The 53769-nt window shown below is 64.9% G+C and carries 45 protein-coding genes and 1 pseudogene; 22 read left to right on the top strand and 24 right to left on the bottom strand.

Translation table 11 applies throughout. The features are described from left to right. Together BM397_RS26910 and BM397_RS26905 are read right to left on the bottom strand one after the other, a co-directional pair. The coding region (locus BM397_RS26910) for an ABC transporter permease subunit (RefSeq protein WP_092567439.1) at positions 1 to 1153 on the bottom strand (1153 nt) is incomplete at its 3' end. 90 nt (positions 1154 to 1243) lie between these two features. Next, a complete protein-coding gene (locus BM397_RS26905) occupies positions 1244 to 2062 on the bottom strand; it encodes an ABC transporter substrate-binding protein (RefSeq protein WP_092430896.1) in 819 nt (272 codons plus the stop codon). A gap of 190 nt (positions 2063 to 2252) precedes the next feature. On the opposite strand from BM397_RS26905, the gene BM397_RS26900 reads away from it, so the two are divergent. Next, entirely contained in the window at positions 2253 to 3338 is a 1086-nt protein-coding gene (locus tag BM397_RS26900; protein WP_092430895.1) for a LacI family DNA-binding transcriptional regulator, read from the top strand. A 1095-nt stretch (positions 3339 to 4433) separates the two neighbouring features. After that, the gene (locus BM397_RS26890) at positions 4434 to 5669 is read left to right on the top strand and encodes a metal-dependent hydrolase family protein (RefSeq protein WP_092430894.1); all 1236 of its coding nucleotides are present in this window, start codon (positions 4434 to 4436) and stop codon (positions 5667 to 5669) included. Positions 5670 to 5703: 34 nt separating this feature from the next. Here the strand turns inward: BM397_RS26890 and BM397_RS26885 are convergent, their stop codons facing one another. After that, positions 5704 to 6348: a TetR/AcrR family transcriptional regulator gene (locus BM397_RS26885; RefSeq protein ID WP_176806951.1), complete on the bottom strand. Its 645-nt coding sequence runs from the start codon at positions 6346 to 6348 to the stop codon at positions 5704 to 5706. A 382-nt stretch (positions 6349 to 6730) separates the two neighbouring features. Here BM397_RS26885 and BM397_RS26880 point away from each other — a divergent pair, with 382 nt between their 5' ends. From BM397_RS26880 to BM397_RS26850, 7 genes are all read left to right on the top strand, one after another. After that, complete coding sequence (locus BM397_RS26880; RefSeq protein ID WP_092430891.1) at positions 6731 to 7969, top strand: ABC transporter substrate-binding protein; 1239 nt, start codon at positions 6731 to 6733, stop codon at positions 7967 to 7969. 6 nt (positions 7970 to 7975) lie between these two features. After that, positions 7976 to 8842, top strand: coding sequence for a branched-chain amino acid ABC transporter permease (locus BM397_RS26875; RefSeq protein ID WP_092430889.1), 867 nt, complete (start codon positions 7976 to 7978; stop codon positions 8840 to 8842). Then, on the top strand, positions 8842 to 9720 hold the full coding sequence (locus tag BM397_RS26870) for a branched-chain amino acid ABC transporter permease (RefSeq protein ID WP_092430885.1): 879 nt from the start codon (positions 8842 to 8844) through the stop codon (positions 9718 to 9720). Before BM397_RS26875 ends, BM397_RS26870 begins: the two co-directional genes overlap by 1 nt. Next, positions 9717 to 10475 (top strand): ABC transporter ATP-binding protein, encoded by a 759-nt coding sequence (locus BM397_RS26865; protein ID WP_092430883.1) that lies wholly within the window; start codon positions 9717 to 9719, stop codon positions 10473 to 10475. Before BM397_RS26870 ends, BM397_RS26865 begins: the two co-directional genes overlap by 4 nt. After that, positions 10472 to 11176, top strand: coding sequence for an ABC transporter ATP-binding protein (locus tag BM397_RS26860; protein ID WP_092430881.1), 705 nt, complete (start codon positions 10472 to 10474; stop codon positions 11174 to 11176). Before BM397_RS26865 ends, BM397_RS26860 begins: the two co-directional genes overlap by 4 nt. A gap of 214 nt (positions 11177 to 11390) precedes the next feature. Beyond that, positions 11391 to 13544, top strand: a complete 2154-nt coding sequence (locus BM397_RS26855) for a hydantoinase/oxoprolinase family protein (RefSeq protein WP_143015452.1) — start codon at positions 11391 to 11393, stop codon at positions 13542 to 13544. Beyond that, positions 13544 to 15178 carry a hydantoinase B/oxoprolinase family protein gene (locus BM397_RS26850; protein ID WP_092430876.1) on the top strand — a complete coding sequence of 545 codons (1635 nt, stop codon included), beginning with the start codon at positions 13544 to 13546 and terminating at the stop codon, positions 15176 to 15178. The genes BM397_RS26855 and BM397_RS26850 overlap by 1 nt, the downstream gene beginning before the upstream one ends. A gap of 379 nt (positions 15179 to 15557) precedes the next feature. On the opposite strand, the gene BM397_RS26845 is transcribed toward BM397_RS26850, so the two are convergent. From BM397_RS26845 to BM397_RS26825, 5 genes are all read right to left on the bottom strand, one after another. After that, positions 15558 to 17183: a dipeptide ABC transporter ATP-binding protein gene (locus tag BM397_RS26845; RefSeq protein WP_092430875.1), complete on the bottom strand. Its 1626-nt coding sequence runs from the start codon at positions 17181 to 17183 to the stop codon at positions 15558 to 15560. Continuing rightward, entirely contained in the window at positions 17183 to 18148 is a 966-nt protein-coding gene (locus BM397_RS26840) for an ABC transporter permease (RefSeq protein WP_092430873.1), read from the bottom strand. The genes BM397_RS26845 and BM397_RS26840 overlap by 1 nt, the downstream gene beginning before the upstream one ends. Continuing rightward, the gene (locus BM397_RS26835) at positions 18138 to 19121 is read right to left on the bottom strand and encodes an ABC transporter permease (RefSeq protein WP_092430871.1); all 984 of its coding nucleotides are present in this window, start codon (positions 19119 to 19121) and stop codon (positions 18138 to 18140) included. The genes BM397_RS26840 and BM397_RS26835 overlap by 11 nt, the downstream gene beginning before the upstream one ends. 102 nt (positions 19122 to 19223) lie before the next feature. Continuing rightward, entirely contained in the window at positions 19224 to 20801 is a 1578-nt protein-coding gene (locus BM397_RS26830; protein ID WP_092430869.1) for an ABC transporter substrate-binding protein, read from the bottom strand. Positions 20802 to 20863: 62 nt separating this feature from the next. Further along, a complete protein-coding gene (locus tag BM397_RS26825) occupies positions 20864 to 22705 on the bottom strand; it encodes a CocE/NonD family hydrolase (protein ID WP_092430867.1) in 1842 nt (613 codons plus the stop codon). A 136-nt stretch (positions 22706 to 22841) separates the two neighbouring features. On the opposite strand from BM397_RS26825, the gene BM397_RS26820 reads away from it, so the two are divergent. After that, positions 22842 to 23762 (top strand): LysR family transcriptional regulator, encoded by a 921-nt coding sequence (locus BM397_RS26820; protein WP_176806949.1) that lies wholly within the window; start codon positions 22842 to 22844, stop codon positions 23760 to 23762. 339 nt (positions 23763 to 24101) lie between these two features. On the opposite strand, the pseudogene BM397_RS30035 reads toward BM397_RS26820, so the two are convergent. From BM397_RS30035 to BM397_RS26775, 9 genes and pseudogenes are all read right to left on the bottom strand, one after another. Then, a pseudogene (locus BM397_RS30035) lies at positions 24102 to 24335 on the bottom strand (transposase); the annotation flags it as partial. Positions 24336 to 24584: 249 nt separating this feature from the next. Continuing rightward, the gene (locus tag BM397_RS26810; RefSeq protein WP_092430865.1) at positions 24585 to 26066 is read right to left on the bottom strand and encodes a gamma-glutamyltransferase family protein; all 1482 of its coding nucleotides are present in this window, start codon (positions 26064 to 26066) and stop codon (positions 24585 to 24587) included. A 12-nt stretch (positions 26067 to 26078) separates the two neighbouring features. Next, positions 26079 to 26828, bottom strand: coding sequence for an SDR family NAD(P)-dependent oxidoreductase (locus tag BM397_RS26805; RefSeq protein ID WP_092430864.1), 750 nt, complete (start codon positions 26826 to 26828; stop codon positions 26079 to 26081). Further along, positions 26825 to 28252, bottom strand: coding sequence for an amidase (locus BM397_RS26800; protein ID WP_092430862.1), 1428 nt, complete (start codon positions 28250 to 28252; stop codon positions 26825 to 26827). Before BM397_RS26800 ends, BM397_RS26805 begins: the two co-directional genes overlap by 4 nt. 29 nt (positions 28253 to 28281) lie before the next feature. Next, positions 28282 to 28605, bottom strand: a complete 324-nt coding sequence (locus BM397_RS26795) for a 2Fe-2S iron-sulfur cluster-binding protein (protein WP_092430860.1) — start codon at positions 28603 to 28605, stop codon at positions 28282 to 28284. A 36-nt stretch (positions 28606 to 28641) separates the two neighbouring features. Further along, complete coding sequence (locus BM397_RS26790; RefSeq protein ID WP_092430858.1) at positions 28642 to 29835, bottom strand: cytochrome P450; 1194 nt, start codon at positions 29833 to 29835, stop codon at positions 28642 to 28644. 37 nt (positions 29836 to 29872) lie between these two features. Then, positions 29873 to 31624, bottom strand: coding sequence for a hydantoinase B/oxoprolinase family protein (locus BM397_RS26785; RefSeq protein ID WP_092430856.1), 1752 nt, complete (start codon positions 31622 to 31624; stop codon positions 29873 to 29875). Beyond that, entirely contained in the window at positions 31621 to 33696 is a 2076-nt protein-coding gene (locus tag BM397_RS26780; RefSeq protein ID WP_092430854.1) for a hydantoinase/oxoprolinase family protein, read from the bottom strand. The genes BM397_RS26785 and BM397_RS26780 overlap by 4 nt, the downstream gene beginning before the upstream one ends. A gap of 6 nt (positions 33697 to 33702) precedes the next feature. Further along, on the bottom strand, positions 33703 to 34863 hold the full coding sequence (locus tag BM397_RS26775) for a mandelate racemase/muconate lactonizing enzyme family protein (protein WP_092430852.1): 1161 nt from the start codon (positions 34861 to 34863) through the stop codon (positions 33703 to 33705). Between the two features lie 531 nt (positions 34864 to 35394). On the opposite strand from BM397_RS26775, the gene BM397_RS26770 reads away from it, so the two are divergent. From BM397_RS26770 to BM397_RS26750, 5 genes are all read left to right on the top strand, one after another. Then, a complete protein-coding gene (locus BM397_RS26770) occupies positions 35395 to 36261 on the top strand; it encodes an ABC transporter substrate-binding protein (protein WP_092430850.1) in 867 nt (288 codons plus the stop codon). A 154-nt stretch (positions 36262 to 36415) separates the two neighbouring features. Further along, positions 36416 to 38059: an amino acid ABC transporter permease/ATP-binding protein gene (locus BM397_RS30110; RefSeq protein WP_092430848.1), complete on the top strand. Its 1644-nt coding sequence runs from the start codon at positions 36416 to 36418 to the stop codon at positions 38057 to 38059. Further along, the gene (locus BM397_RS26760; protein ID WP_092430846.1) at positions 38056 to 39306 is read left to right on the top strand and encodes an NAD(P)/FAD-dependent oxidoreductase; all 1251 of its coding nucleotides are present in this window, start codon (positions 38056 to 38058) and stop codon (positions 39304 to 39306) included. The genes BM397_RS30110 and BM397_RS26760 overlap by 4 nt, the downstream gene beginning before the upstream one ends. Continuing rightward, positions 39303 to 39731 carry a hypothetical protein gene (locus BM397_RS26755; protein ID WP_092430844.1) on the top strand — a complete coding sequence of 143 codons (429 nt, stop codon included), beginning with the start codon at positions 39303 to 39305 and terminating at the stop codon, positions 39729 to 39731. Before BM397_RS26760 ends, BM397_RS26755 begins: the two co-directional genes overlap by 4 nt. 121 nt (positions 39732 to 39852) lie before the next feature. After that, positions 39853 to 40563 (top strand): helix-turn-helix domain-containing protein, encoded by a 711-nt coding sequence (locus tag BM397_RS26750; RefSeq protein ID WP_092430842.1) that lies wholly within the window; start codon positions 39853 to 39855, stop codon positions 40561 to 40563. Between the two features lie 38 nt (positions 40564 to 40601). Here the strand turns inward: BM397_RS26750 and BM397_RS26745 are convergent, their stop codons facing one another. Further along, a complete protein-coding gene (locus BM397_RS26745) occupies positions 40602 to 41366 on the bottom strand; it encodes an IclR family transcriptional regulator (protein ID WP_176806947.1) in 765 nt (254 codons plus the stop codon). A 241-nt stretch (positions 41367 to 41607) separates the two neighbouring features. On the opposite strand from BM397_RS26745, the gene BM397_RS26740 reads away from it, so the two are divergent. The 5 genes from BM397_RS26740 to BM397_RS26720 all read left to right on the top strand — a co-directional run bounded on the left by BM397_RS26740 (position 41608) and on the right by BM397_RS26720 (position 46366). After that, positions 41608 to 42618, top strand: a complete 1011-nt coding sequence (locus BM397_RS26740; protein ID WP_092430838.1) for a TRAP transporter substrate-binding protein — start codon at positions 41608 to 41610, stop codon at positions 42616 to 42618. A 73-nt stretch (positions 42619 to 42691) separates the two neighbouring features. Beyond that, on the top strand, positions 42692 to 43207 hold the full coding sequence (locus tag BM397_RS26735; RefSeq protein ID WP_092430836.1) for a TRAP transporter small permease: 516 nt from the start codon (positions 42692 to 42694) through the stop codon (positions 43205 to 43207). Next, positions 43207 to 44514, top strand: coding sequence for a TRAP transporter large permease (locus BM397_RS26730; RefSeq protein WP_092430834.1), 1308 nt, complete (start codon positions 43207 to 43209; stop codon positions 44512 to 44514). The genes BM397_RS26735 and BM397_RS26730 overlap by 1 nt, the downstream gene beginning before the upstream one ends. Positions 44515 to 44567: 53 nt before the next feature. Then, a complete protein-coding gene (locus BM397_RS26725; RefSeq protein ID WP_092430832.1) occupies positions 44568 to 46025 on the top strand; it encodes a glutamine synthetase family protein in 1458 nt (485 codons plus the stop codon). A gap of 2 nt (positions 46026 to 46027) precedes the next feature. Then, a complete protein-coding gene (locus tag BM397_RS26720) occupies positions 46028 to 46366 on the top strand; it encodes a 5-carboxymethyl-2-hydroxymuconate Delta-isomerase (protein ID WP_092430830.1) in 339 nt (112 codons plus the stop codon). A 67-nt stretch (positions 46367 to 46433) separates the two neighbouring features. Here BM397_RS26720 and BM397_RS26715 read toward each other — a convergent pair whose 3' ends face one another. Genes BM397_RS26715 through BM397_RS26705 form a run of 3 tightly spaced genes read right to left on the bottom strand, consistent with a single transcriptional unit; the run spans position 46434 to position 48561 of the window. Continuing rightward, a complete protein-coding gene (locus tag BM397_RS26715; RefSeq protein WP_092430828.1) occupies positions 46434 to 46901 on the bottom strand; it encodes a hypothetical protein in 468 nt (155 codons plus the stop codon). Then, complete coding sequence (locus BM397_RS26710; protein WP_092430826.1) at positions 46898 to 48127, bottom strand: aromatic ring-hydroxylating oxygenase subunit alpha; 1230 nt, start codon at positions 48125 to 48127, stop codon at positions 46898 to 46900. Before BM397_RS26710 ends, BM397_RS26715 begins: the two co-directional genes overlap by 4 nt. Before the next feature lie 20 nt (positions 48128 to 48147). Further along, positions 48148 to 48561, bottom strand: coding sequence for a Rieske 2Fe-2S domain-containing protein (locus BM397_RS26705; RefSeq protein WP_092430824.1), 414 nt, complete (start codon positions 48559 to 48561; stop codon positions 48148 to 48150). A 158-nt stretch (positions 48562 to 48719) separates the two neighbouring features. Here BM397_RS26705 and BM397_RS26700 point away from each other — a divergent pair, with 158 nt between their 5' ends. Next, complete coding sequence (locus BM397_RS26700) at positions 48720 to 49895, top strand: FAD-dependent oxidoreductase (RefSeq protein ID WP_092430822.1); 1176 nt, start codon at positions 48720 to 48722, stop codon at positions 49893 to 49895. A 3-nt stretch (positions 49896 to 49898) separates the two neighbouring features. Next, complete coding sequence (locus tag BM397_RS26695; RefSeq protein ID WP_092430820.1) at positions 49899 to 50351, top strand: flavodoxin domain-containing protein; 453 nt, start codon at positions 49899 to 49901, stop codon at positions 50349 to 50351. Between the two features lie 656 nt (positions 50352 to 51007). On the opposite strand, the gene purU is transcribed toward BM397_RS26695, so the two are convergent. The 3 genes from purU to BM397_RS26680 form a co-directional block, all read right to left on the bottom strand. Then, entirely contained in the window at positions 51008 to 51892 is an 885-nt protein-coding gene (gene purU / locus BM397_RS26690; RefSeq protein ID WP_092430818.1) for a formyltetrahydrofolate deformylase, read from the bottom strand. A gap of 110 nt (positions 51893 to 52002) precedes the next feature. Then, a complete protein-coding gene (gene glyA, locus BM397_RS26685; RefSeq protein WP_092430816.1) occupies positions 52003 to 53277 on the bottom strand; it encodes a serine hydroxymethyltransferase in 1275 nt (424 codons plus the stop codon). A gap of 17 nt (positions 53278 to 53294) precedes the next feature. After that, positions 53295 to 53769: sarcosine oxidase subunit gamma (locus tag BM397_RS26680; RefSeq protein WP_143187081.1), on the bottom strand; the 475-nt coding region annotated here is incomplete at its 5' end.

Genomic DNA, 53769 nt, shown 5'->3' with positions numbered 1-53769 from the left:
CGAGGCGGGCGTCGGCGATGGCGCGGGCCTCGGCACGCGGCAGCCCCTTGATCCTGGTGAGCGAGAGCATGATGTTCTCCCGCGCCGTGTGATCCGGAAACAGGTTGAAGTGCTGGAACACCATGCCGACGCGGGCGCGCAGGGTCTCGGGCTTCATGCCGCGGATGTCGGTGCCATCGAGCATCACCTGGCCGCCGTTCATCTCGACGAGCCGGTTGAGGCTGCGCAGAAGTGTCGACTTGCCCGAGCCGGAAGGTCCGACGATGCAGGTGACGGATCCCTTGGGGATCTCGAGGTCGATCCCGCGCAGCACTTCGAGGGGGCCATAGCTGAGCCGCAGGTCGCGGATCGACAGGCTGCCGCCGTTGAAGCGGGTCTGCTCGGCATTGCGCGTCGCGGCGCCAAGCTCGTCCACCTCGTCGAGACCGCTGCTGGGCTGGGCCCCGGTTGTCCGCTTGCCGGACCGCAGGCGGTGGTCGATGTGGTTGACCAGATGGGTCAGCGGCACGGTGATCACCAGATAGAAAATCCCCGCCAGAAGCAGCGGCGAGAGGTTGCCGGTGACCACGGCGGCGTCCTGCCCGACGCGGAAGATCTCGCGTTCCGAGGCCAGCAGGCCGAGGAAGTAGATCAGCGAGCTGTCCTTCACGTTCGAGATGAACTGGTTGACCAGCGCCGGCAGCACGCGGCGGATGCCTTGCGGCACGACAATCAGGCGCATGCCCTGGCTGTAGCTCATCGAGAGGGCGCGGCAGGCCTCCATCTGGCCGGTCGGCACGCTCTGGATGCCGGCCCGGAAGATCTCGCCGATATACGCCCCGGCGATCAGGCTCAGCGCGAGGATGCCGAGCGGGTAGGGGGAGGGGCCGAAGAGCTCACGCCCGAGCCCGGCGAAGCCCTGTCCGATTAGCAGGATGGTGACGATGGCCGGCAGGCCGCGAAAGATGTCGGTGTAGAGGCGCGCAGGCACCCGCAGCCAGGCGGCGCGTGAAATGCCCATTACCGCAAGAATGATACCGATAATGATGCCGATGACAGTCGAGGCGGCCGCGAGGATCAGCGTGTTCTTCAGGCCGGTCGAGAGCATGATCGGCAAGATCTCGGCCATGGCGTCCCAGTCGAGGAACGTCCGTTGGAGGTTTTCCAACCACATAAGGTGTCTCCAGGGGGCGGGGCAAGGCGCCGCCCGACGTCTTGGGAATTGGGCTGCCGGCGGTGCCGGCAGCCGGAAGGTCGGGCGGGATCAGCTGCCGCTCGGCAGATACTGCTTGGGCATCGGCGAGCCGGGGAACCACTTCTCGTAGAGGTCGCGCCATGTGCCGTCCTCCATCGCCGCGTGCAGCGCTTCGTTCAGCGCGTTGCGCAGCGCGTCATTGCCCGGTTTCACCGCGAAGCCGGCAGGCGCATCGAAGGAGGGGATGTTGACCTTGATGTCGAGGTCGTAGCGCTCGCCATAGGTCTTGGCGGCCTCGTAGTCGAGGAAATGCGCGTCGATCGTGCCGTTGTTCAGCGCCGCGACACCGGTGTTGTTGTCGGGGAACTGGACGATGTCGGTGTCGGTGAAGGTCTTCTTGGCGTACATCTCCTGCAGCGTGCCCTGCACGACGCCGAGGCGTTTGCCCGCAAGGCTGGCGGGGTCCTCGGTGATCGCTTCCTCGCCCGAGAGGACCGAGAGGTATCCGGCCAGGTAGCCGTCCGAGAAATCGACGACCTCTTCGCGCTGCTCGGTGATGCCGATGGCGGCGGCGGCGATGTCGAAACGGCCGTTGGAGACGGACGGCAGCAGCGCTGCGAACTCCTGCCCGGTAAAGAGGATCTGGTCCTCCTCGAAGCCGAGCCGCCCGAGCACGTTGCGCAGGAACTCCACGTCGAATCCGGTGAATTCGCCGGCTGCAGTTGTGAAGGCATAGGGCTTGGCATCGCCGAGCGATCCGACGCTGACCGTGTCGGCGTCGAGCAGGTTGTAAGGGTTGTCCTGCGCCTGGACGGCGCCGGCGGCGGCAAGTGCAACCAGGAAGCCGGTCAGGGGGGCTTTCACCCGGTCGAGAAGGCTGTTGGACATGTCGTGTCTCCCGCTGTTGGCGGGCCGACCCTCTCTGTGCAGTCCTGCCGAGGGATCGGCCTCGTTTAAATATGAGACCGGTGTCATGTATAGTGAGACCGGTCTCAGTAGTTGTATGGTTCATGTATGTTTTGATTCGCGTCAACAGGCTTGATAAGGATTTCGAGCCCTGAAAATCGAAGTGGCAGGAATGAGCGGAAAAAAGAGTTCACTGACCGTCGCGGACGTCGCCCGGGCGGCCAAAGTATCAAAAGCCACGGCGGCCCGGGTCCTCGGGGGCTACGGCATCGCAAGCGAAACCGCGCGCAAGGCTGTGCTGGAAGCCGCAGAAACGCTTGGCTACCAGCCCAACGACCTGGCGCGGTCGATGAGCACAGGGCGCAGCGGCCTGGTCGGCGTGATCGTCGGCGACATCGAGAACGCGTTCTTCAGTCAGGCGGTTCGCGGGATCAGCGACAGGCTGCGCGCAGCTGACCTGAACCTGATCATCAGCAATTCCAGCGAACGGCTTTCTGAAGAGATCGAAATGGTCTCGGTCCTGCTGCGTCAGCGGGTCGCCGGGCTGATCGTCGCGCCGACCGATGCGCGGCGGGTCGACCATCTGAAAGCGGCGGTCGCCTCGGGCACACCGGTGGTTACGCTCGATCGCCGGTCCCCGGATCTGGAGGTCGACGCGGTCTGTGGAGATGATCGCGGCAGTGTGGCGCAGGTTCTGCATCGACTACACGAGGAAGGGCATCGGCGGGTTGCCTATGTCACCGCCATGATGACGGCGGATGGCCGGCTCGGAAAGCTCGAGGATATTGGCATCTCGGCCGTCCGGGAGCGGATTTCCAGCTTTCTGGCGCAGATGCGCGATACGGGCGTGGAGACGCCCGCCGATCTGGTCTTCACCGGGGCAAGCGATGACGGGTCGACCGCCGACATCGTGACGCGCATCCTGGCGCAATCTCCGTCGATCACCGCAATCCTGGCCTCCGACAGCCTCATCGGTGCGCGGATCTTCCGCGAACTTTCGGACCGGGGTCTCAGCCTGCCGCAGGACATGTCCCTGGTCTCCTGGTTCGACGCAGACTGGACGCGGGTGACCTCGCCGCGGATCAGCGTGGTCGATCAGCCGACCTATCAGTTCGGACAAAAGGCCGCGGAACGCCTGATCTCCCGGCTGAAAGGCGATGACTCCCCCGCGCAGACGTTCGTTGTGGCCACGCCGCTTGTCGAGCGCGGCACGATCGGCGCACCGAAAGGGCGGGGACCGGTCGAAATCCCGGACTGAGATGCATGTGCACTGCGCCGGGCCGATGCGCTGACGAGCGCTCCTCCGGGTGCTGCCAGAGGCGTCGGGCAGGGCCACAGGCTACGCCACCTTCCAACAGGGTGCTCAAAAAGATCCCTGTGTGCGACGGTGCCCCTTTGGGGGCGGCCTGCTTCAGCGTAGAGGCAGTCGAACTTTGCATCCGGGGAGCGCAGCACATCGCTGATGGCGATCCCGATTCTTCGACATGGGCTTCGCGGCGGAATTCAGGTGCCGGGATCGACGCAACCGGACAGCGACTCCGGCTCCATTTCCGATCCGATGATCGGACGCTCCATCGGTCTCTTTTGCGCGATGGTGAACCATGTTCTGGGGAAGACGTCGAGGCGGGGGCTCCTCAGGCCCTCGTTGGGCCCAGCTTGCGACCAGACCATCCGCTCAGATCGCGGAGCTGGGTGGCGGGTATGCTGCACGCGCATGGTGCTTCTTGTTGAGAAGTTTTCAGTTCGCCCATAGATAGGGCGCAGGGTTCGGATTTGAGCTGAAAAGCTCATCTCTCCCTACCTCCCTGTTGGACTTCGGCCGAGCTTGTCTCGGCCATTTTTTTGTCTGCAGCCCTTTTCCCACGGTGATCTCAGCGGTGCCGGCGTGCTTCGCGTGCCAGCGCAGCATCAGGTGAGGCACGCGGGAAATCGCGTTCGAGCCGCTCAGCGTACTGGCGTGTGCGCTCCTTAAATCGCGTAAGCGTGTAATCCAGATTATGTTGTAAAGTGAGCTTTCAGCCTGCGCCCATGACCTTCACGCCTGCAGATCGAAGGTCGCGCATGCATTCGCATGTTTGCCGGGACCACTGGCCAATCCAGCTCACACATCAGATCACGCCGTGCTTTGGCGGCGCACGTCCGAGAGCGAACCTTCCGCACCTTCATCTTCTTGGCCAGGCATCTGGCGCAGGAAGCACTGAATTTGTGCGAGCCATTCCAAAATCACGAAGAAGCCACACAAACTCCTTTACGGAACTTACGAACCATGCTGTCTGTATGTTACGAACACTGCTGCTCGTAACATACACTGCTCCGAGCGGCTCGGGTATCTGAAGGCACATTAGGGTTAAGCATGGCACTCACCGTATTCAAAAACGCGCGGATCGTAGATGGAACCTCGCCAGATCTGCCGGACCCGGTGGATTTCGTCGTCGAGAACGGTCGTTTCGCCGAGGTGCAAACCGCGTCCAAAGTGACTGGCGATGACGAAGTCGACCTGAAGGGCGCAACCGTGATGCCGGGTCTCATCGATTGCCATGTGCATGTGTCGGTGGTCTCCCAGGATGCTCGGCATAGCGCCGAATTGCCGAGCTCGCTCATTGCCTTCCAAGCCGCCGAACGAATGAAGCGGATGCTGATGCGCGGCTTTACCACGGTCAGGGACGCAGGCGGCGCCGATGGCGGCCTCAAGCGCGCTGTCTCAGAAGGCTGGATCGACGCGCCGCGGCTGATCATTTCCGGCAAGGCGCTTGCGCAGACCGGCGGACACACTGATTTCAGACCCCCCTACCACTTTGGCTCGACCGCTCACTACGAGCGCAACCTCGGTTCAATGGGGCGCCTGTGCGACGGTGATGCGGAAGTGCGCAGGGCGACCCGGGAAGAAATCAAGGGCGGCGCTGATTTCATCAAGGTCATGGCCGATGGCGGCGTGGCCTCTCCCGCCGATCCGATCGGTTACCTCGTGTTCTCGCTCGACGAACTGAAGGCGATTGTGGAAGTTGCAAAAGGGTTCGGAACATACGTCGCCGCGCACCTGTACGACGACACGGCGATCAACCGGGCCATCGATTGCGGTATCGAATGCGTGGAGCATGGCAATCTAGCCAAGGATGCCACGATCAGCCGAATGGCGCGCGAAGGCATCAGAGTGGTGCCGACGAACGTCACCTACGACGTCATTTCGCGCATGGGAGCGGCTTCCGGCGTGACCCCGGCGGGGCTTGAGCGGTGTGAATCTGTGCGCGAGGCGGGGCTGGAGCGGACCCGGAAGTTCTACGAAGCGGGCGTTGTTGCCGGATACGGAAGCGATCTGTTGGGCCCTCTGGAAGCAAGCCAATCGGACGAGTTCGCATTGCGTGCACGCGTCATCCCCCCGCATGCGGCCATTCGAGCCGCAACCGTCGATGCCGCGAAGGTGCTGCGGCGCGAGGGCGAACTCGGCGAGATCTCACCCGGCGCTCTTGCTGATTTCATAGTCGTTGACGGCAACCCGCTCGAAGACATTTCCGTACTCACTGGCCAGGGGGAGCGGATTCCGCTGATTGTCCAGGGCGGCGTCGCGAAGAAGAACAGCCTTGCGATCTGATGCGATCACCGCGGCGGCGCCGTGCGGACGGCCCCTAGCTGTCCACGGCGGCGCGCGCCATCGCCTTCCAGCGCTCGACGTGTCGTTGTGCATAGTCCGGTTCGCCCGACGCGTTGGAGAACATGGCAATTCCCCGCAAGGTTGCGAGCGACAGATTGAAGAGGTCGACCATGTTGCGGTCACTGGGATCGATGCCCAGGATCTTCATGGCCGCGTCATCCCGCTCGGCAACCCACGCGGTGTAGACCTCAAGAAGGCGGCGCGAAAGTTCGCCATCCTTTTCAGAGACCATGACGAGTTCCATGGAGGCCATGAACCATTTGTTCTCGTATATGAGCGCCCAAATCGCGTCGATCATCTCGGTAATCGAAAGCCGCACGTAATCCGGCGCGGTGTTGAAGGGATAGCCCTCGCGCCAGATGTCTATAAGGAACTTATAGGCCGCGACATACATGTCATTGCGGGTCGGGTACTGATGAACCAGGGCGCCCCGCGAGATCCCGGCCCGTGCTGCGACGCTATTGGACGAAACGCCTTCCCAACCGTGCTCGACAAGACAGTCGAGCACGGCCTCGCAGACAACCTGCCGCGTCCGGGACGACCTCTCGGCCTGGGTGCGCGGGCGCGTGGCCGTCTCAGGGGACTGTTTCGACTTGGAACTTCCCGCCTCTTTAGACATTTGCGCAGGCCCCCTTCCCACGGAATTCATACGAGCTCGATTTCTGCGGCGCGCGCGCACCGCCGCACGCCACATTTAATAAACAAGCACAGATTGTCAATAATGCCTCCCTGAGTTGCGGAGACAAAGAAGCACGCTCGGCACAGCCTCCATAACAACACATGTTTTATGGGAATAACTTACCTCGCCTCACACGCACCCGCGAATAAATAGGCAAGTTTTAATTTACTAACATCCGGAAAATTTGCTTCCGAGAACTCACCTGCGGAACATAGCCTTCAAGGGCACGCTGCTTTGGGCGCCGGCGGCACCGGGGAAATGCCCTAAGGCTGTTACCCCAAAAAACCAACAACAACACCAATATTCAACAAGGAGACTGCAAATGAAAAATCAAGGCGATGTTTCGCGTCGCGCCGTCTTGGCAGGTATCGGAAGCACGGCGTTGCTGACGGGCCTGTCTGGTCGAGCCCAGGCTGCAGGAAATGTCTTTCGTATCGGCGCGCCGAATACGATCACGGGCGCTGCGGGTGTCTTCGGCACCGGCGTGCAGAACACGATCATCGAAATGGCCAAACGGCTGAACGCAGCTGGCGGGGCCGGCGGGCACACTTTCGAGGTCTTCGCGGAAGACACTCAGACGCTGCCCGAGCCCGCACTGCTGGCGGCCCGCAAACTGATCGAAGTCAACGAGGTCAAGGCTCTTCTGGGCGTTTACTCCAGCCCCGAGGCGCTCGCCATCATCCCGGCCAGCAATGCGGCAGATGTGGTCCTGATGCACACAGGCGCGGCCCCCAAGCTCGCAGCCGACAACACCGAGGGGCTGGGTTTCCAGTTCTATCCGTCCAGCCAGTCGATCGGGTTCGTGCTAAACCAGATCGTGACCAAGGAAGGCTATGAGCGTCCCGTGACCTTGACGCTCACAAACGATGCCTCGATCGGCAACTCCACGAGCTTCCACAAATACTGGGCAGAGCAGACAGGCAGCGAACCCGAAGACATTCGCTATCAGCCGAACCAGCCGAACTACCGCTCAGAGCTGCAGCAGGCGCTTCTGGCGAACCCGGATGTGATCATCCTGAACGGCTACGAGCCCGACGCAACGATCATCATGAAGCAGCTCTATGAACTCGGAAACACAGCACGGGTGATCGCGCCGGAATTCGCGGTGACGACACGCCTGATCGAGGCACTTGGCCCGGAACTCGTCGAAGACACGATCGTCTATCGTTTCGTTCCCAACTCGGATTCCGCAGCATACACGCTCTTTGACGAAGTCTATCAGGCGGCCATGGATGCGCCGGGTTCCGCAAACACCTATGCGGCCATTGCCTATGACGAGATGAATCTCGTTGCGCTTGCTCTCGAACTCGACCCTGCGATCTCGACCGGCGCGGAGCTGGCCGACGCGATCCACAAGGTCTGTGGTCCGGACGGTGAGCCCTGCAACAGCTTTGCGGAGGGCAAGGAACTCATTGCCGGCGGCGCTACGGTTCTGAACTACCTCGGCGCCTCCGGACCGTGCGACTTTGACGATCAGGGCCGCACGCCGGGCAACTTCGGTGTCTCTGAAGTGAAGAGTGGCGAATACGTGTTCGCGTATGGCATCGTATTCGAGGACTAACATCTAATGTTCTACGCAAATCTTGCTATGTCAGGATTGGTCCAGGGTCTCCTTTTGGCGACCCTGGCACTTTCAGTCTCCCTCTGCTTCTCGGTCGCCAAATTCACCAATGCGGCGACCGGGGATTTCATGACCGTCGGTGCCTACGTTGTCGTGGCGATTCAGGCCGTCACCGGTGGGTCGCTGATGTTGGGTGTCCTCGGGTCCTGTATCGTCACGGCCCTGATCTCGTTGCTGGCCTATTGGTTGCTCTTCCGGCATCTCGCGCATGTCTCCCCGATCATGTCCCTGGTCGCGTCGGTCGGCCTTGCTCTCTTTCTTCGCAGCGTCCTGTCCCTCTTCGCGGGCCATGAACAATATGCCATCGACTATCCCATCGCGCGCGCCATCAACTTCCACGGCTTCCTGATCGTCCCGATCGACCTCTGGGTTGCGCTGGCATCCGTCGCTTTGCTCGCTCTGGTCTTTGCGGTGCTCTACCTCACGCCGATTGGCTTGCAGGTGCGCGCCCTCGCCGACAACCGCGACCTTGCGCGCGCAGCGGGCATTCGCTCGCGGGGCGTGATGATCGTTCTGTGGTCCCTGATCGGCATCGTGAGCGCGGTCGGCGGCACGATCATCGGCATCAAGACCGTGGTCATCCCGGATATCGGCTGGAACCTGCTGCTCCCCGGTTTCGCAGCGGCAATTCTGGGCGGGCTCGGGAATCCCCTCGGCGCCGTCATCGCGGCGATCCTTCTTGGCATCTGCCAAGAACTCTCAACACCGATGGTCGGCTTTGTCTACAAGACGATCTTCTCCTTTGCGGTGCTGATCGCCGTGCTGATCTGGAAGCCAGAGGGACTCTTCGGTCGCGTGGAGCAGGTGCGCTGATGATCCACTATGTCATTACCCTCCTGTCCATCGGCGGGATATACCTGCTCCTGGCGCAAGCGCTCAACCTGCAGTTCGGCTTCGCCGGACTTCCGAACTTCGGCATTGTAGGGTTCTTCGCGATCGGCTCCTACGCCTCCGCCCTCCTGACGGCGAACGGCAATTTTCCGGTCTATGGTGCGATGCTTATCGCCGGCCTGCTGGCGGCTCTGATGAGCTTTGGGCTTGCGCGTATCGTCCTAAGACTTCGTACCGACTATCTTGCGATCGTGACGCTCAGTTTCAGCGAAATCGTACGCATCCTCGTCATCGGCGAAGAGCAGATCACCAACGGCCCCAGGGGTGTCAGCGGCATACCGGGCATCCCGTTGCTATGGTCGCCCGGTGTGAACGCGGTGGTCCTGATTATCGCCGTGAACGTCCTCGTGGCCCTGGCGACCCACCTCTTGGTCCGCAGTCCGTTTGGGCGCTCGATACGCGCCATGCGGGACGACGAGGCAGCCTTTGCGTCGATCTCGAAAAGCGCGGTTTCCTACAAACTGCGGGTCTTCGGACTCGGCGGTTTCGTCATGGGTGTCGCTGGCGCGCTCTACGCGCATTACTTCGGATACATCAGCCCCGATCAGTTCCTCCCGCTGACCACCTTCTATGTCTGGATTGCCGTCATTCTGGGCGGAGCGGGCCGTCTCAGTGGAGCCTTGATCGGCACCATCGTCCTGACTCTCTTTCTGGAAGGCTCTCGCTTCTTGCGCGATGTCCTGCCCTTCATTTCCGAGGTGGAGATGGCAAGCGTCCGCATCGGAGCAATCGGATTTGCGCTCATGGTTCTCGCATCGCGTCGTCCGCAGGGCATCATGGGAGATTTCACCTCAAAATGACACTCAGATTAGAAAACCTATCCCAGCACTACGGTGGCCTGCAGGTCATCCAAGATGTCAGCCTTGAAATCGATGTGGGTGACATCACCGGGATGATCGGACCGAACGGCGCAGGTAAGACCACTCTGTTCAGCCTGATAAACGGCCTACAAAGACCGGCCGGCGGGACGGTAGTGCTCAATGGAAACGATATCACCCGCATGAAATCTCATGTCCGGGTGCGTCAGGGACTTGGCTGGACATTCCAGGTCCCGCGCCCATTTTCGCACCTGACGGTGTTCGAAAATCTGCTTGTCGCAGCAAGGGAGCAACCGGGCGATACGATATGGCGTAATTTCCTGACGCCAGGCAGGGTCGCCGCCACCGAACGCAATATTGCCGCGAAAGCCGAGGAAATACTCGAGTTTCTCAAGCTGCAGCATGTCAGGGAGAGCCATTCCAAGGTTCTCTCGGGCGGCCAGAAGAAACTTCTGGAGTTGGGACGCGCGCTCATGCTCGATCCGGTATTCATCCTGCTGGATGAGCCCTTCGCGGGGGTCAACCCGGTCCTGATCGAAGAAATCGGTGCAAGGATATCGGAACTGCGCGACCGGGGCATCGGCTTCTTGATCATCGAGCACAACATCGGTGCGCTGGCACGACTGTGCGACCGGATGGTGGTCTTGGATCGTGGCAAGATCATCGGGGACGGTGCGCCGTCGACCGTGCTGGCGGACAAGACCGTCCGGCTCGCTTATCTGGGGGAAAGCGCATGAGATTGCTCGAACTCAAGGAGCTCCGCGTCGGCTATGGAGAAGTGGATATCGTTCGCGGCATCGACCTTCATGTCGAGGAGAACGAAATCGTCACCATCGCCGGCACAAACGGCGCCGGAAAATCGACACTGGTCAAGGGTGTCATGGGCCTTGCACCCCGGACCTCTGGCCAGATGACGTTTGCCGGACAAGACCTGCTGAGCCGGTCGGCAGAGGACCGACGCTCGCTGGGTATCAGCTACGTTCCACAGGTGGCCAACGTTTTCCCAAGCCTGTCCGTCTCGGAAAACCTCAGCATCATGGGACGGGGCCAGAACGCGAAGTCGCGCATGGACGAGATGTTCAGCATGTTCCCGGCCCTTGGCCGGCGCAAGCGAACTCAGGCAAGGGCTCTCTCAGGGGGCGAGCGTCAGCAACTCGCCTTTGCGCGGGCACTGATGTCTCAACCCAAGCTCATCGTGCTCGACGAACCCACCGCTGCGCTCTCTCCCGCCCTCAGCACGCAGGTGTTCGAACAGGTGAAGCAACTCCTGTCGATGGATGTCGCCGTCCTGATGATCGAACAGCGGGCGCGGCAGAGTCTGAAGATCAGCCACCGAGGCTACATTTTGGATTCGGGCAAGGTGGCGATGGTCGGCCCCGCCGAGCAATTGCTTGCGGATCCCGAAATGGAAGAGCTCTACCTCGGCGTCCATGAGTGACGCTTGCAGCCCAAGGCGACGCGAAGATGGCCGCCGACCGGCGATCCAACCGGTGACCTGAATTCTCAGGTCGCCGGACAAGGCGATCATTTCGCCTGCCGCCTTCCAGCGTCGCGAAACACCGGGCGCCATACGCGTCGCGTGATGCGCCGACAAGATTTCCCGGCGCCATGTCGCCACGCCCTGCCGCGCTGAAACCAGAACCTCGGGCCCCGTGGAGAGCGTCACACGCGCCTGCCGCTGGCCTCCGGGGAAACAAGAACGAGATGATGAAATGCTTCGATTAGGCATCGATATCGGTGGTACTTTCACCGACTTTGCATTGGCCGACCAGGCCCGCCGCTGGACCGCGGTTCACAAGCGACTGACGACCCCGGAAGCTCCCGAACGCGCAGTGATCGAGGGAGTGTCGGCCATCTGCAGCGAAAATGGTGTCACGGTCGATGATATCGGCGAGATCATCCATGGTACGACGTTGATCACCAACGCGCTGATCGAGCGGCGAGGCCAGCCGACTGGAATGCTGGTGACCGAGGGGTTCCGCGACACCTTCGATATCGGACAGGAGCAACGATACGACCTCTATGATCTTCACCTCAGGTTCGCGGAACCGCTGGTCGCTCGCTCGGAGCGTGCCGAGGTGACCGAGCGTCTCAATCATCGGGGCGAGGTTCTTGTCGCGCTCGACGAAGACGGCCTGAGAGCTTCGCTGAAGGGGCTGGTCGAGGGCCGGGGTATTGCCTCACTTGCCATCTGCTTCCTCCATTCCTACCGCAACCCGACGCATGAGAACCGCGCCGCCGCCATCGCGAAAGAGATGTACCCCGAGCTCTACGTCTCGACCTCCGCCGACGTATTTGCCCGTCCGCTGGAGTACGAGCGCTGGACCACGGCCTGCGCCAACGCTTACTCGCAGCCTATGGTGGACCGTTACCTTCGGCGCCTCGAGGAAGGTCTGGCCGGGATCGGCTACGCCGGTGCACTTTCCATCATCGCCTCGGGCGGTGGCCTGATGACACCGGCGATGGCGCGCCGCTATCCCGTCCGCCTGCTGGAGTCCGGTCCGGCCGCTGGTGTCCTCATGGCGGCCCGCCTCTCGGAGGTCCTCGATATGTCCAGCGTGATCGCCTTCGACCTTGGCGGCACCACCGCCAAGGGAGCTTTGGTGCGCAATGGCGAGCCGAGCAAGAAATACAGCTTCGAGGCCGCGCATGCCTACAAGCACAAGTCGGGCAGTGGCCTCACTCTCCAGATCCCGGTGATCGACATGGCTGAAATCGGCTCGGGGGGCGGAAGCATCGTCGCGGTCGACAGCCTCGGCCTGATCCGTGTCGGCCCGCGTAGTGCGAGTTCCGTGCCAGGGCCAGCCTGCTATGGCCGGGGCGGCGCGGCACCAGCTCTCACTGATGCCAACCTGATTCTGGGCTACCTCGACGCGGACTTCTTCCTTGGCGGCAAGATGCCACTTGATACGGATGCCGCCAGCCGATCCATCGGTCGCACTGTAGCCCAGCCGCTCGATATGGACCTGATGCGCGCGGCCTGGGGCATCCACGACATCGCCAACGAGGATATTAGCCGGGCGTTCCGCATGCATGCGACCGAGCGCGGCTTCGACTATCGCCGCTCCAGCATGGTGGCCAGTGGCGGCGGCGGCCCGGTTCACGCCGCCCGGATCGCCCGCAAGCTCAACGTTCCCCGCGTGATCTACCCGGCCGGCGCCGGGGTAATGTCTGCCTTCGGGATGCTGGTCGGCGCGCGGTCTTTCGAGGTGGTCCGGGCGCATTCTCAGCGTCTCGATAGCCTCAGCGCCGGGGAACTCGAGGCGCTGCTCACAAGCCTGCGCTCAGAGGTGTTCTCTCACCTTGCCGGCGACGACCTAGACAGGTCAGATATCGCGACCGATGTCCGCCTCGACATGCGGTACCTGGGCCAAGGCTATGACATCGAGGTGCGGCTGCCGCAGGGTGTCTCGACGGAGACCTCGCTTGCCATGCTGCCAGCGGTGTTCGCGACCGCTTACAAGGATGTGTTCCACACGACCCTCGATCAGCCGCTGGAGATCACCGGCCTCAAAGTCGAGGCGCGTGCACCCAAGCCCGAATTCATGCCGCTTCTTCCCGCCGACCGGCCAGAGACGGGCACGGCGCAGAAAGGCACGCGCCAGGCCTACTTCCCGGCGGCTGGCGGTCTCACCGCCTGCCCGGTCTATGATCGATACCTCCTGCGACCCGGACAGGTCATCGAAGGCCCCTGCCTGGTGGAAGAGCGCGAAAGCACCTGCCTGCTCGACAAGGGCGACCGCGGGCTAATCGACACGTTTGGCAACCTCGTTGCCGAGATCAACACACAGCGCGAGGTCGCCTGATGGACACGCAACCGCCCCTTGACGCCGTCGACCTCTCGATCATGTGGGACCGGCTGATTTCGATCACCGACGAAGGCTCGGCAGCGTTGATCCGCTCCTCCTTCTCGACCCTCGTGCGCGATGGCTATGACCTCACCGTCCTAATCTTCGACGCGAAAGGCCGGATGATCGCCCAAAGTGCCAAGTGCATCCCCGTCTTCATCGGCACGGCTCCGGTGACGCTGTCGCACATGTTGGAGAAATTCTCCCCAGAGACCCTCGTCCCCGGCGACGTCGTGATCTCGAACGACCCGGTGATCGGCACCGGGCATATGTTCGACATCGCGGTGATGCGCCCGATCTACCGCGAGGGGACTCTCGTCGGCTACGCCATGAGCATCACCCACCTGCCCGACATCGGCGGAATGGGTTTTTCGGTCTCCGCCACCGAGATTTTCCATGAAGGGCTGCGGCTCCCGATCTGGAAACTGCTGAGTGCCGGGGTTGTCGATCAGAACCTTGTCGATCTCTTCCGCATGAACGTAAGGGTGCCGGAACAAGTGATCGGTGACATCTTTGCAAATGTGTCCTGCACAGAGATCGTCGCCCGGCAGGTCGTGGATTTCATGGCCGAGTATCGCCTGGGGTGCCTGCAGCCGCTGGCAGACGCCATCCTGCACAATTCGGATAGGGCGGTACGCCAGGCGCTCGAGGCCATGCCCGACGGCACCTACCGCGGCAGCGTGAACGTCGAGGCGCTCGACGAGGTCCGCACACTTCATTGTGCCATCACCAAGTCCGGCGACACACTCGACATCGATTTCGAAGGCACCGGCCCCTGCGTTCGGGCCGGCATCAACGTCCCCTTTTCCTACACCCGCGCGATGGCTCTCTACGCCATCAAGTGCCTGACCACGCCGACGATCCCCAACAACGAAGGCGCGATGCTGGCGATCACCATACGCGCGCCCAGTGGCTCGATCCTCAACGCCCTCCCACCCTCGCCATCTGCGGGGCGTCACACTATCGGGCATTTTGTTTTCCCGCTCATTCTCAACACCCTTGCCGAGATCCTTCCCGACGGCGTGAGCGCAGAGGCGGGACTGGTAGATGTGCTCACGTTCCAGGGCCAACAGCCGGACGGCACTGCGATGTCTGCGAGCTATGCCTGCACGGGCGGCTTTGGAGGCTCTCAGGGTCTGGACGGTCATCCGGCTCTGCCGGGATCGACCAACATCGGCCGGACCCCGATCGAGACCTTCGAGGCCGGCAGCGGTCTTACGGTGCTATGCAAGGAACTTCGCACAGATTCCGGTGGCGCGGGCGAATTCGCCGGTGGCGCCGGGCAGGTCATCCGAATGCGCAACGACAGCGGCCATGACATGCGAGTTTTTTCCATGGCAAACCGCACACTCTTCCCGGCGAAAGGGCTGTTCGGGGGCGGCGACGGGGCACCTCGCGAGCACTGGATCGACGATCTGAGGCTCAGCGGTCAGGGCATGAACACTCTGGCACCGGATGGCATACTTACCCTGAAGGAAGCTGGGGGGGGCGGCTATGGGGACCCTGCCCGCCGTACTCCGGACGCGATTTCCGAGGACATTGCACGCGGCTTTCTGAGCGAAGGCGTTGCCCGCCAGAGGTATCGCCGCTGACCGTACTGCCGACGTAGAAAAGACCTCTCGCGAGGCGTGACAGGATGGCCTCGCGAGACGGCGAACGCTTGCTATGGCGTCGCAGTCAGTCCTGACCCAGGGCAGCTGAAAGACCCCCAACCGCCCTCGGTCTCTGATGGTGCGAGACCAGGCGGCCGGCTCGCCGTGCACCACCTGATGCCGCCATCCGTCGCCCTGCTCGGCGCTACGGCCGACTTGAAGCGTGAGCAGAATCCACGGACCAGGTACAGTTCCATGCTCCGATTGCGGAACTTTGCGCCTCACCGGACGCGCTTTTGGCTGACCCCGTCACGGCGCCAGCCAAAGGCGTGAGCGCCGCGCCGAGTTGCTCATCGAAGCAAGGGAGCGTCGCCCGTGCTCACGCAACCTTTGAGATGTCGAGAATGGAGTCCAGCAGCATGCGCGTATAGGGATCTTGCGGTGCGTCGAACACCTGATCCGTATCGCCCTTCTCAACCAGACGGCCCCGCTGCATCACGCCGATGAAGTCGGACATCCGGCGCACCACCGCAAGATCGTGGCTGATCAGCAGATAGGTCAGCCCCAGTTCCTCCTGCAGGCTCGCCATCAGATCCAGAACCTGCGCCTGCACGGACACATCCAGCGCCGAGGTCGGCTCGTCGCAGATGATGAACTCGGGCTCGCTCGACAGCGCGCGGGCAATGGCGATGCGCTGACGTTGCCCACCCGAGAACTGGTGCGGAAACTTGAACATGGCATCGGGCTCCATCCGAACCTTGCGCAGAAGCTCCGCCACCTGTTCCTCCAGGTCGCGGCGCCCCGCCCTGCGGTTCGGGCCGTGCAGCGGTTCGGCGACGATGTCGCGGATACGCCACCGGGGGTTCAGGCTTGCATAGGGATCCTGAAAGATCATCTGCACCCGCCGCCGCTGGTCGCCGCTCATGCCCTTGCGACCGGAGATCCGCGCACCCTCCATCAGCACCTCGCCGGAGCTCGGCGGCAGCAACCCCGCGATCATGCGCGCACAGGTCGACTTGCCGGAGCCTGACTCCCCCACAAGTCCGAAGGTCGTGCCCCTGGGGATCTCGAAGGTCACATCCGCCACCGCCCGCAACACCGGTGCGGCGAACCGCTGGCGCAGCGTTCTGGCCGGGAGACGGAAATCCCGGCATAGACCCTGGACCTCGACCAGAGGCGCCACACCGGCTGCAACCGGCTTGCGGTCGCGCGCATCCGCCACCGAGGGGATCGCGGCAATCAGGCCTCTCGTGTAGCTTTCGGAAGGGCGCCGGATGATGTCAGCGACCTTGCCGGTCTCGACGATCCGCCCCTTGTTCATCACCACGACGCGGTCGGCGGTCTCTGCAACCACACCCATGTCGTGTGTGATCATCATCACCGCGGTCCCACGGCGCTCGCACAGCGCCTTGAGAACGCCGATGATCTGCGCCTGCACCGACACATCCAACGCCGAGGTCGGCTCGTCCGCGACGATCAGCTCGGGCTCCGCCGCGATCGCCAGTGCGATCACCACGCGCTGGCGCATGCCCCCCGAGAACTGGTGCGGATAAGCGCCAAGCCGGTCCTCGGCATCGCTGATCCCGGCTTCCGACAGCAGGTCGATGGCGCGGGTGCGGGCCTGGCTCTCGGACAGCGGCAGGTGGCGACGGATGGTCTCGATCATCTGCTGACCGATGGTGAACAGCGGATTCAGGCTGGTGAGCGGATCCTGTGTGATCAGCCCGATGCGCTTGCCGCGCAACGCGGCGACCTCGGCCTGGGGCAGCCCGGTGATCGGGACGCCATTGAGCAGGATTTCTCCCGAGACGATCCGGCCGGGCGACTGGATGAGCTGGATGATCGCGGCTCCGGTCATCGACTTGCCCGCCCCGGACTCGCCGACAACTCCGACGATCTCGCCCGCGGCGATATCGAAGGAGACGCCGTCGAGCGCGCGGAACGTTTGGCGTCGGTCGGGGAAATCGACGACCAGATTGCGGACGGAAAGGACTGGATGGGTCATCAGCGAAGCCTCGGGTTGATCGCGTCGCGCAGCCAGTCGCCCAGCAGGTTGACCGACAGCGCCAGCAGCACAAGCGTGAGCGCGGGGAAGAACAGGATCCACCACTCGCCGGAGAACAGGAATTGCTGTCCGATGCGGATCAACGTGCCGAGCGACGGCTGGGTCGGCGGCACCCCTACCCCCAGGAAGGACAGCGTGGATTCCTCGATCACCGCCAGCGCGAGGCTGATCGTGGCAATCACCAGCACCGGTCCCATCACGTTGGGCAGGATATGGGTCGCCAGGATCTTCACCGGGCCCTTGCCCGCGATGCGCGCCGCCGCGACATAGTCCTTGTGGCTCTCGACCATGGTGGCGCCGCGCACGGTCCGGGCGAATTGGGCCCAGTTGGACAGGCCGATCGCGAAGATCAGCACCCAGATCGCTGCCGATTCCTGAAGCGAGGGCGGGATGACGCTGCGCGCCACGCCGAAGACCAGCAACGCGATGAGGATCGCCGGAAAGGAGAGCTGGACATCGACGATGCGCATGACCACCGCGTCGGCAAAGCCGCCGCGATAGCCCGCCAGCAGGCCCATGCCGACCCCCAGCGCGACGGCAAAGAGCGTCGCCGATGCCCCCACGAAGAGCGAGACGCGGCCGCCGTGGAGAATGGTAGAGAGAATGTCGCGGCCCTGCGCATCGGTGCCCAACAGGTAATGATTGCCCGAAAAGCTCGAGGTCGTCATCGGCGGCGAAAACCCGTCCATCAGCTGCAGAGACGCGGGATCGAACGGATCGTAGGGCGCGATCAGCGGCGCGAACAGGCAGGCGAGCACAAGGACCAGCAGCACGGCAGTCGCGATCACCACCACAGGCGAATGCCACCAGGAATAGGCCACATCGGAGTCGGAGATTTTCGCAAGCAGTGAGCGGCCGCGACTGCCCGACGTGGTCTTGCCTGGCAAGACTTGGTTACCCTGCATTCTTGAGACTCCCTGCGTGAAGCCTGGGATCAACCAGGTAGTAGAGCGCGTCGACGATCAGGTTGATCACGACGAACACAAGCGCGATGAAAAGCATGTAGGCGGACATGATCGGCACATCGACGAACTGCACGGCCTGCACGAAGAGCGAGCCCACACCGGGCCATTGAAATACCGTCTCGGTGATGATCGCGAAGGCGATGATCGACCCCAGCTGCAGACCGGTGATGGTGATCACCGGAACCAGCGTATTCTTCAGCGCGTGGCGGAAATTGATGGTGCGCTCGGAAAGGCCGCGCGCGCGGGCGAAGCGGATGTAGTCCTGGCGCAGTACCTCGAGCATCTCGGACCTGACAAGGCGCATGATCAGCGTCAGCTGGAACAGCGCCAGCGTCAGCGCCGGCAGCACGAGCGACTTGAGCCCCGAGGAGGTCAGCAGCCCCGTGGTCCACCAGCCGAGGTCGACCACCTCGCCGCGCCCGAAAGACGGAAGCCAGTGCAGCTTGACCGCGAAGAGCTGGATCAGCCCGATACCGATCAGGAAGGTCGGCAACGAGACACCGATCAGCGACAGCGTCATGATCGTCATGCTGACAGGGCTGCGCGGACGCAGCGCGGTCAGGATGCCCATCACCAGCCCGCCGACAAGTGCGATGGTGACCGACAGCATGGCGAGTTCGAGCGTGGCGGGCAGTCGCGACAGGATGAGCGGCAGTACCGGTTCCTGCAAGCGATAGGAAATGCCGAAGTTGCCGTGCAGCGTATTGCCGACAAAGCGGGCGAACTGGGCAAGCACGGGCTCGTTCAGCCCGAGGCGGTCGCGCAGCGCGGCACTGTCCTCGATGCTTGCGTCCTGCCCCAGCATGCCGGCAACGGGGTCACCCACGTAGCGGAAAACGATGAATGAAATGAGTGCGACGGCGATCATGACGATCAGCGATTGCGCGACCCGTTTCAGGATGAAGAAAAGCATTGTGTCCCCCGTGAACTCTGCGTTTGACCGCAGACATGAGATGCTGACGATTGTGCGACCGGGGTGGTCCCGGCGGCTCGGAGGCCGCCGGGACCGGCACCGTCAGTCCAGCGTGATCGTCGCCATGTTGGGCTGGTTCTCGGGGTGGATCGCAAGATTCAGACCGTCGCGCATCGCGTAGGCCAAGACCTGATTGTGGACCGTCAGGAAGATCCGCTCGTCCTGTACGAACTGCCAGATCTCGGCGATCATCGCGTCGCGCTTCTCGAGATCGGCCTCGGTGGCCAGCGCCTCGATTTTCGCATCAAGTTCGGGGTTCGAGTAGCGCGACCCGTTGTAGGAGCCGTAGGATCCGTCGCGGGTGTGCACAAGGAAGTCGAACAGGTACTGCGAGTCGAAGGTCGGCACGCCCCAGCCAAGAAGGTAGAAATCGGTCGTCCAGTTCTCGATCAGCGCAAAGTGCTGCGCCCGGGGCTGGGCGATCAGGTTAATCTTGATCCCAATCTGCGCGAGCATGCCGACCACGGCCTGGCAGATCGCCTCGTCGTTGACATAGCGGTCGTTGGGGCAATGCAGGGCGACGCTGAAACCGTCGGGATATCCGCCCTCGGCGAGCAGTTCCTTGGCCTGGGCGATGTCCGGCGCGGGATAAGCGTTCAGCGCCTCGGTCCAGCCGTTCGCGAAGGGGGCCAGCGGCATTCCCGCCGGATCGGAATTGCCGCGCATCACCACCCGCTGGATGGTGTCGCGATCAACCGCAAGCGACATGGCTTCGCGGACCTTGGGCTCCTTGAAGGGGTTCTTGCCCTTCACATCGGAGGTTTCCAGCTCATCCGACGCAAGATCGTAGGAGAAGAAGATCGAGCGGTTCTCGGGGCCGACCGACACCTGGAAGCCCGGGCTGTTCTCGAGCCGAGAGATATCCTGCACCGGGACGTCCTGCACCACGTCCACTTCGCCCGACAGCAGCGCCGCGATCCGCGTCGCATTGTCCTTGATCGGCGTGAAGACCACCTCGTCGACGGCCGGCTTTTCACCCCAGAACTCCGGGTTGTAGGTCAGCACGGTCTTCACGTCGGGCACCCGTTCGACCAGCTTGTAGGTTCCGGTGCCATTGGCATGGCGCACAGCGTAGTTGCTTTCGCCGGCCTCGTAGTTCTGCGGTTCGAGGACATCATGCTCCTCGGACCATTCGTGATCCATGATGAAAGTGTTGGTCAGGTTCTGGACATAAAGCGGCTGCGGCCCGTCCATCTTGACCTGTACCGTGTAGTCATCGACCGCGACCACTTCGACAACATTCTTGTGCAGCCCCTTGAGCGCCGAATGCTCGTTGCGGATGCGATTGAGCGAGAACACCACGTCGTCAGCGGTGAGCGGCTGGCCTTCCTGGAAGGTCACGCCCTGCCGGAGCTTGAATTCCCAGACCGTGGGATCGTCTGGAAGCACGCGCCATTCGGTGGCCAGCCGCGGCTCCAGTTTGCCGTCGTTGCCGCGCAGTGCGAGGGTGTCATAGATGTGCTGCAGCAGGTTGCGCGTCGGGCTGTCGTTGTTGGCATGCGGATCGAGCGTCAGCGCGTCCGCCGAGCGCGCCCAGCGAACCGTCTCCGCGGCGAGCGGCCCCGCAAGAAGCAGCGGACCCGCAAGGGCGGCCACCAGGGCCAGATTTCCAACTTTCATAGTATCCTCACTGTTGTCTTTGATTTGGTTATATTTTTTGACGCGCTGTGCCGCGCTGGTTTTTATTGCTTGACCGGAAGTATGATCCGCGAAGGCATCGCCTCTCCCCGTGCGAAGGTCAGCAGCGGCGGGCGTCCGTGCGGGACCTGCGCGCAATGGTCATCGTCCGCGCCTGCGATCGACAAACGGATACGGCTGCCCTCGGAGAAGCGCCAGGCCGTAGGCGAAAAGGCCAGCTGCAGCTTCTCGAATTCCCCGACCGGCAGCGGTGCCGCATCTTCCCGACGGAAGCTCTGGAACGGCCAGGACGTGCGGTAGCTGGCGGGGGCCTCTTGCACCTTGCGGTGGATGGCGCGCAGCAGCGCTTCGGTCACATAGCGCTCGGTGCCGTCAGCCTCGACCTCGGTCAGGTAGAGAAACAGCGCCGCGTCGGGTTGGCTTGATTGCATCCAGAGCTCGGCGATCACATGCCCCGCGATTTCGCTCGGCGCGGCCAGCGGGGCGCTGGTGAACGACAGCATCCGGTCGCCGCGGCCCTGCCAGTCACAGTAGTAATCCCGCGAGTCGACGGCAGCGATGCGCTCGTAGCGGGTTTCATTGCCCGTCCCGATGTTGAAATCGACCTGATACATGTCGTCGCCCGCCACAGCCGCGGTCTCGCTGAGCGCATTGTCGACCGACAGGTTCAGCACGTGATCGGTGTCGGCCGGCGGCCAGACCGCGGCGGAGCGCCATTCCTCGGCGTGCATCGCGTAATAATGCACCGGGGCTTCGTCCCGCAGCCCGGTATCCATACCCAGAAGATAGGTATCGAAGAACCTCAGGACTTCCGCGAGGATGTCGAAGTCCGGCTCGACCGCCTGCCGCCACGGCGAGACATCGACGCGCGCGCCGTGATCCCACGGCCCGATCAGAAGGTGGTGCGGGTTGTCACTGAGGGTCAGAAAGCGCGAGATCGCCCCATTCATGTAGCCAAAACCGTCATACCAGCCCGAGACCGACATGATTGCCACGTCCGAACGCGTGCCGCCGCTGTAGCTGTAGGGGCTGAAGGAGGCAGAGCTATAATCCGCGTCATAGGGCAGCGGCTCTTCGCGGAAACGGAACTCCGACATGAAGTCGGTATGGCGATAGTTGTTGCGGTGCTCGGCCAGCGCCTCTGCCAGCAGCACGCCGTCAGGATCAGCGTCCACCGGCTGTGCGCCGATATAGTCCGGATCAGACCAGTACTTGAACGCCTTGAGCACCTCCCGGTCGTCCTGATCCAGCCCGATCATCAGGTCGTCGTAGAGCTTTGTCAGCGCTTTGAGCTGGATGCCCCCGGGAAAGTAGTTGTCTGCGTAGGTGTCCCAGACCGAGAACAGCGGCGCGATCGCCTTGACCGCGGGATGCCCGGTGCTGGCCAGAAAGTCCGCCTGAGCGCCGAGATAGGACACCCCGCCCGACCCGATCACCCCGTTTGACCATTCCTGCGCGACGATCCAGTCGCAGACATCCGCCGTATCGAGCCGCTCTTCCGGCGAGCGGAAGCTGCTGCGCGTGCCGAAACTCGCACCGGTGCCCCGGCAATCGATGACGACCACCGCGTAGCCGAATTTAACGAAACAGTCGCGGTAGGCCGCGGTGTTCGGGCTGGGTTCCGCAGTGCTGCCCTCCTTGGTCTTGAACCGCCGACGGTAGGGCGTGAAAACGGTGATCGTCGGAAAGCGCTCCGGCCCCGGCATGCCGTCCTTGCGCTCCGGCAGAAAGATATCGACGGCAAGGCGGCAGCCATCGCGCATCTCCACATATTGAGACACCGGCGCGCCGAGCTGAAAGTCGCAGGACCGCTGGGCAATGTAGCGATCCGGCGAGATCTGCCACGCGCCATCAAGGTTTTTACGGTCTTTCAATTTGTCCAGCATGCGACGTCCCATCTCGGAAGTTCCTCCGCCAGCGGTCGATCCGTGGCGGCTTTGGACAAATGTCATGAAAGTTTTCTGTATACGTCAAATTCCAACTATGTCAGTTTGTATGCGTTTTCCGCATATTGGGGCTGCCATGTCATCTCTCTATCGCGGGCTCGAAGCCCTCCGTGCGTTCGTTGAAACCGGGTCGGTCTCCAACGCGGCGCTGCGTCTCAGACGCACCCAGCCCCAGATCAGCCGGACCCTTGCCCAGCTCGAAGAAGAGATTGGTTTCACACTGTTTCTTCGGAATACAAGACCTCCGACACTGACCCGCGAAGGACGCCGTTTCTACGAGGAAGCCGAGGGCGTCGTGCAGGGCATGGACAAGCTGCGCTACCTTGCGAAACAGATGCGGGAGAAGGAAACGAAGCACCTGAGAATTCTCACGACGCCCTTCATCACAAATGCGGTCGTGACCGATGCAGTGGCAGATCTGACTTTTTCAGGGCAGCTCGACTCCGCCCAGATCGAATCCCGCCTGCACCTTGGAATCGAAAGCTGGATGAGCACCGAGATCTTCGACCTCGGTGTCATCGTGGCGGCACCGGCCCACCCCTCGTTCGAGACCCGCACCTTCCTGACGGTCGAACCAATGGCCATCGTCCCGAAGGACAATCCCCTCGCGCAGAAGGCAGAGATCAGCTTCGACGATTTCGCGGACCAAAGCATCATCCAGCTGCATAGCCGTTCCATGTTGCGCCAACATCTGGCGAGACTGAGCGCCGAACGCGGAGTCGAACTGTCTTCGCCGTTTCAGGCGGCAAACGGTCTTATCGCGTGTCAGCTGGTCGACCGGGGATTGGGCTGCTGTCTGGCCGACCCTTTCGTTTCGACCGCATCGGGACTTGCCAATATCGCCATCCGCCGGTTCACCCCGGCGCTCAAGCTGGAATACAGCTTCATGTATCCGCTCTGGCAAAGTCGCTCGCAGCTGGTCGAGATCATGTCGGAGAAGATCGAAACCCTCGCCTGCCAGAAGTGGCAGGAGTTGACTCAAAACGCCGATCGATAAGCCTCTGCCCTGTGCCGCCCCTGTAGCTCCGACAGGAGCGCCTCCGGCGGGCGTATTGCCAAAGAGAAGAAGAGACAAAGGAGGGTACCGCGCTGGCTTTCGCATGTTGCCTGCGCCGGGGACAGTGCAGGGCAAACACCCTGTGCAGCGCGCAGACCACGGCCACCGGCAGCACGGGCACGATCCTCCCGGCCCTGTGGCGACCTTCGCTGCGCGGCGCGATACTGGCCGGGCACCCGGCAGGCCCGGCGCCCGGAGGCCCGAAGGGCTTGGGGGCTCCGCCCGTTCCGCCTCCGTCCGGACCAGCTTCTCGAGTGTCAGGTCAGACACCGCGCGTTGCAGCCTCAGGGCCTCCTTCTCGAACTCCTTGGGGCGCGACGGCTGAGCCGGGTTCATCCCGCCATGCTGCTTCCGCCACCGGGAGAACATATGCCGCGATATCCCGATAGTCCGCACCGTATCGGCAATTGACAGGCCCTGAGCATGCAGCCCGCGACCGGTCGAAGCTCGATGACAATGTCTTCTGGCTTCTCTCGCATTCCCGCTCTTCCCTAGTGCTCCCGTGCGCCGCAATCCTACCGGGTTTCACGCTTGGTGGGTGGACCACTGCACCAGGGCCGGACCACCATGATCGACAGGGCGTTGGATCCGTTGGCTCAACCCGCTTCAGCGCCGCGCTTGGATCTTCCAAGCTCTTTCGGCCAAAGAAGAGGCACCGCGAACGCCCACCGTCCGGCACCTGTTTGTTCACTGGCCGCCTCGTCCAAGGCCACGCCGACACCGGTCCCAAGGGCACCTCACACCGTCGGGGCATGACGCTTCCTAGGCCACGCCCGCCGTTGTCAGCCGACGCCAGTCGGCCAGGGCGCGCGGGCTGCCGTCGTGCAGCCCCGCCGCAACGACCGCGCCGAAGCGCAGATCGCCGGCGGGAAGGACCTTCAAGGCGTGACCGAGGGCGCGGAGCGCCTCGATTTCCGGGTGCGACTCTTCGATCAGAAGTTGCCCGTTCTCAGACCTCCATCGCGGCGCTGCCACCGCTGCGGCGAGATCTTCGCCCGCAAGCCGTGCCCGGGACAGCACCTGCAGCAAGGTCTGCACCTGCCCGTCGGCACCAGGGGTGGCCAGGGCCCAGACGGACCCGTCCGGGCCGGTCAGCAGGGCCGGCGCGAGCGTATGCACCGGTCGTTTTCCAGCGGCGGCGTCATTCGGCGCAGGGCCAAAGCCCGCGGCGCGGTTGTTGAGCGTGAAGCCACCCTCGGGGACGTAGACCGCGCTTCCGAAATCGTCGAAGACGCTGACCAGCGACGAGACCACGCATCCGTCGGCATCGGCGCAGGCCACGCCCGCGGTGTGCAGGTAAGCGCGCGGTCCGCCGCGGTGCAGGGCCCGCTCGGGATCATAGGTCAGCGCCTCGGACATCAGTGCCATGCCTGCGCCAGCCCGCGCGCGATAGGCGAAGGCGGCCTCGGTGAGCTCGATTCCGGCGTGGTCCATCGCGCGGCCGGCCTCCGGCGACGCGGCTTCGAGCGCCGCGAGGGACATGTTCAGCAAGATGCCCTGCGTCATCGGCGGCTGTGTCATCACCGTGAGCCCCGCCCAGCTGGTGCTGTTCGGCGCGCTCACCACGGTCTCATGCGCCGCCAGGTCAGAGGCCCTCAGGGTCCCGCCAAGCGGTCTCACCGCGCGCTCCACCGCCTGCGCAATTTCCCCCTCATAGAACGCGGTTGCGCCGCGATCCGCCACTGCGCGCAGCAGCGCGGCAAGCTCCGGCAAGCGAACCAGATCGCCCTTTTTGCGGTCGAAGAGCGGCCAGCTCTCGGCCCCGCCCGCCAGCAGCCGATCTCGCTGCGCGACCAGCGCTCCGGCGAGGTAGGAGGTCACCCGGAACCCCTCTTCGGCCAGCGCGATGGCCGGGGCGAGCAGCTCGGCCAGAGGCAGCGTGCCATGCCCTGCGTGAAGGCTTGTCCAGGCGCCGACCAGGCCCGGCACGGTGATCGCGTTGGCGCCTTCGATGGGCTCTCCGGCCCAGCCCGCCGGCGCGCAGCCAGTGCCGTTGATCGCGGTAACGTCGCCGCCAGCCGCGTGCACGAGCGCCAGCATGTCTCCCCCAAGTCCGCAGGCATCCGGCGAGATCACCGCCAGCACCGCCTGCGCCGAGATCAGCGCATCCGCGGCCCCGCCGCCGCGTTCGAAGGCGCGCAGCCCGGCCGCGGCGGCCAAGGGGTTCTCACAGGAGATCGCGCCGCGCCGACCCTCCATGACGGGACGGAGCGGCGACGAGAACGGGTCGGCAAGGGTGAACATTCGAACGCTCCTTCAGACTGCGGTATAGCCGCCATCAACCACCAGCTGCGTCCCGGTGACGTAGCGGGCGGCCGGGGAGGCGAGATAGAGCACGCTTCCCGCGAGCTCCTCCGGGGTGCCGTGGCGACGCATGGGGATGCCGCTTTCGATCTTGCGGCGCACCTCCGCCGGGTCCTCTTGATGCTCCCAGAAGGTATCGTTGAACGGCGTATCCACCCAGCCCGGCAGCAAGGCGTTGACCCGGATCCCGCACGGCCCAAGCTCGTCGGCCAGCGCGCGCACCAGCCCGATCACCCCGGCCTTCGTGGCATGGTAGGCCGGCATTCCCGCATGACCGCGCAGGCCGCCAGTGGACGAGGTGAAGATCACCGACGGGTTGTCCGATGCGCGCAGATGCGGCACCGCGGCCTGGGTGAGGAACATCGGCAGCGACAGGTTCACCGCGATCGACCGCTCCCACATCTCGGCGGTCCAATGTTCCAGATCCGCGGAAAGCATCAGCCCGGCATTGACGAACAGGCAGTCGATGCCGCCCTGCGCCTCAACCGCGAAATCCACTGCCCGTGCTGGCGAGGCCGGCTCGGCAAGATCGAGCACGCGGGTCCGAAGCGTGCCGGGCTTCTCCGCCGCAGCGGTCTCGAGTGCGGCCAGCCCCTCGGCGTTGAGATCGCAGACGGTGACCGTCGCGCCCTGTTCGAGAAAAGCCAAAGCAGCTGCGGCACCGATTCCGGTTGCGCCGCCGGCGATAAGAACGCGGGTCATGGAGAACTCTTTCTTTGGGACTGGTAGACTGTGGTCAGGTGGTCATGCTGCCAGCCGATGCTGGCTTCGGCCCAGGCCGCCAGCGAGAGCAAAAGCGCGTCACTCCCCGGCGCGGCAGCGAAGAGCGCGCCCTCGGGGCGGTTCCGCGGGTCGCGGATCAGCGGCAGCGACAGGCTCGGAAAGCCCGTCAGGTTCCAGGGTCGCGCAAAGCAGGTGTAGTCGCGGTTGCGCGGTCCGGTCTCATGATCCGGGCGCATCAGCGACAGCGTCCCCGGTTCCGGGGCGGCGGCGTTGAGCGCCGGGCTGAGCAGCAGATCGTAGGTTGCAAAGCAGGCAAGGACGCGGTCTCGGTAGGCCAGGATGGTCTCGCGCGCCGCCAGCACGTCGGCGCCGGTCACCTTGCGACCGGCCTCAATCCGCGCCCAGGTTGCGGGTTCGAAATGCCCCGGCAGGGCGGACAGCCCGGCGGCCTGCTCCATCGCGGCGACGGTGGCGGCGAGAGAAGCCAGACGCACCCTGCGCTCGGCCTCGGAGAGCTCCGGCGTGATCGGCGGCAGGCGCGTTTCGGCCACGTCCAGCCCCAGCGCCGCCAGCCGCTCCGCAAGAGCCGCGAGCCGCCCCGCAATCGCATCGCAGGTTGCGCCGCCATCGGCGGCCTGCAGCACCAGACCGATGCGCGGGCGTCCGGCAAGCGGCGCGGGGGTGGCGAGATCGGGCCGGTTGGCGGCCACTGCGAGGGCCAGCGCCGCGTCGGCCGCGGTGCGGGTGAGCGCGTTTTGCGCAGCCATGCCCCCGGCCCCTTCGATGCGTTCGGGGCCAAGCGGCACGAGCCCATGGCTCGGCTTCAGCCCGACGAGCCCGCAAAGTGCGGCCGGAATGATGATCGAGCCGCCCGCGTCGCTGGCGTGGGCGATCGGCACGATCCCGGTAGCCACGGCCACGGCGGCACCGCCGCTCGACCCACCAGAGGACAGGCCCGGCGCATAGGGATTGCGGGTCGAAAGCCGTTGGTGCCGGCTTTCGCACCCCGAGGTGCCGCCCAGCTCGGGGCTGTGGCTCCGGCCCAGCAATACGGCCCCGGCGTGCAGATAGCGGTCGACCACGGTGCTGTTCTGCGCCGCCGGCGCAGCCGGAAAGCCGCTGCCGTTGGCGGTGGGGCGGCCCGCCACCGCGCAATGCAGATCCTTGATCAGCATCGGCACGCCCGCCAGCGCACCGGTCAACGGACCGGCCGGCTGATCAGAGCTGGCCACCTCTGCGCGCAACGGAGGATCGAAGTGTTCGCAGATTGCCTGCAGCCCAGGGTCGACCTCGGCCATGCGGCGACGCGCGGCGGCCAAGACCGCATTCCCGCAGAGCCGCCCGGCCCGCAGGCCGCCGGCCAGCCCAACGGCATCGAGCCGGACGTAGCTGCGCGTTTCCATTCCCGGGGGTCCTGCCTGCGCCACGCCTTTCAGTATTGTGCGTCAGGGAGCCGGACGATCAGCCCCGCCATCGCCTCGGTCATGATCAGCTGGCACGACAGCCGGCTCTCGGGCCGCCGCTCGGCGGCCGTGGCATCGAGCATCTCGTTTTCCACCTCGCCGACGTCGGGCAAGCCAAAGCCGCCCGCGTTCTGCACGTAAACGTGGCAGGTGGCGCAATTGATCGAGCCGCCGCACTCTCCCATGATGCCGTCCACATTGCTCATCACGGCCGCTTCCATGATCGAGGTTCCGACGGCCACGTCGAGCACGGTTTCGGTGCCGTCATCGGCGATAAAGGTTACGTTGGGCATGTCGCCTCCTGTCTCTTGTCCGGGGACCGGGTTTTCTCAGGCCGCCTTGGGCGTGAGCGCCAGCGGCAAAGTGGTCAGGCCGCGCAGGCCGGGGTGCATGCGCAGCCCGGTGGGCCCGGTCACCGCCATGCTGTCGATCTGCTGGGCAAAGGCCTGGAAGAAGCACTCGGCCTCGAGCCGCGCGAACATCTGCCCGACGCAGCCGTGGATGCCGACGCCGTAGCCCATCTGCCCCTTGATCTTGCGGCTGATGTCGAAGGTATCCGGGTCTTCGAAATGCTCGGGATCGCGCCCCGCCGAGCCGATGAAGATCATCACCTTCTCGTTGGCGCCGATGGTCTGCCCGGCCAGCTCCGTTTCCTTGAGCGTGGTGCGGAACAGGCTCTGCGAGGAGCTGTCCCAGCGCGTCGCCTCCTCAAAGGCGTTCCGGGCCAGCGTGGGGTCGTCGCGCAGCTTGGCGTATTGCTCGGGATGCCGCGCCAGCGCCCACAGGCACAGGCCGATGCTGTCCACCGTCGTGTCGACGCCCGCAGAGAGGAACGTGCGCACCAGCATCATCGCCTCTTCTTCGGTGATCTTTCCCTCGTCGGCGGCACCATAGATGATCTGCCCGATCCCGCCTTCGGCCAGCATGTCGCGCTGGCAGCGGCGCACGATCCAGTCGGGCACATCCTTGTGGGTCTCCATGTACTCCTCGTACCAGGGCACCACCGGGCCGAAAGCGCCGAACACCATGGTGCCGTAGATCAGCAGGTTCTCGCGTCCCTCTTCCGCGAGACCGACGCTGTCGGGGAAGACCTTGAGCGGATAGGCACGGGTCAGCGCGCTGACCGCCTCGATCTCGCCGCGGTCCCTGACCTCGGCCACCATGCGCGCTGCATCGGCATCGAAGCGCTCGCGGATCTGTCGCAGCACCTTGGGCGAGAGCGCGCGCGACAGCACCGTGCGCGTGCGGGTGTGCTCGGGCGGATCGACCTCGAGGATGATCGACGGCTTGCGCCAGGGCTTTTCCTTGAAGTAGTTGCGGATGCCCCCACCACCGGCGTTGGAATAGGTGTCGTAGTCGGTCAGCACCTTCTGGCAGGTGTCATAGTGGTGAACGCACCAGATATCGTGCTTTTCGAGATAGACGACCTTTCCCAGACTGCGCAGCTCGGCATAGGCGCTGTAGGGATCAGCGCGGAACTCGGGCGAGAACGGGTCGATCTGGCTGGTGATGCGGTTGGGCATGGGAGGCTCCTGGGTCTTTGGGTCTGTCGGGGACGGCTCAGCTGCCGCTCCCTTGCGTTGCGCGCATGTCGGCACGGAGCGCCGCGGTTGCGGCCTCGTCGACCGTGCCTGCGGCCGGGTCGGACAGCACCACGCCGTAAGCGGTCGCTGCGGCCTCGACCGAGACCAGCCCGTCGAGCACGTCCTCGGCTACGCGGCTTGGATCGCGCCGCAGCGGGTCGCCGTAGCCGCCTCCGCCAGCCATGCGGTGGCGCACCAGCGCACCGGCATTCAGCGTTTCGGCCTGAGTTGCCAGTGGCGGCATCGCGCGCAGCGTGTTGCCCGCCTCGATCTCGGTGAACGCGGGCTTGCCCTCGCCGCCGCCGAACAGGCCGTGCGGCGGGTGGATCGCCTTGTCCGAGCGCACCCCGAAATAGGTGTCGTCGGCAAGGGCACGCCACTCCCGCTGGATCGAGACGCCGCCGCGGAACTCGCCCGCCCCGCCGGTATCGGCGACGAAGCCGTAGCGTTCGATGCGCAGCGGGTAATCCGCTTCGATCATCTCGATCGGAACGTTGGACTGGTTCGAGCCCATGTGGGGGACCCCGGACTGCCCGTCATGGGCCGAGGTCGCCCCCCAGACGCCCATCACGCATTCCGAGAACACGAAGGGCTTGCCGCCCTGCTGACCGCCGAAGCTCGGCAGGGTGGAGCCGCCGGTATTGTCAGCCGCAATCTTGTCCGGGAGCGCCTCGGCAAGCGCACCGAAGATGCAATCGATGATGCGATAGCCAGTGATGCCCCGCGCGCCGCAGGGCGCCGGGTAGACGCAGCTCACCAGCGTTCCCGGCGGTGCGGTCACGGTGATCGGGCGGGTGTAACCGTGGCAGTTCGGCACCTCCTCGGGCATGATCGAGCGCAGTGCAGCGTAGACGTTCGACTTGCAGAACGAGAGCGGCGCGTTGATGCCGCCCTTGACCTGATTGCTGGTGCCGGTCCAGTCGGCGGTGATCTCGCTGCCCGAGACGGTGAGCGTCAGGTGCAGCTCGATCGGCTCGGGATCGGCGCCCAGCCCATCGATATGATCGACGAAGCTGTAGCGGCCGTCGGGGATCGCCTCGATAGCCTTGCGCGAAAACAGCTCGGCCTGGTCCTGCAGCGCCTCGGCGTAGGCCTCGATCTCGTTCGCGCCATAGCGCTCGAGCAGCTTGGCAAAGCCCTGACGCCCGGCACGCGCGGCCGCCATCTGCGCCCGAAGGTCGCCGATCACCTGCTCCGGCACGCGCACGTTGGCGGCGATGATCTCGAACAGCATCGGGTTCTCGACACCGCCCTCTACCAGCTTGAGGAACGGCAGGCGCAGGCCCTCCTGATGGATCTCGGTTGCGCCGATCGAGTTCGAGCCCGGCACCAGACCGCCGACATCGGCGTGGTGGGCAATGGTCGTGGCCCAGGCGCAGATCCGGCCCTCGGCGAAGATCGGCTCGATCACGTAGATGTCCGGCAGGTGCTGGCCCTGGATGATGTAGGGATCATTGCCGACAAACACGTCGCCCGGGTTGATCCGGCCCTCGAAGGTCTGCACGAGATGGTTCATCGCGTCGTAGAAGCTGCCGAGGTGCATCGGCGTGGTGACACCCTGCGCGATGGTCTCGCCGCGCGCGTTGCAAAGCGCGGTGGAGTAATCCATCGCGTCCCGCACGATCGGGGAATGCGCGGTGCGCATCAGGATCAGCGCCATCTCGTCGGCGATGGCCTCGAAGCCGTTTTTCAGCACTTCCAGCAGGATCGGGTCGATCTGGCGGCTCATGTGCGGGCCTCCCGGACGAAATTGATGACGATATTGTCGTAGCCGTCACGGAACACCGTGGCGTCCGGCGGCACCACGGTGGTGCCCTCGTATTCCTCGATGATCATCGGCCCTTGGACCGGAGTTTCGGCCAGCGCCCCGCGATGCAGCACCGGCGTGTCGCGCAGGCCCATCTCGGCGCCGAAATAGACCGGACGGTGCGTGCCCTCGGCAGGCCGGCTGCGCTCCTGAAGCGCCATGCCGCCGGCGGTTCGCGGCGCGACCGCGCCCAGCACCCGGAGGTTGACGATCTGGATCGCGCCGTCGAGCAGGTGGCCGTAGCTGCGGCGATGTTCCGCCTCGAAGGTCTCCCGCACGGTGCCTAGAGCATCTGCCAGCGCGCCGTCGCGCGGCAGGTCGATCTGCAGCTCGAAGGCCTGACCGGCGTAACGAAGATCGGCGGACCAGCGCAGCTCGGGCCGGGCCTGATCGAGCTCGGTCAGCACCTCGGCTTCCATCTCCCGCAGGAGCGCTTCCGCCCGGGGTGCGGTCGCGGCGTCGAGCAGACCGAGGAAGGCGCGCGCCCGGGTGGCCTCTAGATCGGCAAAGAGCAGCCCGACCGCCGAGTAGACGCCGGCGGCAGGCGGGACCACGACGCGGGTCATCTCGAGCTCGCGGGCGATCATCGCGCCGTGCACCCCGCCGTTGCCACCAAAGCAGAACAGCGTGAAGTCACGCGGGTCGCGCCCGCGATAGGTGCTGACCGCCTTCACCGCCCGCATCATCGTGACGTTGGCGAGCTTGTGCACGCCGAAGGCTGCCTCGTGGGCATCGCAGCCCAGATGCGGCGCGATCTCGGTCTCGAAAGCGGCTCGACTGGCAGCCGCGCGGATCGGCACCGTGCCGCCGGCCAGCGCATCCTGATTCAGGTAGCCGAGCGTCACGTTCGCGTCGGTCACCGTGGCCGCGGTCCCCCCCTGATCGTAGCAGAGCGGTCCGGGCGAGGAGCCGGCGGATTGCGGACCGACCTTCAGCGCTCCGGCGGCATCGATGCGCACCATCGAGCCCCCACCCGCGCCGACCTCGGAAACGTCGATCACCGGCAGTTTCAGCGCGTAGCCGCCGCCCTTGGTGAGCCCGGCCGAGAGCGAAATACCTCCGCCGACTTCGTATTCGCTGGTGGCGTTGATCCGCCCTGCCTCGATCATCGCCGCCTTGGCTGTCGTGCCGCCCATGTCGAAGGTGATGATGTTGTCATAGCCCGCACGCGCGCCCATGCGGGCGGCGCCGACGACGCCGGCGGCGGGACCGGATTCCACCACCGTGGCGGGCTTCGCGATGATCTGCTCAATCAGCTGGACCCCGCCCGAGCTCTGCATCATGGTCAGCCGCCCGTCCTGCCCCGCTGCCTTCAGACGGTTCGAGAGCGAGCGCAGGTAGTCCGCCACCGGCGGGCCGATATAGGCGTTGGCGACGGTGGTCGAGGTGCGTTCGTATTCGCGGATCTCGGGCAGAACCTCGCAGGAGAGCGAGATGAACTTCTCGGGCAGCCGCGCCCGCAGGCGCGCCCCGACCATCTGTTCGTGCGCCGGGTTGATGTGGGAATGCAGAAAACAGACCGCAACCGCATCGACGTCGAGCGCCGCGATCCGGTCGATCAGCGCCTCGACGGCCTCCGGGTCGAGCGGCTTGAGCACCTCGCCGCGCGCATCCATGCGCTCGGCCAGTTCGAAACGGCGACGGCGGGGAACGAGCGGCGCGGGCTTTTCGTAGAGCGGCTCATATAGACGCGGCACGCGGATGCGGCGCAGCTCGAGCACGTCGCGGAAACCCTCGGTGGTGATGAGGGCAGTCTTCGCGCCCTTGCCTTCTAGGATCGCATTGGTGGCGACCGTCGAAGCATGCAGGATCTCGTCAAAGCGGACGCCGCCCTCGGCCTCGCCGAGATCGTTGATCGCCTCGATGATCGCGGTGGCATAGTCGTCCGGGGTCGACGGCACCTTGCGGGTGAGCAGCCGTCCGTCCGCGGAGAGGCAAGCGATGTCGGTGAAGGTTCCGCCGATATCGGCGGCAATGCGAAAACCCGATGCCACGGCGCGTTACCCCCGGTCCTGGCGGTATTGCGCCAGCTTCGCCCCGTCGATCTCGATGCCGAGACCAGGTGCCTCGGTGACGAAGATATGGCCGTCGCGGACGGTCATCGCCTCGGTGATGATGTCGTCCTTGTAGTAGTTGCCGGCATAGGCGCAGGGGTGGCTCCCCGCCGGTGCGTTGACCGGGATCACGCTGGGCAGGGTCACGCAGGGCTGCGACAGAACGAAATGCAGGTTCGCGGCATTGCCGATGCCCGACTCGATCGACCCGTTCACATCGCAGGGGATGTTCATCGTCTCGGCGATGGCCGAGACCTTGCGGGCCCCGACGAAGCCGCCGGCCTTGGCGAGGTAGATCGAGATCCAGTCCGCCGCCCCGTTGGCCACCACGTCCATCGCGTCCACCGCATCCCAGCAGCTTTCGTCGGCCATGACCGGCAAGCCGCCGCGGGCGGTGATCGCCGCCATCGAGGACATGTTCGCGCCGGGTTGTTCGCAACCGTCGGCCCCGGCCTCGCGCAGGCGGGCAAGGATGTCGATTGCGTTGCGGGCCGTACGGTAGCCCTGGTTGGCATCGAGCCGCAGGAAGACTCCGTCTCCCGCTTCGCGACGCAGCTCCCGGATCAGTTCAATGTCGCGGTCGGCATCCACCCCGCCCTTGATCTGAAGCGCGGTGCAGCCATCCGCCAGCGCGCCAAGCGCTTCGTCCATGGCCTCGGCATGACCCATGAGGCCGACCATATGCGCAAACCGCACACTATCGCGAACCTTGCCGCCGAGCAGGCGATAGACCGGCTGGCCCAGGACCTTGCCCCAGGCATCGTGCAGGGCGATATCGATCGACAGCTTGGCATAGGAATTCCCGATCGCGGCGCGATCCATCGCAAGCCGCGCCGCGTTCACGTCCGAGACATCAAGCCCGACGACCACAGGCGCAAGCACGTCGCGCACCATGGCACAGACCGTGGCCTGCGTTTCGCCGCCCCGGCGGCCAGCGGCCCCGCCCCAATCGGGCAAGGGCGTTGCCTCGCCCCAGCCGATCACGCCACCCTCGGTTTCGAGCCGTACGACGACAAAGCCGCCAAGATCCTCACGCAGTCCGGCCCACTTGAAATCCCGCCGGACTGGCAGGCGAATGGGGAATGCCTCAATACTGGTGATCTTCATGCTCTGTCCTTGCTCGTCTTCACTGTCGGGCCCGGTGCTCCGCTCCGGGTCAAATCCTGACGCCACATTCCCGTCGGCCCGGGACGCGGTCAATGCAAAATTTTCTGAAACGAAAATTTTTGAGGATAACCCGGGAATGTGAGCCAGAAGAGATCGAGAGGAGACGCCACTTCTCCGCAGGCACAATCCGACTGGCCGCTACCGCCATGCAACTGCAAACATCCAGATCATTGCATTGAAAACTAATGCTTTAATCTCAATACTTCGAGTTTTGAGACGTCGCGAAGGGCACGCCATCAACAGCGCTTTGATCGCTTTCGCGCCGATCTCGCGTCAACCAGCGCAATTTTCTTTCGTGAGACGTCGTGCCCGAAAATTGGGCAAAAGCGGCTATTTTTGCCGTTCAGAAAAATTAATTTGCGTCAAAGCAAATTTGTATTGGATTCTTCCGCGCGCTCGGTCCCAACTGCGGATGGGAGTTTCCCCACCAACCAAGAATACGCCTGAACCGCCCCAACAGGAGCTCAAACAATGACCTTCAATACCCTTGGCGCCGCCATCGGGCTCGGCGCCGTCACCCTGCTCTCGCCGGTCGCGGGCTTCGCGCAGGACGAGACCATCGCAAGCTGCGATCCCGCAGCCTTCGCCGCGAAGTACCCCGCCCTCGACGGGCGCAAGGTCGTGCTCGGTGCCGACCCCTCGACGCCCCCTTACGCCATGATCGATCCCGACGACCACGAGACGATCATCGGCTCCGACATCGAACTGGCCAATGCCGTCTTTTCCTGCATGGGACTGGAACACTCGGTTAAGCCGGGCGCCTGGCCCGGCCTGTTCCCCGCGGTGGTGTCGGGCCAGGTGGACCTGATGTTCTACCTCTACCACAATGCCACGCGCGCCGAGCAGGGCGACTTCGTCACCTACATGCGCGCGGGTTCGGGCGCCATCGTGGGCGAGGGCAACCCGGCGGGCATCACCTCGAAAGCCGATCTCTGCGGCAAGACCCTGTCGGCAGGTCTCGGCACCGTCGAGGAGCGGCAGGCGACGAAGTGGTCCGAGGAATGCGTTGCCGAAGGACACGATGCGATCACCGTCATGACCTCCACCGACGTCGCCTCGGGCTTCCGCCTCGTGGCCTCGGGCCGCGCCGATGCGATGGTCACTGACCTGCCGCTGATCAACATGATGCTTAAGCGCCAGCCCGAAGCCTTCGATCTCGGCTACGAAGAACTGACCGATTGGCAGATTGGCGCCGCCTTCGCCAACGACGACCCGCTCGCGCCGGCCGTGTTCGAGGCCCTGAAGATCGTTCAGGCCAACGGAACTCAGGACGAGATCTTTGCGAAGTACGGCATCGAGCCCGAGCTGATCATTTCGGCCGAGTTCAAACCCGAATAAGGCCGGTTCCCGCCCTAAAACCGCTCTTCGCTGGTCCGGTGCCCCTCCGGGCCAGCGTTTTCCCTCCGGGGACCTGCGCCCTCTCCCGGCTCGCTTCAAACCTCGGCCGCCTGACAGCCGGGCACCACGGACCACTCGAACGAAAGACGACACCATGCACTGGATTGGCGAAGTCCTTGGCTACTTCACCTCGGCCTTTCTCTGGAAAGGCGCGCTTCTCGCCCTGCAGATCACCGTTTGCGCTCTCTTCCTCGGACTCATCTTCGGCCTGCTGATCGCCCTCGCACGCCTGTCCGGGAACCTGCTCCTGAGCGGCGTCACATGGGTCTATGTCTGGCTGCTGCGTGGCACGCCGCAGCTGCTCCAGCTGGTGTTCATCTTCGACGCGCTCCCCGCCATCGGGCTCAAGTTCAACTCCTTCACCACGGCGGTGATCGCCTTCTCCATGACCGAGGCCGCCTATGCTGCCGAGATCATCCGGGGTGGCATCCTGTCGGTGAACCGCGATCAGGCGATCGCGGCATCGTCGCTGGGCATGAGCCGGGGCCAGACGCTGCGCCGCATCGTGCTGCCGCAGGCCCTGCGCTCGATCCTGCCGGCTCTTGCCGGGCAGTCGATCACGCTGCTCAAGATGACCTCGGTGGCCTCGGTGATCTTCGTCAACGAACTGACTTTCCGATCGCAGCAGATCGTCGGCCAGACCTTCGAGTTCTTCACCGTCTTCGCCGCCGCCGGTCTGATCTACCTGCTGATGACCTCGCTGATCTCGCTCGGGCAGGCCTATCTCGAGTATCGCATGGACCCGGATCGCGACCGCAACAGCTCGCTCTTGAGCCTGCTCTGCACAAGGCTCGGTTTCGCAAAGCTGGTTGGCACGAAGACCGAGGCAACAAAACCAGCCGTCCCCGCCAAGCCGCCCGCGAAACTCTCGCCCGAGGAGCGCACCGCCATCGTGCAACGCATCCTCTCGACGCATCATTCACGGGAACCGGTGGACCCTGACGCGCCCTTCGTCAGGTGCCAGAAGCTGTGGAAGTCCTACGGCGACCGGGAAATTCTCAAGGCCATCTATCTGGATGTACAGCCTGGCGAGGTGGTTGCCGTGCTTGGACCGTCGGGGTCGGGCAAGTCGACCCTGCTGCGCCTGATCACCCACATCGAATCCATCGACGACGGCGAGATCACCGTCGGCGGGCGCTACGTGGGCTACGCCAAGGGCGTTGGAAAGCTCGTGCCCACACGCCATGTCGAGCGCGACCGCGCGCAGATCGGCGTGTCGATGGTGTTCCAGAACTTCAACCTCTTCGCCAATCTGACCGTCCTCGAAAACATCATGGAGGCCCCGATCCGCGTGCATGGCGTGGCCCCCGAAGAGGCCGAGGCGCTGGCCCGCGACCTGCTCGCGGTGGTGGGCCTCTCGGGTCACGCTGACCACCTGCCGCACCGCCTGTCGGGCGGGCAGCAGCAGCGGGTCGGCATTGCCCGCGCGCTTGCCATCCGCCCGCGCCTGATGCTCTTCGACGAGCCGACCTCGGCTCTCGATCCGGAACTGGTAGGCGAGGTGCTCTCCGTCATGCGGACCCTAGCGGACGCGGGCATGACGATGATCGTCGTCACCCACGAGATGGACTTCGCGCGCGAGGTCGCCGATCGCGTCGTGTTCTTCGACGAGGGCGAGATCGTCGAGCAGGGCACCCCGGCTGAGGTGATCGACAACCCGCAGAAGGCCCGGACCCGTGCCTTCCTCCGGCGTCTCGGGGGCAAGGAGGCCGATGCCCAGACCGAGGCAGACGCATGACCCGGCCCACGACCCTGATCGTCGGCGCATCGCATGCCGGCGTCACCGCGGCGGAAGCCCTGCGCCGCAACGGCTACGACGGCCGGATCCGCCTCTATTCGGCCGAGGCGGCCCCCCTGCCCTACCACCGTCCACCGCTCTCCAAGGCCTATATGGCGGGCGAGAAATCCGCAGAGCAGATCGCCCTGCGCGGCGCGAAGTTCTATGCGGACAATGACATCGAACTGCTGACCGGAACACGGGTCGACGCGGTCGATGCCGGCGCGCGCAGCCTGCGGGCCGGCGGCGAAACCGTGACATGGGACACGCTGGTCCTCGCCACCGGCGCGCGGGCGCGTCCGCTGCCGGGCTGCGAGGGCATCACGTCCGGCCTGCACCGGCTGCGCGATCTTGCTGACGCCGACCGGTTGTCCGCCCTTCGCAACCGGGGCGGGCGGCTTGTCATCGCCGGAGGCGGCTTCATCGGGCTGGAGGTTGCCGCCACCATGGTGCGGTCCGGGCTCGAAGTGATCGTGATCGACCCGCTGCAGACCTTGCTGCGCCGCGCCTTGCCGGCGGACCTCTCGGCGCTGCTGCTGGCGCGGCATCGAGCCGAGGGAGTCGACATCCGGCTCGGCCGCCGGATCTCGAGGGTCATCGCAGAGGACGGCGCGCTGCGCCGCATCGAGCTCGACGACGGCTGCCGCATCGACACCGAGGACCTTCTGGTCGGCATCGGAAGCACCGCGCGGCTCGAGCTGGCCGAGCAGCTCGGCCTCGCCACCCATGCCGGGGGCATCCTTGTCGACCGCCACGGGCGCAGCTCATGCGAAGGCGTCTACGCCATCGGAGACTGTGCGGCGCAGAACAACCGCTTTGCCGGTGGGCTCGCGCGGATCGAATCCGTTCAGGCTGCCACCGATCAAGCCCGCGCGGTCGCGGCAGCGATCTGCGGCAAGGACGACGCTCCCTCCGCCAGCGACGCACTGCCATGGTTCTGGTCGGATCAATACGACCTGAAACTCCAGATGGCCGGCCTGCCCGACGCCGCGGCAACGAGCGTCATGCGCGGCACGCCCGGCGACGGGCCCTGCAGCCTGTTCCAGATGCAACAGGACCGGATGACCGCCTCCTTCTCGATCAACCGTGCGGGCGATCACGTCCATTCGCGCAGGCTGATCGCGCAGGGGGCGCGCTTCGACATCTCGCTGCTGGCAGATCCGGAAATTCCGCTGACCAAATGCCAACTCACGGAGGCGGCCACATGAGCACCGACATCCTCACCGCGGATCGCGTCGCCCGGGAAATCGACCTGCTCCGACCACCTCTCGAGGCCCTGCTCACGCGCTCGGATATCGCGCGCGACGGTCTTGCGCTCTCGATCAGCGCCGACTTCGGCGCCGGGCAGATCAGCCTCGGGGATTTCGTCATCGGCGACCTGTCCCGAAACCCCTACCCCAACGCTGACATCGCGCGGCAGAAACGCGATCTTTCGGCGCGCTGCCGACGTGCGGGCTCGGACGTGCCGCCGCACCTGCTGCGCGATGGCGACAGCGAGTGGACCGGATCGGCCTGGCTCGACGGGATCGCCGTGGGCTGCGCCGGTCTGTCGGAGGCGCGCGACGAGATGGTCGCTCACTGGGTCGCGCATGCCCTTGCAGCGGCCTGCCGCGACGCCACAACAGCACCGTGATCGAGCAATCGGAAAGGCATATCGTCGAAAGTTTTCGAATTCGAAAATTTTCACTGCAACACGTTCCTCTTGGACGGTATAGTTTCCGGAACCGAGGGACGGATCAGAAGGGAGAGAAGAGGTGGTCACATCCGTCGAAGACGGCTTGAACGGCTCCATTGGCAGGCGCCTGAAAGCGATCCGCAAGGGCCGCAAGCTGACACTGATCAAGGTCGCAGACCTGACAGGGGTGTCCGCCTCGACGCTGTCGAAGATCGAGAATGCGCTGGTGTCACCTTCCTTCGACATCATCAAGCGCATCTGCGACGGGCTCGACATCGCGATAGAAGACATGGTGAGCGACGCCGAAGACCCCACGGCGACCCCGGTCGCGCCTGCGGCCCCGCCTGCCATGCATGGCCGCAAGACCACGACCCGGCTGGGCGAAGGGTCCCGCTTTACCTCGGGAACCTATGACTACGTTGCTCATGCGACCGAGCTTTTCCGCAAGGGCATGGTGCCTCTGGAAATTCACGTCCGCGCACGGTCGGCAGACGAATTCGACCACTGGAGCCGGCACAGCGGCGAAGAATTTGTCTTTGTCCTCTCGGGCGAACTCGAAGTGCATACGGACCTCTATGCCCCGTTCCGGCTCAAGCCCGGCGAGAGCACCTATTTCGATAGCGCGATGGCTCACATCTACCTGTCGGTCGGGGACGAGGACGCCCGGGTGCTGTCGATCTCCTACGATCCCAGGCAAAAGCCCGCACCGATTTCGACATACATGCACGTCACCGCAAGGCCGGTCGATCCAGAGGACGGCGCACCAACCGAGGCAATGATCCGCACCTGAGCCGCCTGCGCGCCGCGGGGCGTGGCTGGAAACCGATGCTACTTCAGAACCGCCGCGATCTGGCTGGCGTAACGCTGCAGGATCTCGGCCAGCCTGGCGTAGTCGGCCGGATCGATCTCGCTGGCAGGTTCGGAGAGGCCAAGCGCCATCTCGGCGCGGCCAAGCGGACCAACGGGCACGGCGATCCCGACGGCACCCGCCTCGAACTCGCCTTTCACGACGGAGACGCCGGACTCACGCGACTGCGCGACTTCGGCGGCGATCGCTGCCCTGTCGAGAACCGTGTCCGCCGTGAAGCGTTCCAGTGGCAGCGTCTCGATCATCTGGCGCGTCCAATCCGGGTCGGACCAGGCAAGAAGGACGCGGCCGATCGAGGTCGACAGCGGCGGCAGGCGGCTGCCGATCGTGAAGCCGAAGGTGTAGCGCGCATTCCGCTGCGACGACTGGGCAACGTAGACGACTTCCGAGCCGTCGCGCATTGCCAGCCCAACGCTATAGCCCAATTCCCGCGCGCACATTTCGATCAGTGGCTGAACCAGTCGGCCGAACTGATTGCCGCGCAGGAAGCCGCTTCCCAGAACGAGCACGCGCGGCGTCAGCGAATAGCGGTTGCCGTCCTTGCGCACGTACCCGAGGTGAACGAGCGTCAGGACAAGGCGGCGGACCGCTGCGCGCTCGATATCCGTGAGACGTCCGATCTCCGCCAGGGTCAGCTGGCTGTGCGTCTCGTCGAAGGCCCGCAGCACCGACATGCCCTTCATGAAGGTCAGCGAAATATCCTTGAGCGGGATCTCGTCGCGCATCTTGGTCACCAGCTCGGATCCATCCATTGCAAGCCATCCATTCTGGCCGCGCCCAAATTCTGAGCCGGCAATCTCGGTCTCCTTGTATTGCCCCCTCCAATTGATGCTCGCAAGCGTTCTCTCGCTTGACAAGCCGCATCAAGAGTGACCGATTGGTGGATAATCGCGCAAATGTTGTGAGAACGCGAATGGGCCCCGGAGCACCGGCCGCCCGAACCAGCGAACAGGGAACCGACCTACAATGATCAAAACAGTCCTTACCGCGGGCATCGCCGCGCTTGGCCTGGCCTCAACGGCCTCGGCCGAAAACCTGCGCTACGCGCATTTCATGTCCGCCAGCAGCTGGCAGAACCAGGTCATCTTCGAAGACTGGGCAACCGCCGTCGAGGAGGCTTCCGGCGGCGCTCTGGACGTACAGGTGTTTCCGGCCCAGACGCTCGGCAAGGCCGCGGCGGGCTACGATAATGCCGTTGCGGGTATCGCCGACATCGTCTGGACCGTGCCCGGCTACACCGCCGGACGCTTCCCGCTGAGCCAGATCCTGGAGCTTCCGGGTCTGTTCGACACCGGGGCCGTCGGCTCCTGCGCCTTCCAGAAGCTGTATGATTCCGGAGCGCTGGACGAGGAATACGAGGAAACTCACATTCTCTTCGTGCACACCCACGATCCGGGCCACCTGCACACCGCCAAGAAGCCCGTCAGCACGCTTGCCGACATGAAGGGCCTGAAGCTGCGCCGCCCGACCCAGGTTGTCGGCGATCTGCTGACCGAGCTTGGGGCCGAACCCGTCGGCATGCCCGCGCCGAACACCTACGAGGCCGTCCAGCGCGGGGCCATCGACGGCTACATGCTGCCCTGGGAAAGCGTCGAGAGCTTCCGCCTGGAAGAGCTGACCGGCAATCATACCGTCTTCGGTTTCTACGCGCTGGCCTTCATCGCCACGATGAACAAGGCGAAATACGAGGCTCTCTCACCCGAAGCCAAGGCGGCGATCGACGCCAACAGCGGCATGCAATGGTCGGTGACGGCAGGCGGCGGCTATGACGAGGCCGGGGCCAAGGTTCTCGAGCGCCTGCGCGAAACCTCGAACGTCATCGAGCTGTCGGACGAGGAACGCGCCACATGGATGGCGGCCGCGCAAAAGGCCTCCGACGCCTACATTTCCTCTCTCGACGAGCAGGGGCTGCCGGGGACCGAAACCTACGCCGCCGTGCAGGGCTACGTCACGGAGTGCCAGGCTGAGCTGAACTGAGCCGGCTGCTCCCAGACATTGCGGGTCGCCCTCGGGCGGCCCGCCTTTCCCTTCTCAATCTCCAGGACCCTTCATGTTCGTCACGCTCCTTCGGCGCATCTCAGGCCCGGTCGAAGCCGCCTGTCTGCTCCTCGGCGGCCTGTGCCTGTTCTACATGGTGTTTGTCGTCGCCTTCAACGTTCTGGCGCGGATCGTCTTTGACGCCACCGATACGGCAGTGAACCTGATGATCCCCGGGGCGATCGAGCAGGTGTCCTACCTCTTGGGGATCATCGCGCTCGCGGCGCTGGCGGCCTCGCTCAAGGAAGGCATGATCGCCGTCGATTTCGTGGTCGAGCGCCTGCCCGACCTGCCCCGTGCGCTGGTGGCGCGCTTCTGGTTCCTCGGCGTGGTGGCGCTGGCGCTGGTGCTGGCCTGGCTGTTCTGGGAGGACGCGCTGGCAACCCATGCGCGGGGCGAGGAAACGCAGGACCTGCGCATCCCGATGTTCCTGATCTACGGGCTCTATGCGCTGCAATGCCTGGCGCTTGCGGTGATCGCCCTGCGCGAGGTCTTCACCGCTGACGGCCACCACGCGGAGTTGCTGTGATGACCCCCCTTGCCATTGGTATCGCCGCGATTGCGGTCATGTTCGTCATCGTCATCCTCGGGGCCCCGATCGGACTCGCGATGATCGCGGTCGGTTTCGCGGGGTTTTCCGCCATCGTCGGGGTGGCCCCGGCGCTGAGCGTGCTGAAGACCGCGGCCTTCGAGACCGTGACCAGCTATTCCTTCACCCTGATCCCGCTCTTTCTGCTGATGGGGAACCTGATCTCCCGTTCCGGCGTAGCCTCGGACCTGTTCAAGGGCGCGCTGCTGCTGACCCGGGGCTGGGCCGGCGGGCTGGCGGCAGCGGGCATGACGGCAAGCGCCGTCTTTTCCACCGTTTCCGGCTCCTCTCTGGCGACGGCCTCGACCATGACACGGGTCGCCTATCCGGAAATGAAGGCGCACGGCTATGACACGCGGCTGTCCACCGGGTCACTGGCCGCGGGCGGCACACTCGGGATCCTGATACCGCCGTCGATCGCGCTGATGCTCTATGCGCTGATCACCGAACAATCGGTCGGCACGATGTTCCTCGCGGGGATCCTCCCCGGCGTGCTGGCCTTCGCGCTTTATATCGTAACGATCCTCATCATGGCGCGGTTCTGGCCCCCGGTCACCGATCCGGCTCAGACCGAGGCGGTCGCAGCCGAACGGGGCGGGCCGCTCGAGGTGCTGCGCCTCTTTGCCCCCGCCATCGTGCTCTTCGGACTGGTGATGGGCGGGCTCTACGGCAACTTCTTCACCCCGACCGAGGCGGGCGGCGTCGGGGCCGCATTGGCGCTGATCTTTGCGCTCTGGCGGCGCACGCCGCGGGCCGAGCTCGTCGCGGCCTTCTCCGAGGCCATTGTCTCCAGCGGTGCGATCTTCCTGATCCTGATCGGCGCCGAGGTGTTCGGCTTCGTGCTCTCGACGTCACAGCTTTCAAACGCGCTGGTCGGCTTCCTGAGCGACAGCGGCTTCACCTCTTGGCAGGTGCTTCTGGCGATCCTGCTCTTCTACGTGGTCCTCGGGTGCTTCATGGAGAGCCTTGCCATGATCCTGCTCACGGTGCCGATCTTCTTCCCGGTGATCCTCGCCAACGGCTTCGATCCGATCTGGTTCGGCGTCATCGCCGTGGTGACGGTGGAGCTGGGCATGATCACACCGCCGGTGGGGATGAACCTCTTCATGGTGAAAAGCGCGTCGCGCGGAGTGCCGCTGACCAAGATCATCGCGGGTGTCGTGCCCTTTGTGGTCGCGGACGTGATCCGCCTCGGCATCCTTCTGGCCTTCCCGGCGATCTCGCTGCTGCTGACCGGACGGCTCTAAGACCAAAGACGAACGCGCGCTCTCGATAAGCGCGCGAGACAGGCAGGACCAAAATGACCTCTCATCTCGAAAACATTTCTTCGGGCCGGCTGGCCCGCGACGGCCTGCTGAGCGCCGAGGCGCAGCACCTCGCCGCCGATCTTCTGGCGCGGCTCGAGCAGGGCCCCATCGAAACCGTCCGCGTGGTCTTTGCCGATCAGCACGGGCTGCTGCGCGGCAAGACGGTGACCGCCGCGAGCCTCGGGTCGATCTTCCGCTCGGGGCTGAACCTGCCCGGCACGCTGCTGCTGAAGGACACCTCCAACCGCACCGTGTTTCCGATCTGGGACGGTCGCAGCCCCGGTGTCATGGCGACGATGGCCGGTGCCGGCGACATGCTGGCGGTGCCCGACCCCGCCACCTTCCGCGTGCTGCCCTGGTCGCCGCATTCGGCCTGGCTGTTCTGCGACCCCTACACGCGCGACGGCCAGCCCCTGCCCTTTGCCCCGCGCCCGACCCTGCGGCGCGCTGTCGATCTGCTTGCCGCCGAGGGCTATTCGCTCACCGTCGGGCTGGAGGTCGAGTTCCACGTCTTCGCCCGGACCGACGCATCGCTGGGACACGCTCAGGCAGGCATGCCCGGCACGCCGCCCGCGACCGCGCTTCTGGATCAGGGCTACCAGTACCTTGCCGACATGAACTACGACCGCCTCGAGCCGGTGATGGACCTGCTGCGCCGCCATGCGCAGGCGCTGGATCTGCCGGTGCGCTCGACCGAGGTCGAGATGGGACCGAGCCAGTTCGAATTCACTTTCGAACCCGCGGATGCCCTGACCCATGCCGACAACATGACCATGTTCCGCACCATGGTGAAGGAGGTCTGCGCCCGCGAGGGGCTGCACGCGACCTTCATGTGCCGCCCGAAAGTCGACAACAGCGCCTCGAGCGGCTGGCACCTGCACCAGTCGCTTTGCGACGCTTCCGGAGCAAACCTGTTCATCCCCCCCGCCAAGGGTCAGCTGAGCCCGCAGGCCGACCATTGGATCGCCGGGCTTCTCGCCCATGCCCCGGAAAGCTGCCTGCTGACCACACCGACGGTGAATGGCTACAAGCGGTATCAGCCCTTCCAGCTCGCTCCCGACCGGATCGAGTGGGGCTACGACAACCGCGGCGCGATGGTCCGCGCGCTGATGGCGCCGGGCGACAAGGCCAGCCGGGTAGAGAACCGCGTGGCGGAACCGGCAGCGAACCCCTATTTCTACTTCGCCTCGCAGATTTTGTCGGGCCTCTCGGGTCTGCGTCAGGGACTGAGCGCCCCAGCGCCGGTCGAGAACCCCTATGACAACGACGCCCAGGCCCTGCCGCCCAGCCTCATCGCCGCGATCGAGGCCTTCGAGGGCGGGAGCCTGTTCCGAGACATGCTCGGCGCGGATTTCTGCGACTACATGTCGACCCTGAAGCGGGCGGAGTGGAAGCGCTATCTCGGCGTCGTCACGGAGTGGGAACAGCACGAATACTTCGGGATCTTCTGAACATGCCGCATCTGGTTGTAGAGTATTTCGCGCCCGAAGGGCTCGACGGGCCGGCGGTTCTGTCGGACCTGCTGGACACGGCGGTTGCCACCGGCATCATGCAGAGGGCCGACGTGAAGGCGCGCCTGCTGCCCTCCGAGGCGATCCTTCTGGGGGACGGGCGCGGCTCATTCATTCACGTGACCGTCTCGATGCTGGCCGGACGCACGCCCGAGGCAAAGCTCGGTCTGTCGGTCGCGCTGACCGGCAAGCTGCGCGAGGTCTGCCCCGACATCGAGGCGATCAGCGCGGACATCCGCGACATGGATCCGGACTGCTACAAGAAGAGCCTCAAGGCCTGAGGCCCCAAATCAAATACCGCCCGGCGGGGTCGCCGGGCGGCACCATTGATCCCCGAAATCGGGCCGTTCAGGCGGTGAAGGCGCTGCGTCCCGGCTGCTCGGCAAGCCGGGCAAGATCCTCGGTCAGCTCGGTCGCCGGAATGCCTCGGCGGTTCGCAGCACCGCCGAGGCTCAGCCCGATCCCCCGAAAGAATGCGGGCTCCGCCAGGCGGATGTCCTGCGGCAAAGCTGGATCCGCGCGCGTGTCTAGCCAGCGCCAATCGCCGGTGCCGATCAGCACCGGCTCGGCCTCCGCCCCCGTCCGCACCGCCGTGAGGGACAGACCCTCGATCACCCCCGCATAGCCGTCGCGCAGGTGCAGAGGCACCGGCTCCTTCGGGCCGAGCCCGGCGATGTCCATCACCGGCGCGTGCCAGAGCGCCAGCCAGACCCAAGCCAGATCATGCCGCTCCATCATCTGGCGCACGGATTCCTTCAGGGTGAAGTAGCCGTCCAGGATATCCTGGAACGGCTCAGCCCCGGTCGGCGTGCTCATACCGAGGCATCCCACGGGCAGGCCGCGCGGCGGGTCATGTCATATTTCCAGCTCGCCGCCTGCCAGTCGTCGCTGTCAGCAATCGCGTCGTTCGACAGCGGGCCGATGAGCGACGCGGTGCCCGGCTGATCCTGCATCGGCAGCCGGTCGAACTGCCCCGCGCCCACCGCCTTGATCGCCTTGCGCAGCAGCAGGCGGTAGCGAACGATCGCCGCATCTCCCCGGCCGAGGTGCTCGCGGGTACGGTCCTGGATCGCGCCCATGCCTTCCACGGCCCACTGATCGTGCACGTTGATGTCCAGCCCCATGCCCGTATAGGTCTCGGTCTTCTGCTCTTCGGGGTTGTAGTGATAGTCGTTCGACTTGTTTTTCAGCGGCGCGTAGTCTGGCAGACTGTGCTCCTGCAGCCGCTGTTCGCGCATCAGGGCCTTGTTCACCGGCTTGTCGAAACTGGTGAACATGGTGACCCAATAGCAGTTCTCGTCATCGACCGGCACGTGCCACTGGGTGATGATCATCTCGCGCGACATCGGGATGCAGATCGCCGAGGGGAAGATCTGGTTGGTCACCCGCACATGGGTCAGCCCGCCGTCCATATGGCGCAGCGAGGTGATCTTGAGCCCGAAATCGGTCTCTTCGACCTCGATGTCGGGGCGCGGGTATTCGCGCAGCACCTGGGTGATCGGCATGTTGGTGTCCGCGGCCTTGTCGCGGAACTGCTTGCCGTAGCTGTCGGCGGGGTCCTCGTCCTGCAGGAAGCGATGCAGGAAGGAGGCATGACCCGGGTCGATGCCAATCTCGAGCGCCTGCAGCCAGTTGCACTCCCAGAGGCCCTTGAAGGCGAAGACATGGCTGTCGGGCGCACGGAAGCAGTCGAAGTTAGGGAAGGCCGGCGGCGCGCCCTCGCCGAGATAGGCGAAATAGATGCCGTTCTTCTCCACCACCGGGTAGACGGGTGCGCCCGCGATCGGATGCAGATCAGCCTCGGCGGGGTGGTGGGTCGGGGCTTCGTCCGGCGAGGCCACACGGGCGGTCAAGGTCAGCGTACCGTCAGCACCGCGCAGCAGCACCAGCCGCTCGCCGAGCAGGTTGACCGGGAGCTTCGACATCCCGGGCGTCATCTCATCCGTCAGGGCGGCGGGTTGCCAGTAGCGGCGGTGCACGGCACCGGCCTCGGAGCCCGGGCCGATGCGGGTGATCTGGTCGTTCAGTTTCTGAGAGATCATGCGAGGGTCCTTTCTGGAGCTCAGGCCGTGGCAGGTGCGGCGGTCAGCGCGGGTGCGGCACCCTCGCCGAACCAGGCAAAGATCGCGCCGTCCTGTTCACTGACCGGATAGCTGGGCAGCTTGATGGTCTGGTACATGGTGGAATCCGCAGGTTCGGCGGGCTGCTCGGTGCATTTCCCGTTGCGATCGAAATGCCAGCCATGGAAGGGGCACCGAAGACCGTTGTTCTCGTGGCGGCCGAAGCAGAGGTCGGCGCCCCGATGCGGGCAGTGGCGACCAATCAGCCCCAGCTCGCCCTCTTCGTCTCGAAAGAGGACCAGTGCCTGGCCCATGGCGCTCACCGGAACCACCGGACGCGGTCCATCGAGGTCGCTGGACTGAGCGATTTGGATCCATGTGGTCGGCGGGCTGGCATCTTGTGTGGCCACGGTCATCGGGCGCTCCTGTGAAGTCGTGCAATCTTTGTGCGTCAGCTTTGGTCGATAATCGACCATTTGCGCTTTATAGAAACTTCTCATTGATTTTTCGCGCGGTCAATGTGATTGATCGCAAAACTCTGAATGAGCGCGGACAAAAGGACATCGGAGCGTAAATGACCGGAAAAGTGGCAATTGTCGGGGCCGGACCGTCCGGCTGCTACACGGCGCAGGCGCTTCTGAAAGCCGCGCCCGGGCTCGAGGTCGACGTGATCGACGCGCTTCCTGTGCCATACGGCCTCGTGCGCTACGGGGTGGCGGCGGACCATCAGGGCACCAAGGCAGTGAGCCGCCAGTTTGACCGGATCTTCACTCGAATGGGCGGGCAGTTCTTCGGCAATCTGCGGATCGGTGCGGATGTGAGCCTGACCGATCTTTGCGGCGCGTATGACGCGGTGGTTCTGGCGGCCGGCCTGTCCGCGGACCGCCCGCTCGGCCTACCCGGAGACGACCTGCCGGGGATCATCGGCTCCGCCCGCCTGACCCGCGCGCTCTACGAGCACCCCGACGCCGGGCCCTTGCCCGATCTTGGCGCACATCCCGTGATCATCGGCACCGGCAACGTGGCCATCGACATCCTGCGCCTGCTGGTCAAGACCCCGGAGGAGCTGGCCGGCAGCGACCTCGGGCCCGGCCCCAGCGATTGGCTGTCCCGGCAGCGCGTCGAGAGGATTACCATTGTAGGGCGCTCGCCCGCCACGGCCGCAAGGTTCGACCCGGCAATGATCCGGGAACTGGCCACGCTGAGCCGGATCAATGCCAGCATCCAGCCGCCCGCGCAGGGCGGCGCGGGGGTCGAGGGCCTTCTGGCCACGCTTGCCGAGACGACCTCCGGCCCGCTGCCCGTCGAGTTTCGCTTCCAGACCACGCCAACCGCGGTACGCCGCGGGCCGGGCGGCCTGCTGCTGGACGTCACCACGCCGAACGGGGCAGAGACGCTCTCCGCCAGTGCGCTGCTCACCGCCATCGGATTCGCCTCGGACCAAGCGCTGACGGGCGAACAGGTCGCGGACTGCTATCACACCGGCTGGTTCGCGAACGGCCCCACGGGAGCCCTGCCGCGTTGCCGAGAGGAGGCGCAAGCTCTTGCCGCCCGGATCCTGCGGGAACTCGCGCCCGATCCCCGCAGACCCGGCCGTCGCCTCTTGCAGGACGTCCCCGGCACGGTCGATTTCGCCCATTGGCAGGCCATCGACGCACACGAAAAGGCAGTTGCCGCGCCTGAAAGGTGCCGGCGAAAGCTGGCGCAGCGCGCTGACCTGCTGACCCTCCCGACACTTCAGGACGTCTGACCCATGAACATCGCTATCTTTTACGGAACCGAAACCGGCAATGCCGAGATGCTGGCCGACGATCTGTCGACCGCGCTGGACGAGGCGCATGAAACCTCGGTCAGCAACCTGTCGGACACTGCCCCGGACGCCCTGCGCACGGCGGATCTGAACATCATCCTCTGTTCCTCCTATGGCGACGGCGATCTGCCTGCATCGGCGCAGCCCTTCGCCGACCGGCTGGAGGCCCAGAGCCCCGATCTCGGCGGCGTCCGCTTTGCGATCTTCGGCCTGGGTGACCGCGAATACCACGCGACCTTCGGCAGCGGGTCGATGAAACTCGCCGACAGCCTCATCCGGCGGGGCGCCACGCTGATCGGCGAGCGCGTCGTCCATGACGCCGCCAGTGGCGATCTGCCGGAAGACATGGCGCTTCCCTGGGCAGAAGACATCATCGCTGCCTCTCACCACGGCTGAACGTTCTGGCGCACGAACCTGGTCCCGTGCTGATCTCCCAGACCTAGCGAAACACGTGGCCCGCTGAAGCTCGGGTTCGCCATGCCGCAAGGAGGGCGACCCGCACAACCTCATTGAGCGCCTGCGCGCCCCGTACCTGCTTGCCCCTGCTGATACCACGGAGCTTCCGGCAACCGCCCTGGCTGAACGGCACCGCCGCGTCCCCCAGGCACAGGAACCCCGGGGCGGCCAGGTCTCCGAGCGCGATCCCAGACGATCGGGAAATCGCCGACCGCAACCGCGTCACGCACAGCGCCAGTGCAGCGCAGGGTCACGCGCCGAAAGCCGGTCGCTCGTGCCGGGCCGGGATCCACGCTGCCCCGGGACCCCGTTCCGTGACCCATTGCCCTGAATGGACTGAAGTTCGAAGTTGGCCTGCTCTCCAGACGGGACGACGGGTGATGCCGAAGAGGCGCTCCACCGCCAGCACGACAGGATTGATCGCACCCTATGCAAATGTCGTCCGACACTTGGTGGCATGGAAAGGTCCGACGCAGGTCCGCTGAACGCGCTTAAGGCCCAGACCGGCGAAGCCAGGAAGGTGTCGGCCCCGCATACGCTTGACGTGGAAGCGGCCCATGATCCTCCCGGCTCCGGGCCGCCGGCTGCTCAGGACGTCAGCCCATCCGCTCCGAGGCGTACTCCCCGGGGCTGGCCGGGAAGACGATCGTCTTGTCACCGTTCAGGAAAACCCGACGATGGATGTGCGCGTGAATGGCGCGCGCGAGCACCTGGCTCTCGACATCGCGGCCAAGGCTGACGTAGTCGTCGGCGCTTTGGGCGTGCGTCACGCGGATCGTGTCCTGCTCGATGATCGGGCCCTCGTCGAGATCGGCGGTCACGTAGTGCGACGTCGCGCCAATCAGCTTCACGCCGCGCTCGAAGGCCTGCTTGTAGGGGTTTGCCCCCTTGAAGGACGGCAGGAAGGAATGGTGAATGTTGATGATCCGCCCCGACATCTTGCGGCACATCTCGTCGCTCAGGATCTGCATGTAACGCGCCAGCACGATCAGGTCCGCGCCGGTGTCCTCGACCACGCGCATGATCGCGGCCTCGGCCTCGGGCTTGTTCTGCTTGGTCACCTTGATGCAATGGAACGGCAGATCGTGGTTCACCACCACCTTCTGGTAATCCATGTGGTTGGAGATCACCGCGACGATCTCGACCGGCAGCGCGCCGATGCGCCAGCGGTAGAGCAGGTCGTTCAGGCAGTGCCCGAAGCGGCTGACCATGATCACCACCTTCATCTTTTCCGACGGATCGTGGAAGGCGAAATCCGCACCCAGTCGCGCGGCAATCTCGGCAAAGCCTGTGCTCAGCGTCTCCTGCGTCACTCCCTGCTCTGAGACGAAGCTGAGACGCATGAAGAAGCGGTCGTTCTCGATGTCCGAGAACTGCGAGCTGTCATGGATGTTGCAGCCCTGCTCGGCGAGATAGGAGGAAATCGCCGCCACGACACCGGAGCGCACGGGGCAGGAGACGGTCAGGATGATCTTGGACATGTCTGTTGGACTCTGATTGAGCATCGGCCCCGAGGCGGACCCAGGAGCTTGAGGTTGCGGTCATTGGCCCCGCCCGGATGTGCGGGCGGGGCTGGAGCCTTTGCCTGCGATCAGGCGGTGGCCGCGTAGATCGGGAAGTCGTCGCAGAGCGCCTGCACTTCCGCCCGCACCATCGCCTCGACCTCGGCGTTGCCTTCGGGATCGTGCGACAGCGCATCGATCACCCGCAGGATCAGCCCGCCGATCAGCTCGAACTCGGCCTCGCGGAAGCCGCGCGTGGTGCCCGCCGAGGTGCCGAGCCGGATGCCCGAGGTGACGAAGGGCTTCTGCGGATCGTTGGGGATCGAGTTCTTGTTGCAGGTGAGCCCTGCCCGCTCGAGCGCGATCTCGGCGACCTTGCCGGTCACGCCCTTGGGCTGCAGGTCGACCAGCACCATGTGACTGTCGGTGCCACCCGAGACGATGCCGAGCCCGCCGACCATCAGCACATCGGCCAGCGCCTTGGCGTTCTCGATCACCTGCTCCGCGTAATCCGCGAACTCGGGCTGCAGCGCCTCGCCGAAGGCAACGGCCTTCGCGGCGATCACATGCATCAGCGGGCCGCCCTGGTTGCCGGGGAAGACCGCCGAGTTGAGCTTCTTCGCCAGCGCCTCGTCATTGGTCAGGATGACACCGCCGCGTGGGCCGCGCAGGGTCTTGTGGGTGGTCGAGGTGACCACATGCGCATGCGGAACCGGGTTCGGATACTTGCCGCCGGCGATCAGCCCCGCGTAATGCGCCATGTCGACCATCAGGTAGGCCCCGACCTCGTCGGCGATCTTGCGGAAGCCCTCGAAGTCGATCCTGCGCGGATAGGCCGAGGCGCCAGCGACGATCAGCTTGGGCTTGGTCTCCAGTGCCTTCGCACGGACCTTCTCCATGTCGATCAGGTGGCTGTCGGCATCGACCTCGTAGGAGACCACGTCGAACCACTTGCCCGACATGGTGACCGGCGAGCCATGCGTCAGGTGGCCGCCATGGGCCAGCGAGAGACCCATGATCCGGTCACCGGGCTCGAGCAGGGCGAGGAACACCGCCTGGTTGGCCTGCGCGCCGGAATGCGGCTGCACGTTGGCGTATTCGGCACCAAAGAGCTGCTTGAGCCGATCGATGGCGATCTGCTCGACCGTATCCACGTGCTCGCAGCCGCCGTAATAGCGCTTGCCGGGATAGCCTTCGGCATACTTGTTGGTCAGCACCGAACCCTGCGCCGCCATGACGTTGGCCGACACGATGTTTTCCGAGGCGATGAGCTCGATCTGGCTTTGCTGACGGGTCAGCTCCGCGGCCACGGCGGTGGCGACGAGGGCATCGGAGATGCCGCTCTTGGGCAGTCTGTTGAACATGGGGTTATCCCTTCAGGTCAGAGGGTTTCAGCAGCGAGTTCACGTGCGCCGATCTGGAGGAGGTGCAGCAGGTGTGGGGCGAAGCTGTTCCAGACGTCAATGCGGAAGCGGTCCTCGGCGTCGCGCCAGAGGGTGACGGTGGCGCCGTCGAAGAGGGTGCGGCGGGCGGAGCCGACGGCAATGGCGTCGATGTCGCGGGCGCAGCCGATGGTCATCAGCTCAGGCGCGCGCGGGCCCTCGATGACGAAGGTCACCTCGCGGGCGGTGATCTCCACCAGGCTGTGCGGCAGGGCCGCGTAGACGCCAGCACAGGCATCTGCCACCGGCGCGGCTTCGGCGGCCAGAACCAGCCATTCGTCGGGACCGAGGCAGGCGACCTCGACGGCCCCCTTCACGGTCTCGCCGATCCCGCGCGGCAGCGCCACGCCGAGCGCCTGCTCGAGCGGCGCGAGATCGCCGCGGGCGCGCAGCGAGAAGCGCACCTTGGGCAGG

Source organism: Alloyangia pacifica (genome assembly GCF_900116195.1).
Classification (GTDB): Bacteria; Pseudomonadota; Alphaproteobacteria; order Rhodobacterales; family Rhodobacteraceae; genus Salipiger; species Salipiger pacificus.
This window is presented reverse-complemented; position numbering and strand designations above follow the sequence as displayed.

Coding starts and splice junctions, on each gene's coding strand:
- BM397_RS26905 (WP_092430896.1), bottom strand. CDS start 2,062: ATGTCCAACAGCCTTCTCGACCGGGTGAAAGCCCCCCTGACCGGCTTC.
- BM397_RS26900 (WP_092430895.1), top strand. CDS start 2,253: ATGAGCGGAAAAAAGAGTTCACTGACCGTCGCGGACGTCGCCCGGGCG.
- BM397_RS26890 (WP_092430894.1), top strand. CDS start 4,434: ATGGCACTCACCGTATTCAAAAACGCGCGGATCGTAGATGGAACCTCG.
- BM397_RS26885 (WP_176806951.1), bottom strand. CDS start 6,348: ATGTCTAAAGAGGCGGGAAGTTCCAAGTCGAAACAGTCCCCTGAGACG.
- BM397_RS26880 (WP_092430891.1), top strand. CDS start 6,731: ATGAAAAATCAAGGCGATGTTTCGCGTCGCGCCGTCTTGGCAGGTATC.
- BM397_RS26875 (WP_092430889.1), top strand. CDS start 7,976: ATGTTCTACGCAAATCTTGCTATGTCAGGATTGGTCCAGGGTCTCCTT.
- BM397_RS26870 (WP_092430885.1), top strand. CDS start 8,842: ATGATCCACTATGTCATTACCCTCCTGTCCATCGGCGGGATATACCTG.
- BM397_RS26865 (WP_092430883.1), top strand. CDS start 9,717: ATGACACTCAGATTAGAAAACCTATCCCAGCACTACGGTGGCCTGCAG.
- BM397_RS26860 (WP_092430881.1), top strand. CDS start 10,472: ATGAGATTGCTCGAACTCAAGGAGCTCCGCGTCGGCTATGGAGAAGTG.
- BM397_RS26850 (WP_092430876.1), top strand. CDS start 13,544: ATGGACACGCAACCGCCCCTTGACGCCGTCGACCTCTCGATCATGTGG.
- BM397_RS26845 (WP_092430875.1), bottom strand. CDS start 17,183: ATGACCCATCCAGTCCTTTCCGTCCGCAATCTGGTCGTCGATTTCCCC.
- BM397_RS26840 (WP_092430873.1), bottom strand. CDS start 18,148: ATGCAGGGTAACCAAGTCTTGCCAGGCAAGACCACGTCGGGCAGTCGC.
- BM397_RS26835 (WP_092430871.1), bottom strand. CDS start 19,121: ATGCTTTTCTTCATCCTGAAACGGGTCGCGCAATCGCTGATCGTCATG.
- BM397_RS26830 (WP_092430869.1), bottom strand. CDS start 20,801: ATGAAAGTTGGAAATCTGGCCCTGGTGGCCGCCCTTGCGGGTCCGCTG.
- BM397_RS26825 (WP_092430867.1), bottom strand. CDS start 22,705: ATGCTGGACAAATTGAAAGACCGTAAAAACCTTGATGGCGCGTGGCAG.
- BM397_RS26820 (WP_176806949.1), top strand. CDS start 22,842: ATGTCATCTCTCTATCGCGGGCTCGAAGCCCTCCGTGCGTTCGTTGAA.
- BM397_RS26810 (WP_092430865.1), bottom strand. CDS start 26,066: ATGTTCACCCTTGCCGACCCGTTCTCGTCGCCGCTCCGTCCCGTCATG.
- BM397_RS26805 (WP_092430864.1), bottom strand. CDS start 26,828: ATGACCCGCGTTCTTATCGCCGGCGGCGCAACCGGAATCGGTGCCGCA.
- BM397_RS26800 (WP_092430862.1), bottom strand. CDS start 28,252: ATGGAAACGCGCAGCTACGTCCGGCTCGATGCCGTTGGGCTGGCCGGC.
- BM397_RS26795 (WP_092430860.1), bottom strand. CDS start 28,605: ATGCCCAACGTAACCTTTATCGCCGATGACGGCACCGAAACCGTGCTC.
- BM397_RS26790 (WP_092430858.1), bottom strand. CDS start 29,835: ATGCCCAACCGCATCACCAGCCAGATCGACCCGTTCTCGCCCGAGTTC.
- BM397_RS26785 (WP_092430856.1), bottom strand. CDS start 31,624: ATGAGCCGCCAGATCGACCCGATCCTGCTGGAAGTGCTGAAAAACGGC.
- BM397_RS26775 (WP_092430852.1), bottom strand. CDS start 34,863: ATGAAGATCACCAGTATTGAGGCATTCCCCATTCGCCTGCCAGTCCGG.
- BM397_RS26770 (WP_092430850.1), top strand. CDS start 35,395: ATGACCTTCAATACCCTTGGCGCCGCCATCGGGCTCGGCGCCGTCACC.
- BM397_RS30110 (WP_092430848.1), top strand. CDS start 36,416: ATGCACTGGATTGGCGAAGTCCTTGGCTACTTCACCTCGGCCTTTCTC.
- BM397_RS26760 (WP_092430846.1), top strand. CDS start 38,056: ATGACCCGGCCCACGACCCTGATCGTCGGCGCATCGCATGCCGGCGTC.
- BM397_RS26755 (WP_092430844.1), top strand. CDS start 39,303: ATGAGCACCGACATCCTCACCGCGGATCGCGTCGCCCGGGAAATCGAC.
- BM397_RS26745 (WP_176806947.1), bottom strand. CDS start 41,366: ATGCGCGACGAGATCCCGCTCAAGGATATTTCGCTGACCTTCATGAAG.
- BM397_RS26740 (WP_092430838.1), top strand. CDS start 41,608: ATGATCAAAACAGTCCTTACCGCGGGCATCGCCGCGCTTGGCCTGGCC.
- BM397_RS26735 (WP_092430836.1), top strand. CDS start 42,692: ATGTTCGTCACGCTCCTTCGGCGCATCTCAGGCCCGGTCGAAGCCGCC.
- BM397_RS26730 (WP_092430834.1), top strand. CDS start 43,207: ATGACCCCCCTTGCCATTGGTATCGCCGCGATTGCGGTCATGTTCGTC.
- BM397_RS26725 (WP_092430832.1), top strand. CDS start 44,568: ATGACCTCTCATCTCGAAAACATTTCTTCGGGCCGGCTGGCCCGCGAC.
- BM397_RS26720 (WP_092430830.1), top strand. CDS start 46,028: ATGCCGCATCTGGTTGTAGAGTATTTCGCGCCCGAAGGGCTCGACGGG.
- BM397_RS26715 (WP_092430828.1), bottom strand. CDS start 46,901: ATGAGCACGCCGACCGGGGCTGAGCCGTTCCAGGATATCCTGGACGGC.
- BM397_RS26710 (WP_092430826.1), bottom strand. CDS start 48,127: ATGATCTCTCAGAAACTGAACGACCAGATCACCCGCATCGGCCCGGGC.
- BM397_RS26705 (WP_092430824.1), bottom strand. CDS start 48,561: ATGACCGTGGCCACACAAGATGCCAGCCCGCCGACCACATGGATCCAA.
- BM397_RS26700 (WP_092430822.1), top strand. CDS start 48,720: ATGACCGGAAAAGTGGCAATTGTCGGGGCCGGACCGTCCGGCTGCTAC.
- BM397_RS26695 (WP_092430820.1), top strand. CDS start 49,899: ATGAACATCGCTATCTTTTACGGAACCGAAACCGGCAATGCCGAGATG.
- purU (WP_092430818.1), bottom strand. CDS start 51,892: ATGTCCAAGATCATCCTGACCGTCTCCTGCCCCGTGCGCTCCGGTGTC.
- glyA (WP_092430816.1), bottom strand. CDS start 53,277: ATGTTCAACAGACTGCCCAAGAGCGGCATCTCCGATGCCCTCGTCGCC.